Annotated in this window: 51 protein-coding genes (2 of these 51 cut by a window edge); 21 read left to right on the top strand and 30 right to left on the bottom strand. The window is 73.1% G+C overall.

Annotated elements, in window-relative coordinates; all coding sequences use genetic code 11:
• On the top strand, window positions 1–217 hold the final stretch of the coding sequence (locus QEZ54_RS15855; RefSeq protein WP_281305357.1) for an acyl-CoA dehydrogenase family protein. The gene continues 1415 nt to the left of window position 1, outside the view; 217 of the gene's 1632 nt are visible here — the last part of the coding sequence; its start codon lies off the left edge, out of view; it ends in the stop codon at window positions 215–217.
• A 73-nt stretch (window positions 218–290) separates the two neighbouring features.
• Here QEZ54_RS15855 and QEZ54_RS15850 read toward each other — a convergent pair whose 3' ends face one another.
• Window positions 291–743, bottom strand: coding sequence for a hypothetical protein (locus tag QEZ54_RS15850; protein ID WP_281305356.1), 453 nt, complete (start codon window positions 741–743; stop codon window positions 291–293).
• Between the two features lie 20 nt (window positions 744–763).
• Entirely contained in the window at window positions 764–1072 is a 309-nt protein-coding gene (locus QEZ54_RS15845; protein ID WP_281305429.1) for a DUF4190 domain-containing protein, read from the bottom strand.
• An 89-nt stretch (window positions 1073–1161) separates the two neighbouring features.
• On the opposite strand from QEZ54_RS15845, the gene QEZ54_RS15840 reads away from it, so the two are divergent.
• Both QEZ54_RS15840 and QEZ54_RS15835 read left to right on the top strand, forming a co-directional pair.
• On the top strand, window positions 1162–1890 hold the full coding sequence (locus QEZ54_RS15840; protein ID WP_281305355.1) for a peptidase E: 729 nt from the start codon (window positions 1162–1164) through the stop codon (window positions 1888–1890).
• Between the two features lie 183 nt (window positions 1891–2073).
• Window positions 2074–5328, top strand: coding sequence for a carbohydrate binding domain-containing protein (locus QEZ54_RS15835; RefSeq protein ID WP_281305354.1), 3255 nt, complete (start codon window positions 2074–2076; stop codon window positions 5326–5328).
• 159 nt (window positions 5329–5487) lie between these two features.
• Here QEZ54_RS15835 and QEZ54_RS15830 read toward each other — a convergent pair whose 3' ends face one another.
• A complete protein-coding gene (locus QEZ54_RS15830; protein WP_281305353.1) occupies window positions 5488–6111 on the bottom strand; it encodes a VOC family protein in 624 nt (207 codons plus the stop codon).
• Window positions 6112–6391: 280 nt separating this feature from the next.
• Between QEZ54_RS15830 and QEZ54_RS15825 the strand changes: the two genes are divergently transcribed.
• Window positions 6392–7075: a hypothetical protein gene (locus tag QEZ54_RS15825; RefSeq protein WP_281305352.1), complete on the top strand. Its 684-nt coding sequence runs from the start codon at window positions 6392–6394 to the stop codon at window positions 7073–7075.
• Here QEZ54_RS15825 and QEZ54_RS15820 read toward each other — a convergent pair.
• Window positions 7051–7491 (bottom strand): NUDIX domain-containing protein, encoded by a 441-nt coding sequence (locus QEZ54_RS15820; RefSeq protein WP_281305351.1) that lies wholly within the window; start codon window positions 7489–7491, stop codon window positions 7051–7053. The two genes, QEZ54_RS15825 and QEZ54_RS15820, sit on opposite strands and share 25 nt — an antisense overlap.
• Window positions 7492–7638: 147 nt before the next feature.
• Here QEZ54_RS15820 and QEZ54_RS15815 point away from each other — a divergent pair, with 147 nt between their 5' ends.
• Entirely contained in the window at window positions 7639–8145 is a 507-nt protein-coding gene (locus tag QEZ54_RS15815) for a hypothetical protein (protein WP_281305350.1), read from the top strand.
• 249 nt (window positions 8146–8394) lie between these two features.
• Complete coding sequence (locus tag QEZ54_RS15810; RefSeq protein ID WP_281305349.1) at window positions 8395–9591, top strand: hypothetical protein; 1197 nt, start codon at window positions 8395–8397, stop codon at window positions 9589–9591.
• 25 nt (window positions 9592–9616) lie between these two features.
• On the opposite strand, the gene QEZ54_RS15805 is transcribed toward QEZ54_RS15810, so the two are convergent.
• From QEZ54_RS15805 to QEZ54_RS15790, 4 genes are all read right to left on the bottom strand, one after another.
• Entirely contained in the window at window positions 9617–11779 is a 2163-nt protein-coding gene (locus QEZ54_RS15805) for a transglycosylase domain-containing protein (RefSeq protein WP_281305348.1), read from the bottom strand.
• An 84-nt stretch (window positions 11780–11863) separates the two neighbouring features.
• Entirely contained in the window at window positions 11864–13621 is a 1758-nt protein-coding gene (locus QEZ54_RS15800) for a serine/threonine-protein kinase (RefSeq protein WP_281305347.1), read from the bottom strand.
• A gap of 201 nt (window positions 13622–13822) precedes the next feature.
• Window positions 13823–14185, bottom strand: coding sequence for a PH domain-containing protein (locus QEZ54_RS15795; RefSeq protein WP_281305346.1), 363 nt, complete (start codon window positions 14183–14185; stop codon window positions 13823–13825).
• 30 nt (window positions 14186–14215) lie between these two features.
• Window positions 14216–15589, bottom strand: a complete 1374-nt coding sequence (locus tag QEZ54_RS15790; RefSeq protein WP_281305345.1) for a hypothetical protein — start codon at window positions 15587–15589, stop codon at window positions 14216–14218.
• 186 nt (window positions 15590–15775) lie between these two features.
• On the opposite strand from QEZ54_RS15790, the gene QEZ54_RS15785 reads away from it, so the two are divergent.
• Window positions 15776–16873 (top strand): YihY/virulence factor BrkB family protein, encoded by a 1098-nt coding sequence (locus QEZ54_RS15785; protein ID WP_281305344.1) that lies wholly within the window; start codon window positions 15776–15778, stop codon window positions 16871–16873.
• Between the two features lies 1 nt (window position 16874).
• On the opposite strand, the gene QEZ54_RS15780 is transcribed toward QEZ54_RS15785, so the two are convergent.
• Window positions 16875–17363, bottom strand: coding sequence for a glutathione peroxidase (locus tag QEZ54_RS15780; RefSeq protein ID WP_281305343.1), 489 nt, complete (start codon window positions 17361–17363; stop codon window positions 16875–16877).
• A gap of 112 nt (window positions 17364–17475) precedes the next feature.
• Here QEZ54_RS15780 and QEZ54_RS15775 point away from each other — a divergent pair, with 112 nt between their 5' ends.
• Together QEZ54_RS15775 and QEZ54_RS15770 are read left to right on the top strand one after the other, a co-directional pair.
• Complete coding sequence (locus tag QEZ54_RS15775; protein WP_281305342.1) at window positions 17476–17931, top strand: hypothetical protein; 456 nt, start codon at window positions 17476–17478, stop codon at window positions 17929–17931.
• Window positions 17932–17973: 42 nt separating this feature from the next.
• Window positions 17974–19134 carry an acetyl-CoA C-acyltransferase gene (locus QEZ54_RS15770; RefSeq protein WP_281305341.1) on the top strand — a complete coding sequence of 387 codons (1161 nt, stop codon included), beginning with the start codon at window positions 17974–17976 and terminating at the stop codon, window positions 19132–19134.
• On the opposite strand, the gene QEZ54_RS15765 is transcribed toward QEZ54_RS15770, so the two are convergent.
• A complete protein-coding gene (locus tag QEZ54_RS15765) occupies window positions 19131–22016 on the bottom strand; it encodes a BTAD domain-containing putative transcriptional regulator (protein WP_281305340.1) in 2886 nt (961 codons plus the stop codon). The two genes, QEZ54_RS15770 and QEZ54_RS15765, sit on opposite strands and share 4 nt — an antisense overlap.
• 329 nt (window positions 22017–22345) lie before the next feature.
• Here QEZ54_RS15765 and QEZ54_RS15760 point away from each other — a divergent pair, with 329 nt between their 5' ends.
• Entirely contained in the window at window positions 22346–23314 is a 969-nt protein-coding gene (locus tag QEZ54_RS15760) for a GNAT family N-acetyltransferase (RefSeq protein WP_281305339.1), read from the top strand.
• 1 nt (window position 23315) lies between these two features.
• Here the strand turns inward: QEZ54_RS15760 and QEZ54_RS15755 are convergent, their stop codons facing one another.
• The 4 genes from QEZ54_RS15755 to QEZ54_RS15740 form a co-directional block, all read right to left on the bottom strand.
• Window positions 23316–23498 (bottom strand): DUF4236 domain-containing protein, encoded by a 183-nt coding sequence (locus tag QEZ54_RS15755; protein WP_281305428.1) that lies wholly within the window; start codon window positions 23496–23498, stop codon window positions 23316–23318.
• Between the two features lie 49 nt (window positions 23499–23547).
• The gene (locus QEZ54_RS15750; protein WP_281305338.1) at window positions 23548–24471 is read right to left on the bottom strand and encodes an adenosine kinase; all 924 of its coding nucleotides are present in this window, start codon (window positions 24469–24471) and stop codon (window positions 23548–23550) included.
• A gap of 28 nt (window positions 24472–24499) precedes the next feature.
• Window positions 24500–25477 carry a hypothetical protein gene (locus tag QEZ54_RS15745; RefSeq protein WP_281305337.1) on the bottom strand — a complete coding sequence of 326 codons (978 nt, stop codon included), beginning with the start codon at window positions 25475–25477 and terminating at the stop codon, window positions 24500–24502.
• Between the two features lie 64 nt (window positions 25478–25541).
• A complete protein-coding gene (locus QEZ54_RS15740) occupies window positions 25542–26420 on the bottom strand; it encodes a hypothetical protein (RefSeq protein ID WP_281305336.1) in 879 nt (292 codons plus the stop codon).
• Between the two features lie 166 nt (window positions 26421–26586).
• Here QEZ54_RS15740 and QEZ54_RS15735 point away from each other — a divergent pair, with 166 nt between their 5' ends.
• Complete coding sequence (locus QEZ54_RS15735; RefSeq protein WP_281305335.1) at window positions 26587–27378, top strand: hypothetical protein; 792 nt, start codon at window positions 26587–26589, stop codon at window positions 27376–27378.
• Between the two features lie 1090 nt (window positions 27379–28468).
• Here QEZ54_RS15735 and QEZ54_RS15730 read toward each other — a convergent pair.
• A complete protein-coding gene (locus tag QEZ54_RS15730; RefSeq protein WP_281305334.1) occupies window positions 28469–29524 on the bottom strand; it encodes a S66 peptidase family protein in 1056 nt (351 codons plus the stop codon).
• A 40-nt stretch (window positions 29525–29564) separates the two neighbouring features.
• Complete coding sequence (locus QEZ54_RS15725) at window positions 29565–29912, bottom strand: Imm51 family immunity protein (protein ID WP_281305333.1); 348 nt, start codon at window positions 29910–29912, stop codon at window positions 29565–29567.
• A gap of 258 nt (window positions 29913–30170) precedes the next feature.
• On the opposite strand from QEZ54_RS15725, the gene QEZ54_RS15720 reads away from it, so the two are divergent.
• The gene (locus tag QEZ54_RS15720; protein ID WP_281305427.1) at window positions 30171–30593 is read left to right on the top strand and encodes an NUDIX domain-containing protein; all 423 of its coding nucleotides are present in this window, start codon (window positions 30171–30173) and stop codon (window positions 30591–30593) included.
• A gap of 17 nt (window positions 30594–30610) precedes the next feature.
• Here the strand turns inward: QEZ54_RS15720 and QEZ54_RS15715 are convergent, their stop codons facing one another.
• Window positions 30611–34705, bottom strand: a complete 4095-nt coding sequence (locus tag QEZ54_RS15715) for an AAA domain-containing protein (protein WP_281305332.1) — start codon at window positions 34703–34705, stop codon at window positions 30611–30613.
• Between the two features lie 132 nt (window positions 34706–34837).
• Window positions 34838–35479, bottom strand: a complete 642-nt coding sequence (locus tag QEZ54_RS15710) for a TetR/AcrR family transcriptional regulator (protein WP_281305331.1) — start codon at window positions 35477–35479, stop codon at window positions 34838–34840.
• A gap of 48 nt (window positions 35480–35527) precedes the next feature.
• Between QEZ54_RS15710 and QEZ54_RS15705 the strand changes: the two genes are divergently transcribed.
• Together QEZ54_RS15705 and QEZ54_RS15700 are read left to right on the top strand one after the other, a co-directional pair.
• The gene (locus tag QEZ54_RS15705; protein WP_281305330.1) at window positions 35528–36232 is read left to right on the top strand and encodes an ABC transporter ATP-binding protein; all 705 of its coding nucleotides are present in this window, start codon (window positions 35528–35530) and stop codon (window positions 36230–36232) included.
• Window positions 36225–36962: an ABC transporter permease gene (locus QEZ54_RS15700; protein WP_281305329.1), complete on the top strand. Its 738-nt coding sequence runs from the start codon at window positions 36225–36227 to the stop codon at window positions 36960–36962. The genes QEZ54_RS15705 and QEZ54_RS15700 overlap by 8 nt, the downstream gene beginning before the upstream one ends.
• Before the next feature lie 171 nt (window positions 36963–37133).
• Here the strand turns inward: QEZ54_RS15700 and QEZ54_RS15695 are convergent, their stop codons facing one another.
• The 3 genes from QEZ54_RS15695 to QEZ54_RS15685 form a co-directional block, all read right to left on the bottom strand.
• Complete coding sequence (locus tag QEZ54_RS15695; RefSeq protein WP_281305328.1) at window positions 37134–38216, bottom strand: DUF5925 domain-containing protein; 1083 nt, start codon at window positions 38214–38216, stop codon at window positions 37134–37136.
• 75 nt (window positions 38217–38291) lie between these two features.
• Window positions 38292–39755 carry an alkaline phosphatase PhoX gene (locus tag QEZ54_RS15690; RefSeq protein ID WP_281305327.1) on the bottom strand — a complete coding sequence of 488 codons (1464 nt, stop codon included), beginning with the start codon at window positions 39753–39755 and terminating at the stop codon, window positions 38292–38294.
• Between the two features lie 87 nt (window positions 39756–39842).
• The gene (locus tag QEZ54_RS15685) at window positions 39843–40154 is read right to left on the bottom strand and encodes a MazG-like family protein (RefSeq protein ID WP_281305326.1); all 312 of its coding nucleotides are present in this window, start codon (window positions 40152–40154) and stop codon (window positions 39843–39845) included.
• 169 nt (window positions 40155–40323) lie between these two features.
• Between QEZ54_RS15685 and QEZ54_RS15680 the strand changes: the two genes are divergently transcribed.
• Window positions 40324–41469 carry a DNA polymerase III subunit beta gene (locus tag QEZ54_RS15680; protein WP_281305325.1) on the top strand — a complete coding sequence of 382 codons (1146 nt, stop codon included), beginning with the start codon at window positions 40324–40326 and terminating at the stop codon, window positions 41467–41469.
• Window positions 41470–41532: 63 nt separating this feature from the next.
• On the opposite strand, the gene QEZ54_RS15675 is transcribed toward QEZ54_RS15680, so the two are convergent.
• Entirely contained in the window at window positions 41533–42081 is a 549-nt protein-coding gene (locus QEZ54_RS15675; protein WP_281305324.1) for an NUDIX domain-containing protein, read from the bottom strand.
• 170 nt (window positions 42082–42251) lie between these two features.
• Window positions 42252–43061 (bottom strand): hypothetical protein, encoded by an 810-nt coding sequence (locus tag QEZ54_RS15670; protein ID WP_281305323.1) that lies wholly within the window; start codon window positions 43059–43061, stop codon window positions 42252–42254.
• A gap of 99 nt (window positions 43062–43160) precedes the next feature.
• Here QEZ54_RS15670 and lysX point away from each other — a divergent pair, with 99 nt between their 5' ends.
• From lysX to QEZ54_RS15655, 3 genes are all read left to right on the top strand, one after another.
• Entirely contained in the window at window positions 43161–46445 is a 3285-nt protein-coding gene (lysX, locus tag QEZ54_RS15665; protein ID WP_281305322.1) for a bifunctional lysylphosphatidylglycerol synthetase/lysine--tRNA ligase LysX, read from the top strand.
• 208 nt (window positions 46446–46653) lie between these two features.
• Window positions 46654–47478, top strand: coding sequence for a glycosyltransferase family 8 protein (locus QEZ54_RS15660; RefSeq protein WP_281305321.1), 825 nt, complete (start codon window positions 46654–46656; stop codon window positions 47476–47478).
• A gap of 117 nt (window positions 47479–47595) precedes the next feature.
• Entirely contained in the window at window positions 47596–48483 is an 888-nt protein-coding gene (locus QEZ54_RS15655) for a polysaccharide deacetylase family protein (RefSeq protein ID WP_281305320.1), read from the top strand.
• A gap of 7 nt (window positions 48484–48490) precedes the next feature.
• On the opposite strand, the gene QEZ54_RS15650 is transcribed toward QEZ54_RS15655, so the two are convergent.
• Window positions 48491–49483 carry a hypothetical protein gene (locus QEZ54_RS15650; protein ID WP_281305319.1) on the bottom strand — a complete coding sequence of 331 codons (993 nt, stop codon included), beginning with the start codon at window positions 49481–49483 and terminating at the stop codon, window positions 48491–48493.
• Between the two features lie 300 nt (window positions 49484–49783).
• On the opposite strand from QEZ54_RS15650, the gene QEZ54_RS15645 reads away from it, so the two are divergent.
• Window positions 49784–50557 (top strand): DUF2127 domain-containing protein, encoded by a 774-nt coding sequence (locus QEZ54_RS15645; RefSeq protein ID WP_281305318.1) that lies wholly within the window; start codon window positions 49784–49786, stop codon window positions 50555–50557.
• Between the two features lie 37 nt (window positions 50558–50594).
• Here the strand turns inward: QEZ54_RS15645 and QEZ54_RS15640 are convergent, their stop codons facing one another.
• On the bottom strand, window positions 50595–50996 hold the full coding sequence (locus QEZ54_RS15640) for a YidB family protein (protein WP_281305317.1): 402 nt from the start codon (window positions 50994–50996) through the stop codon (window positions 50595–50597).
• Between the two features lie 125 nt (window positions 50997–51121).
• On the opposite strand from QEZ54_RS15640, the gene QEZ54_RS15635 reads away from it, so the two are divergent.
• Window positions 51122–51520 carry a hypothetical protein gene (locus QEZ54_RS15635; RefSeq protein ID WP_281305316.1) on the top strand — a complete coding sequence of 133 codons (399 nt, stop codon included), beginning with the start codon at window positions 51122–51124 and terminating at the stop codon, window positions 51518–51520.
• 122 nt (window positions 51521–51642) lie between these two features.
• Here the strand turns inward: QEZ54_RS15635 and QEZ54_RS15630 are convergent, their stop codons facing one another.
• The 3 genes from QEZ54_RS15630 to QEZ54_RS15620 form a co-directional block, all read right to left on the bottom strand.
• Window positions 51643–52161: a 2'-5' RNA ligase family protein gene (locus QEZ54_RS15630; RefSeq protein WP_281305315.1), complete on the bottom strand. Its 519-nt coding sequence runs from the start codon at window positions 52159–52161 to the stop codon at window positions 51643–51645.
• 71 nt (window positions 52162–52232) lie between these two features.
• Window positions 52233–52976: a Sir2 family NAD-dependent protein deacetylase gene (locus QEZ54_RS15625; protein ID WP_281305314.1), complete on the bottom strand. Its 744-nt coding sequence runs from the start codon at window positions 52974–52976 to the stop codon at window positions 52233–52235.
• 184 nt (window positions 52977–53160) lie between these two features.
• Window positions 53161–53577 (bottom strand): DUF6220 domain-containing protein, encoded by a 417-nt coding sequence (locus QEZ54_RS15620; RefSeq protein ID WP_281305313.1) that lies wholly within the window; start codon window positions 53575–53577, stop codon window positions 53161–53163.
• Between the two features lie 115 nt (window positions 53578–53692).
• Between QEZ54_RS15620 and sigJ the strand changes: the two genes are divergently transcribed.
• Window positions 53693–54583: an RNA polymerase sigma factor SigJ gene (gene sigJ / locus QEZ54_RS15615; protein ID WP_281305312.1), complete on the top strand. Its 891-nt coding sequence runs from the start codon at window positions 53693–53695 to the stop codon at window positions 54581–54583.
• Between the two features lie 105 nt (window positions 54584–54688).
• Here sigJ and QEZ54_RS15610 read toward each other — a convergent pair whose 3' ends face one another.
• Together QEZ54_RS15610 and QEZ54_RS15605 are read right to left on the bottom strand one after the other, a co-directional pair.
• On the bottom strand, window positions 54689–55747 hold the full coding sequence (locus tag QEZ54_RS15610; protein ID WP_281305311.1) for a serine/threonine protein phosphatase: 1059 nt from the start codon (window positions 55745–55747) through the stop codon (window positions 54689–54691).
• A 60-nt stretch (window positions 55748–55807) separates the two neighbouring features.
• Window positions 55808–56405, bottom strand: partial view of a prolyl oligopeptidase family serine peptidase gene (locus QEZ54_RS15605; protein ID WP_281305310.1) — the 3' end only. 1493 nt of this gene lie beyond the right edge of the window; only the last 598 of its 2091 coding nucleotides appear in the window; the start codon falls outside the window, past its right edge — the gene reads right to left on this strand; its stop codon occupies window positions 55808–55810.

Genomic DNA, 56405 nt, shown 5'->3' with positions numbered 1-56405 from the left:
GGCCGACCCCGCCGACGCGCAGCTGCGGGCCCGCCGCCTGGTGGAGCGGATGGCGCTGGTGCTGCAGGGCAGCCTGCTGGTCCGGCACGCCCCGGCGGCGGTCGCCGACGCGTTCTGCGCCTCGCGCCTGGCCGGGGACCGGGGGCTGGCGTTCGGCACGCTGCCCCCGGGTCTGGACCTGGCGGCCGTCCTCGACCGCACCCCGCCGGCCGCCTGAGCCCGCCTGCGCAAGGAAGGGCCCCTTCTTACCGCATTCCGTAGATGAAGGGTCCCTTCCCGACGCGGCGGGTTCAGGCGGCGTTGCCGGTGATGACCAGGACCACGCCGAAGAAGGCCGCAGCGAGGTGCAGGAGGACGAGTGCCAGGTTCACCTGGCTGTCCTGACCCGCCGCGCGGTACTGCAGCACCCGCTTGGGATCGTCGGGGCTGGCGGGGCCGAAGTGCTGGTGGCAGACCTCGGACCGCTTGCTGTGGGCGGTGGCGTCGCGCAGGCACAGGCCCGCCACGGCGACGCCGAACGCGCCGACCAGCAGGAACACCGCCCCGGCACCGACCGTGGGCCCGGTCGCGTCGGCGACGTCGTAGTCCTTGCCCAGGTCCCGGCCCGCCAGGATCAGCGCGGCCGCCACCAGTCCGTACACGACCAGGCTGGCGCCGCTCCAGAGGACGGCCAGGCGCTGCGCTCCCAGCAGCGCGGCCCGCTCCTCCTGCCACAACCGGAAATGCAGTTCGCGTTCGTCCATGGGCGCGTACGGTAGCCGACTCAGAAGCCGTCTGGTGTCCCGCTCGCCGCCGCGCTTCCGAAGATCGCCGTGACGGCGGCGAAGAACACGGCGCTGAAGCCGGAGAACAGGCAGAAGAACAGGCACGCCAGCAGCCACAGCCCGGTCAGCACCCAGCCCACGACGATCGCGACCTGCGCCAGCTCGATGCCGCGCTCGCCGCTGACCGCGATCTGCTTCTTCGCCTCCATGCCGAAGTAGATGCCCAGCGGCGGGAACACCGCCAGCGACAGGACCAGCGCCAGGATGGCGTACGTGTTGTACGGCGGCTGCGGGCGGTGCGGCGGCATGCCGTGGGGGTCGGTCACTGCGGTCTCCCATGGTCGGTGGCCCTGAGGTTAGCGTCGGCATGCCACCGGAGGTGTGGCATCATCGCCCGGTGCGCCGACCCCAGCAGATCTTCGCCGTGTCCGGACTCCTCAACCCGCCGCCGGGCTACCCGCCCCGCTCGCGCAGCCTCCTGATCGACCACGCGGTGTCGCTGACCGGCGTCGACGCGGCCCGGATCTGCTACGTGCCCACCGCGATGGGGGACAACCCGGCGCTGGTCGCCTCGTTCCTGGACGCGTTCGCGGACACGCCGCACACCGTCTCGCACCTGAGCCTGTTCCCGCAGCCGAGCGTGGCCGACGTCCGGGCGCACCTGCTGTCGCAGGACCTCGTCTGGGTCAGCGGCGGCAGTGTGGTGAACCTGCTGGCGGTGTGGCGGGCGCACCGGCTGCCCGAGATCCTGCGCGAGTGCTGGGAGGCCGGGGTGGTGCTGGCCGGCGGCAGCGCGGGCAGCATCTGCTGGCACGTGGGCGGCTCGACGGACTCGTTCTCCGACGACCTCGACCCGGTGACCGACTCGCTGGCGTTCCTGCCGTACAGCAACGGGGTGCACCACGACTTCCCGGAGCAGCCGCGCCGGGCGAAGCTGCACGAGTACATCGAGTCCGGGCTGCTGCCCGACGGGTACGCCACCGACGACGGCACCGGGCTGCACTACGTCGGCACCGAGCTGGTGGAGGCGGTGACCCTGCTGGAGACCGCCGACGCGTACCGGGTGGAGCGGACCGCCGACGGGGTGGTCGAGCGGCCGCTGGGCGCGCGCCTGCTGCGTCCTTAACTTCATCGCCGCGCGCAGCGGCTGCAAGAAATTTCAGTGCACCCTCTACCTCGGAGGGTGCACTTTGGCATGTGCGCACGGCGTGGAAACCCTTTACAGGGCTGACATCTGTTGCTAACTTTCAGAAACTTTCAATTGCCTTGCGCAAGGTCGAGGCGCACGGCCCTCATCAGGGAGCCATACGTGAGAACGCAGAAGCGTGCTCGCGGCCGGTGGGGCGTGCTGTTGCTCGCCGTCATCGGGCTGCTCGCGAGCCTCGTCGTGTCGGTGCCGCCCGCGTCGGCGGCCAACACCGTGACCGTGTTCTACAAGCCGGCGTCGACCTGGACGACGGTGAACATCCACTACGCGCCCACGGGCGGCAGCTGGACCGCCGTGCCCGGCGTCGCCATGGACGCCGCCTGCACCGGCTGGCGCAAGAAGACCATCGACCTGGGTACGGCCACCGGCCTGCAGGTCGTGTTCAACAACGGCAGCGGGACCTGGGACAACAACGGCGGCGCCAACTACGCCCTGGGCACCGGGAACGTCACCGTCGCCGGCGGGGTCAAGGGAACCGGCGACCCGTGCGCCACCACCACCCCCGGCAACACCGTCACCGTGTACTACCAGCCCGCCGCGGGCTGGACCACGGTGAACATCCACTACGCGCCCACCGGTGGCAGCTGGACCACCTCGCCCGGCGTGGCGATGGAGACCGCCTGCACCGGCTGGCGCAAGAAGACCATCGACCTCGGCACCGCCACCGGCCTGGCCGCCACGTTCAACAACGGCAGCGGCACCTGGGACAGCAACGGCGGGTCGAACTACGCGCTCGGCACGGGCAACGTGACCGTCGCGGGCGGGGTCAAGGGCACCGGCGACCCGTGCGCGACCGCGCCGCCCGGCAACAAGGCCACCGTCTTCTACTACACCAAGACCCGGGCCTGGACCACGGTCAACCTGCACTGGGCGCCCACCGGCGGCAGCTGGACCACCGCACCCGGCGTGCTCATGAACGAGACGGCCTGCACCGACTGGGTGAAGAAGACCGTCGACCTCGGCACCGCCACCGGCCTGGCCGCCACGTTCAACAACGGCAGCGGCACCTGGGACAACAACGGCGGCGCCAACTACCCGCTCAGCGCGGGCACCGCGACGGTACGCGACGGCGTGGTCAAGAACGACACCACCGACCCGTGCAGCGCGGTCCCGCCGGACACCTCGGCCCCGACGGTGCCGACGAACGTCACCGCCACCGCGAACATGCTCTCCATCGCGCTGGCCTGGACCGCCTCCACCGATGACCGGGGCGTCACCGGCTACCAGGTGACCCGCACCGGCGGCGCGGCGGGCACGGTCGTGTTCACGTCCACCGGCAACGCGTTCACCGACACCGCGCTCGCGGCGACCACCAGGTACTCGTACACGGTGAAGGCCATGGACGCGGCCGGGAACCTCTCGGCCGCGAGCGCCGCGGCCTCCGCGACCACCGGCACCCCGCCGCCGGTCACCAGCGGCACCATGCTCGGCGGCGACCCGCGCAAGGACAGCATCTACTTCGTGATGACCGCGCGGTTCTACGACGGCGACACGAGCAACGACCGGGGCGGCAGCCAGCACGTCAAGTCGGGCAACGCCGCCAACAACGACCCCATGTTCCGGGGCGACTTCTCCGGCCTGATCCAGAAGCTCGACTACATCAAGGGCCTGGGCTTCTCCGCGATCTGGATCACCCCGGTGGTGCTCAACCGGTCCGACTACGACTACCACGGCTACCACGGGTACGACTTCTTCCGCGTCGACGCCCGCCTGGAGTCGCCGGGCGCGTCGTACCAGAACCTGATCGACACCGCCCACGCCAAGGGCCTGAAGATCTACCAGGACGTGGTCTACAACCACAGCTCCCGCTGGGGCGCCAAGGGCCTGGCCACCCCCAAGGTGTACGGCGTCCGCGACGCCCAGTGGAGCTGGTACTACGACGTGCCGAACCCGAACTTCACCTACGACGGCCTGTCGATCGAGCCGACCTCGGGCAAGAGCTACTACACCGGCGACCTGTGGTCGACACCCGAACCGGCCGGCAACACCTGCCGCAACTGGGGCGTGTTCAGCGGCTTCTACAGCGCCGAGGGCTACAAGGTCTACAACTGCCAGTGGCCGAGCCCGACCTCGGGCATGTTCCCGGCGAACCTGTACCACCAGTGCTGGATCGGCAACTGGGAGGGCGAGGACGCGCGCAGCTGCTGGCTGCACGAGGACCTGGCCGACTTCAACACCGAGAACGCCACGGTGCAGCAGTACCTGATCAGCGCGTACGACCGGTTCATCGACATGGGCGTGGACGGGTTCCGCATCGACACCGCGGTGCACATCCCGCGCGTCACCTGGAACCGCCGCTTCCTGCCCGCGCTGGAGGCGAAGCTGATCAGCAAGTACGGCGCGACCAAGGCCAAGGACTTCTACGTCTTCGGCGAGGTGGCCGCGTTCGTCAACGACAAGTGGAACCGCGGCTCGGTCAACCACTCCGCCCAGTTCTTCACCTGGAAGGAGCGCCGCGAGTACAGCGCCGACGACGTCACCGCGGCGATCGAGCAGTACAACTACGAGAACAACCTCGGCACCGGCGGCCAGCCGACCAGCACCAACGCGTTCCTGCAGGGCAACACGTACCACGCCCCGGACCGCACCCAGTTCAGCGGCATGAACATCATCGACATGCGCATGCACATGAACTTCGGTGACGCGCCCAACGCGTTCAACAACGGGCGCGACTCCGACGACAGCACCAACGACGCCACGTACAACGTCGTCTACGTCGACTCGCACGACTTCGGCCCGAACAAGTCCTCCACCCGGTACGCGGGCGGCACCGACGCGTGGGCCGAGAACATCTCGCTGATGTGGACGTTCCGCGGCGTGCCGACGCTGTACTACGGCTCCGAGATCGAGTTCCAGGCGGGCAAGCAGATCGACTGCGGACCCACCTGCCCGCTGGCCAACACCGGCCGGGCCTACTACGGCGCGAACGTGGAGGGCACGGTCACCGCCTCCGACTTCGGGGTCGTCTCCAGCTCCTCGGGGGCCGTGGCCACCACGCTCAGCAAGCCGCTGGTCAAGCACCTGCAGCGGCTGAACCTGATCCGGCGGGCCATCCCGGCGCTGCAGATGGGGCAGTACTCGACCGCGGGGGTGAGCGGGTCGATGGCGTACAAGCGCCGCTACACCAGCGGCTCGGTCGACAGCTTCGCCCTGGTCACCGTCTCGGGCAGCGCCACGTTCACCGGCGTGCCCAACGGCGTCTACACCGACGCGGTCACCGGCACCTCGATCACCGTCACCAACGGGACGCTCACCGCCGCCGTCTCCGGCAAGGGCAACCTGCGGGTGTACGTGCTCGCGCTGCCGGGAAACCCGGCGCCGGGCAAGATCGGCACCGACACCACCTGGGCCCGCTGACCCCCGCCCGCCCACCCGCCCACCTCCTCCGGAGGTAAGGAAGGGCCCCTTCTTATCGCTTTGCGAGGTAGAAGGGGCCCTTCTTAACGCGTGAGCGCGGTCAGCGCGAGCGGGCTGGCCGGGGAGGGGGGGCGCCGGTGTGGGTGCGACCGGGGCCGGTCAGCGGCCGCGCCAGGTGGCGACGCACGCCTCGTTGCCCTCGGCGTCGGCCAGGACCCACCACATCGGCGCGTGGGCGTCGGTGACCAGGCGGCCTCCGGCCGCCAGCGCGGCGGCGATCCGCGCCTCGGCCTGGTCGTGCGGGACGGCGATGTCGAGGTGCATGCGGTTGCGCTGCGGGCGCGGGGCGTCCATGCCCTGGAACTCCAGGCCGGGGGCGCGTGCCGCGGGGTCGTACAGGTAGTCGTCGCCGAGCCGGCGGTAGCCCAGCACCGCGCGCCAGAACGGCAGCACGTCCGCCGTGACCAGGGCGTCGATCGAGATGCTGAGCAGTTGGACGGCGGCCGGGTCGGCGGGGACGCCCAGCTTCGCAGCGGCGGCCGAGATCTGCCTGGCCAGCTCGACATCCCGGGCCCGCAGGCTCACCGTGACGGCGTCGTGCCGCAGGTCGACCAGGGGCGGGCGGTCCGCGGCGTCCAGCAGGCCGGCGATCTCGCCGACCAGCGCCACGCCCCGCGCGAACGAATCGGTCCGGAAGCAGGCGGAGACCAGGTGGTACAGCACCCGCCAGTCGTCGACGCCCTCGGCCGCGTGGAACTGCCCCGCCGTCAGCTGCTCAGCCATGCCGCCCAACCTAACACCGCGCCCGCCGATCGACTGAGGACCGTCGATCACGGTGCCAAAGTGCCGATCGGTGTTGATCACGGTGCCGGGGTGCGGACACGCCGTCGAACACGTCCATAAGTTCATGATCAACGGTACTGGCGGGTGGTTGGTTCGGTCGGATGGCCGACCGTGGGGGGAGGGCGGTAGTGGGGGTGAGCTGGGGAGGTTTGGGGGGCGGGAGAATGAAGGGGTGTCAACCACTAGCTGACAGTGGCGTCGCCGTCGCACAATGCGGATCATGCGTTGGTTCGGACTGCCGGGACGTCGGGGAGCGCGCTGCCCCGTGCGCCCGCAGGAGCATGCGTGGCTCGAGACGTCGCTCGGGTGGCTGGATCGCGAGTTCGGCCGTGCGCCGCTGCTGGCGGCCCCCGCCCGCCCGGCCGAGTTGATCCCGGTGGATTACGCCGGCGGGCTGCAGGAGGCGCGGACCCTGGTGGATCTGCTCTGCTGGCGGATGGGCGTCGATCCGGTACGGGTGGAGCTGGAGCTGCACTCCCAGCCCGCCCCCGTGGAGCACCACCGGCTGCGCGGCGGCAACTCCGTGATCGGGGTCGGGTTCGCCCACGCCGCGGCCCCGGCCGCGATGGTCGCCACGGTCGCGCACGAGCTCGGCCACGTGCTGCTGGTCGGCGACGGCCGGCTGGACCCGGCCGACCCCGACGTCGAGCCGCTGGCCGACCTGGTGACCGTCTGGTACGGCCTGGGCGTGTTCGGGGCCGGGGCGGCCGTGCGCTGCGCCCGGCGCCGCCCGGGGCTGACGCTGCCGCGCTACTCGTACGCGCTGGCGCACTATGCCTGGCTGCGCGGCGAGACCGACCCGGAGTGGCTGGCCGACCTGCGCCAGCTGCCCCGCGCGCAGGTGCGCCGGGGGCTGCGCCACCTGGCCCAGCGCGGCGGTCAGCCCGCGGCCCACTCGCTGTAGCCGATGCCGTCGCGGTGGTGCGCCAGCGCCGCCGCGGCGTAGGGCACCATCGGCGTGGGCAGCTTGCGCAGGCCGAACCAGTGCAGGTCGGCGCACTTGTGCGGTTCGGCGTTGACCGGGGTGCCGTGCCAGCGGTGAACCGCGAAGAACAGGTGCAGGTAGGGGTCCTCCCCGGCCAGATGCTGGTGCATCGTATGGACCAGGGTCGCGGCCGCCGGGTCCAGGGCCAGGCCGAGCTCCTCCTTGGCCTCGCGGGCCAGCGCGTCCAGCGGCGACTCGCCGGGCTCCACGTGGCCCGCGGGCAGGTGCCACTGCCCGTCGGACCAGCCGGTGCCGCACCGCAGCCCGAGCAGCACGTCATCGCCGCGTCGCAGGATCAGGTGTACCGCGAGGATCGTCTGTGCCCGGTGTGCCACCTGCGCATTCTCGAACGCCTGTACGAGCCCCGTCAAGCACCGCCACACCACCGGCGGATGTTGAAATTCCGCGGTGTCGGCTTAGGATGCGCCGGTCAGGCCGGTGCGGGTGTGCCGGCCAGATCGCCACCCGAGAAGGAGCCACCCATGACCTCTCCCGATCCGTCCAGCGCCCGGGTCGCCGCCGCCCTGCAGCCGCTGCGCGTGCTGTTCGTGCTCGGCCTGCTGGTGTATCCGATGCTTCACCTGATCTTCCGGTTCTTCGACTGGGTCGTGTCCGACAACGGCAGCACCCTGGCCGCGCGCTCGGTCGGGGCGGGCTTCGCCGACCTGCTGGTCATGTCCCTGCCGCTGGTGGCCGTGCTGATCGCGACGCTGACCGGCCCGGTGCTGCCCGGCGCGCGCCTGTTCAGCCTGATCGCCCTCGGCGAGTACGCGTTCGCGCTGTTCTTCGGGGTGTTCGCGTACCTGATCGGGTTCGGCATGCTCGAGTACATCGGGGTGCTCGACTACCTGGTGCTCACCCTGGCCCGACTCGGCCTGGTCGCGCTGGCCGGGTTCACCGTGCTGCGCGTCTTCATCGCCCTCGGCGGCCAGCTGACCGTCCCGGCCGCGCTGCGCAACCCGCAGGCGCCCCCGCCGCCCCAGGTCTGACCTGCCCGCCCGCCCGCGCGGCGGCGTCCCCGCACTGGCGGGGGCGCCGCCGCGCGCCCGTATGTGGGGCTGCACTTTCGGGGAAACTGCGCGAATGCGGCCCAAGATTCCTGCACTTTCCCCGAAACTGCACGCCGCCACCCGGTGTCGCACACCCTGTGTGTCATGGTGTCGGGGGATTGACTGCCTTTGATGGTGGAATGGCCTAGTGTGCGGCGGAAGGTACCCAGCCGAGCACCGGGGAGCGCGATGGACGTCAGGAGCGTGGGCGGGACCAGCCGCCTGCAGCCGGACTTCACCAGGGTCAACGAGCTGGCCGTCCGATCCGAACGGCTGCCGCGCCGAAAGAGTGACGCCGTGTTGCCGTTCCCGGCCGGGATGTGGCTGTGGGTCGGCTCGACCGCGCTGGTGCGGCTGACCTGCTGGCTGGCGGGCGCGGCGGCGGCGGTGGCCGCGGTCTGCGCCGTGCTGGTGCTGCTCGGCGGGCGCGCCGCCGCCTGGTGGTGGCTCGGCGCGCTCGCGGCGGCGCTGCTCGCGCTGCTGGCCGCGCCGGTGCGCGACCTGCTCCGGCGGCGCGACCCGAAGAGCTGGCAGCAGGCAGTGACCGGCGAGTACTGGTCCTGGCGCCGCCCGCCGCGCCGGTTCGAGCCCGCGCCCGTCCCCGCCCCGCTGCCGTCGTGGCTGCGTGATCCGCTGCACCGGCGCCTGCTCGGGCTGGTACGCCGGTCGGGCGCCGCCTCGCACGCGGACAAGCTGCGCTGGGCGGGCCGCTGGGCGCGCAGCCGGCAGCTGCGGCCGCTGGTGCCGCGCCTGACGGCGCTGGCCGCGCTGTCGGTCCTGCTCACCGTCGCCGCGTGGCGGGCCGGGTGGATCGACGTCCGGCCGGGCCGGCTGCTGCCGGAGGGCACCGAGCTCGGCGGGTACGAGCTCGACCCCGCCGTCGTGCCCGCCGTGGACGTGGCGCTGGCCGCCGCCGCCGACTACGCCTGGCAGCTGGTCGACCTGGTGCCGCTGCTGCACCTGACCGAGGTGTTCGGCTGGGCGCGGCCGGGCGCGCTGGCCGCCGCCGGACCGCACAACGTGTTCGCCGAGGTGCTGCGGCTGGGCGTGCTGTGGCTGGTGGCGACCGCGGTGTTGGCGCCGCCCCGGCGCCCGGTCGACGTCGACGCCCGGCCGCCGCTGCTGGCCGGGCAGGTCGAGCGGGCGCTGGTGGACGAGCTGGTGGCGGCCCGGCGGCTGCTCAGCGCGGGCGGTGCCGACCGGCACGACCTGCGCCTGCTCGATGCCGCCTGCCGCCGCCTGCGCGCCGAGGAGGTGTCGGTGCCCGCCCCGCACGAGACCTGGAGCCTGGACGCCCTGTGCCAGGCGCTGGCGGTCGAGCAGTCCTGGATGGCCGACTGGCGCGTGCCCGAGCAGCGCACCGGCGACGACGGAGGCGCCTGGTGACCAGGCGCCTCCGGGCTGGGCGGGATCAGTTCAGGATGTCGTTGGAGGGCGGGTTGAAGTCGCGTACCGGCTTGTCCTTCAACGCTTCCCGCAGCGAGTTGGCGACCGCCTCCAGCGGCTTGTTGTAGTTGCCGTCGGTGGCGGCGTTGCGGGTGTTGTCCGGGTCGGCGATGAAGCTGGCCGCGGCGAGTTCGGGTGTGAACCCGACGAACCAGGCCGCCTGGGTGTTGTCGGTGGTGCCGGTCTTGCCCGCGACCGGGCGCCCGACCAGGCCGTACACGATGGAGCCGGTGGACCAGTCGCCGCAGCTGCCCTTGGCGGCCTTGTAGCCGGTGACGCAGCGGGCGGCGTCGGTGGCGGCCCGGCCCACGTCCTCGCTGAACGCCCGGTGGCACTGCGGGTCGGCGGCCTTGAGCTCCTTGCCGTCCTTGGCCTTGTACGTGACGTCCGCGCCGGCCGGCGTCCGGATCGCCATGACCGGGCTGGGCTTGCAGTACATGCCCTCGGCGGCGACGGTGGCGTACGCGTTGGCCATCTCCAGCGGCGTCGTGTCGGCCACGCCCAGCGTGAACGAGCCCCAGCCGTCGGCGCGGGCCGGTGAGGCCAGCGACCGGTCGACCTCGTTGTGCCAGGTCAGGCCGACCTTCTCGGCCATCCGGACCGCCTTCTCGGCCCCGATCGCCTGCTCCAGCTGCACGAAGTACGTGTTCACCGACTTGCCGAACCCGGTGTACATGTTCTGCTTGCCGGTCATGCTGCCGCTGGCGTTGGACGGGCACCACCGGTTGCCGCAGGCGGCCGGGCCGCCCGGCTCGACGACGTACTGCGACACGTAGCGCTGCGGGGCGTAGAACGACTTGGACATCTTCATACCCGAGTCCAGCGCCGCCAGCATGGTGAACATCTTGAACGTCGACCCGGCCTGGTAGCCGGAGATGTTGCCGCCCCCCAGCAGGGGCGCGACCGTGTTGGGGTAGCTGCCCTTGATGCCCGCGGCCTGCTTGATCGGGTCGGAGTTCGAACCGTTGCCCGACTGGTCCAGCGAGTAGATCCGGTTCACCGACATGGTCAGCACCCGGCCGGTGCCCGGCTGGACCACCACGTTGCCGTACGCCAGCTTGCTGTTCAGCGGCTCGCGCTTGAGCAGGTCCTCCTCGGAGAACGCCTGCAGCTTCGGGTCGAGGCTGGTCGTGATCTGGTAGCCGCCGGTGCGCAGCGCGTCCAGGCGGTCGTTGGGGTTGGTGCCGAACGCCGCCTGCTGCGACCACCAGTTCTTGAAGAAGTCGCAGAAGAAGCCCCAGTCGCGGTGGGACGAGGGCACCGACGAGCAGTCGTGGCCCGGCTCGGTCAGCTTGAGCTTGATCGGCGTGGCGATGGCGGCCGCGGCCTGCGCCGGGGTGATCAGTTTCAGCTCGCCCATCCGCCGGATGACGTAGTTGCGCCGGTCCAGTGCGGCCTGCGGCTGGTTGGCCGGGTCGAACGAGGAGGGCGCCTTCACCAGCCCGGCGAGCGTGGCCGCCTCGACCAGGGTCAGGTCCTTGGGCTCTTTGGAGAAGTAGATCTGGGAGGCGGCGTAGATGCCGTAGGCTCGATGGCCGAAGTAGGCCATGTTGAGGTAGCCCTCCATGATCTGGTTCTTGGTCCAGTGGCCTTCGAGCTTGACCGCGAGCCGGATCTCGGTGAGCTTGCGCTCGGGGGTCTGCTCGGTGGCCTGGATCGCCTCCCCGGGCGTGCGCGCGCTGTCGCGCAGGGACATGCGCACGTACTGCATGGTCAGGGTGGAGGCGCCCTGGGCGACCTCGCCCTCGCGCCGGTTGGTGAGGAAGGCGCGGGCGATGCTCTTCACGTCGACACCCATGTGCGAGTAGAACCGTGCGTCCTCGGCGGCGAGCACCGCCTGGGTGACCTGGGGCGACACGGTGGACAGGGGTACGAACTTGCGATGCTCGTCGTAGAACATCGTGATGAGGGTCTTGCCGTCGTTGGCATAGACGTACGACGTCTGGCCGACCTGGTGGTCGCGCAGCTGCGTGGGGAGCGCCTGGTAGATGTCGGACGCCTTCATCACGCCCAGTCCCGCGGGGACGGCCAGGGGCAGGGAGGCCAGCGCCAGTGCCGCGCCCCCCAGCACGCCGGTGCGCAGCAAGCCGCTGTAACGGCTGAAATGGCTGAGGAACCGCTGCACCATAGACCCGAATATAGGCAGCGTGGACGGTCTACATGAGGAAGATTCACCAACCCGGATGCGGTTGCCGCCCCGCCGTCTGTCCGGTCAGGCCGCGACGAACCACACCTTCGCGTTGTTGAACCGGACCTGCCACGGCGTGACGCCCTGCCCGTCGGCGGGCTGCACCCCGAACAGGATCCGGCCCTCGGCGAACTCGGCCTGGTCGAAGGTGCCGATCTGCTTGCCGCTCGCGAAGAAGCGGATCTTGTCGGCGCTGCCGGAGACCGCCAGCCGGAACTTCTTGTCCAGCGACACCGGCGTCACGTACTTGAGCGTGCGCAGCACGGTCACGTCGGTGCGGCCCGGCACCCCGTAGCGCACCAGGTAGGCGCGGTCCTCGCAGGCGCGCAGGGCGTAGCCGGTGGGGTCGTCGAAGCGGAAGTAAACCAGCGCGCAGGACCCGGCGCTGAGCAGGGTCGCGTCGACCTCCACCCGGAAGTCCGCCAGCGTGTCCTGCGGCCCGCCGCACCGGTACGACCACGGCTTGAGCGTGGTGGCCACGTAACCCGAGTCCTCATACAGGCAGGTCGCGCCGTCCTTGTCGTCGGCGCGCACCGGCCACCAGTCCGGTCCGGTCAGCGGATCGACCAGGTTCGGCCTGGGCGGCGGCGGGCTGGCCGACGGCGACGGACTCGGGCTGGGGCTCGGCGACGGGCTCGGACTGGGCGACGGGCTCGGCGAGGCCGACGGCGACGCCGACGGGGACAGGGTGGGCGACGCGCCGGCCGACGGCGCCGGTCCGGCGAACCCGGCGGGCAGCTTCAGCACCCCGGTCAGCAGGGCCGCGACCAGGCTGCCCAGCACCACGGTGGAGGTGGCCAGGCCGGCCACGGCGGCGGCCCACCGGTGGCCGCGCCGCGGCAGCCGGACGGGGCCGCCGGAGGAGGTGTCGACCACGGCGTAGCGGCTGCCGGCGGCGGCCAGCGCCGCGGTCTGCCGGGGCACCTGCCCGGCCGACAGCGCCCGGGTGGGGCTGGTGGTGAGCAGCCGGTCCAGCAGGTCCCGGGCGGTCGGCCGGTCGGCCGGATCCTTGGCCAGCGACGCCTCGACCAGCTCGCGCAGCGGTCCGGCCAGCCCGTCCAGGTCGGGCCGCTCGGTCAGGATGCGCACCGCGACGGCGGGCATCGAGTCGGCGGCGAAGGTGACCCGGCCCGTCCCCGCGTACGCCACCACGGCGCCCCAGGCGAACACGTCCGCGGCCGGGGTCAGCGACTTGCGGGCCTTGCTGTCCAGCCGCTCCGGCGCCATGTACGCCACCGTGCCGATCAGCTGGTCGGTGCGGGTGTCGCCGGCCTGGCCCTCGACCGCCCGCGCGATGCCGAAGTCGATCACCTTCGGGGTCCCCGGCGCCAGCAGCACATTGCTGGGCTTGAGGTCGCGGTGGATCACCCCGGCGCCGTGGATCGCGGTCAGCGCGGTGGCCACGCCGATCGCCAGGCCGTGCAGGTTGGCCGAGGTCAGCGCACCGCGCTGCTGCACCACCGTGGACAGGCTCGGCCCGTCGACATACTCGACCACCAGGTACGGCGTGTCGTGGTCGGGGTCGGCGTCGAGCACCTCGGCGGTGCAGAACGGCGGCACCTGCTTGGCCCGCTCCACCTCGCTGCGGAACCGCTGCCGGAACTCCGGCTCCCCGGCCAGCTCGGCCCGGATCACCTTGACGGCGACGATGAGCCCCGCCGCCGACCGGGCCAGGTAGACGTTGCCCATGCCGCCCTCGCCCAGACGGCCCAGCAGCGTGTATCCGCCGAGCTCGCGAGGGTCCGCCGCGCGCAGCGGCCGGCTCGGCTCAGGGCTCACCATGGTGCGCGGGCTCCCGTTCTGTCGTCCCCGGTCAGACGCCGGGAACCGCGGGGTCGGCCGCGCAGGTCCGGTCGCGACCCGGCCCCCGGCAAGGTCTGGCGACATCCTGCCATCCCGCGGGGCGGTCCCGGAAGTCCACTAGAAGACGCCGCCGGGGGGCCGGAGGTTGCGTCCGGACGGTCGGGTGTCGGATCCCGACAGTCAGCGGGTGATGCGGTGCAGGATCAGGTTGTGCACGTGGTGGGTCTTCTCGTCGCCCCGGAACTCCATCTGGTAGACGTGCGCGCCGACGTGGATCGCGATCGCGCCGGTGGAGAAGAACTGCCCGGCCCAGGACCGGTTGCTCACCACGCTGACACTGGTGATCTTCGAGTACGGGATGCTGGTCAGGGCGACCTTCTTACCCACGAACGAGGTGTCCTGGATGATCACCCGCAGGTCGGTCAGGCCGAGGAAGCCGGTGCCGGTGCCGATGGCGTCGTACACGGCGATCACCTGCTCGCCGGGCAGCAGCCCGCTCTGGATCTGCTGCAGCTGCTCCTTGCGGTCGTACGTGACACTCATGGCCCGACCCTAGATCGGGCCCGCAACCCGTCAGCCGCGGCTCAGTGTCCACACTCCACTCGCGTCGATCACCACGACCACGGTCCCGCGCGGCAGCACCGTCTCGCCGGTGAAGTCGCCCTCCTGGCTGAGCAGGCTCGCGCTGTCGGCGCCGTACGCCTGCACGGCGAACGGTCCGGGGCCGCGGTGGTCGAAGACGACCTTGGTGGCGTCGTCGGTGACCCGGGGCACCAGCAGTACGGCCGAGCCCACCCCGTTGGCGGCGCCGTTCCACACCGGCGAGGCGGCCAGCTGCCGCACCGTCATCCTCCACGGACCGTCGGCCTTGATGCTGACGGCGGCGGGCTTGTCGTCGAGGTCCAGCGGGCGTACCCCGTCGTAGCTCTGCGCCGTGTCGACCAGCGTGCGCAGCTGCGCCCCGTCCTTGTTGACGGTCTGCACCACGAACGGCCCCGTGCCCCGGTAGCTCAGCAGCGCCGTGTGGTAGGTCCCGTTGAGGTCCAGCGGCACCACCTGCGGACCGGCACCCTCGAACACCTGGTCCTGCGCCAGCGCGCCGGGCGGGTCCTGCCCGGTCTGCGGGCCGGGCGCCGGTGCGGCCTGCGCGGACTGCCGGGGGCTCGGCGTGGCGGCGACCTCGGTCGCGTCGGGCTCGGCCGACTCCACCACCGGATCGGCCGTGCCGCCCGGGTCGGCATCCCGCGTCAGCAGGAACCCGCCGACGCCCAGGCCCAGGCAGAGCAGCAGCGCCGCGCCGGCCGCCACGCCCGCCACCCACCACCGGCGCCTGCGCCTCGGCTTGGCGTGGGTCGGGGTGTGCGCGTGCGTGAAGGCGCGCGAGAGCGCGTGACCGGGGCCGGTGGCCTCATGCCGCCCGTGACCCGGCGCGTGCGTGTGCGGGTGCGCGGCGGGCATCACCTCGCCCTGCAGCGCGACCGGCCGCTCGGCCTCCCGTGCGACCGGTTCGAGCTCGGCCGGTGCGGTCGGGGCGCCCGGATCGGCGGCCGCGGCGGCCATGGCGCCGACGGGCTCCGGCTCGCCGGCCCCGGGTGTCGCCGCGTCCGGCGCGGCGGCGCCGACCGGCGGTTCGGCCGCCGGAGCCGGATCGGGCGTGCCGGGTTCGGCGGCGGCGCCGCGCGGCTGCGCGACGGCTACCGGTACGGCGACCCGGCCGGTCTCCTCGGGGCCGTCGGACCACAGCAGGTCCAGCGGTGTGTCCTCATCGTCGTCATCCGGCAGGACCAGGGTCATCAGCTGGGTGGGCTCGTCGGCGCCGTCAGTGACCCAGAACTGCCAGTCCTCCGGGGGCGCGGGCCAGGACGGATCGGGCTTCCAGCCGGGCGGGGGCGTCCAGTCCTCCGGCGGTGCCGGCCAGCCCGGTGGCGATTGGTACTTCCACCCCATCACGTAACCCCCGTCGTGCGCGTGTCGCGGTCGGTGCACTGCCTGGCGGGGGTGTCCCGATCATACGGCGCCGGGCGGGTGCGGCGTGGGTGATCCACAGGCGACACCGGAGGTGTACGGCGACCTTGTGGGGGTATTGCGCGCGTGGTGTCATACACCTCGATGGCCGGACAGGGTGGAGGCGGCGTGGCACGGAACAGGGAACCGGGGCGGGCATACCGGGAGCGCCTGGTCAGGCTGCTGGCCAAGGGGCCGGACCGCCCGTCGCAGCTCGGCGTGCGCTCGTGGCTGCGCATCACGTTCCGCACCGTGGCCGAGTTCATCGACGACGATCTGGCCGACCGGGCCGCCGCGCTCACCTACTACAGCGTGCTGTCGGTCATCCCGGGGCTGCTGGTGCTTGTCGCGGGCGTGGGCCTGTTCGGCAGCAAGACCACCCAGGCCGTCGCGGAGAACATCAGCGAGCTGACCCCCGGCCCCGCCCAGCGGGCCGTGCTGGACGTGCTCAACGAGCTGCGCTACGACCAGCGCGCCGCCGGGGTGGCCTTCGCGATCGGTATCGGCCTGGCGTTCTGGTCGGCGACCAGCTACATCGGGGCGTTCATGCGGGCGGCCAACGTCATCTACGACGTGCCCGAGGGGCGGCCGGTGTGGAAGACGGTGCCGGTGCAGCTGTTCGTGACCGCGGTGACCGGCCTGACCCTGGCGGCGAGCGCGCTGGCGGTGGTGTTCACCGGCCGGGTGGCCACCCACGCCGGGCGGGCGCTGGGAGTCGAGGACGCGACGGTCCGGATCTTCGACATCGTCAAGTGGCCGATCCTGATCATCGTGGTGAACCTGCTGCTCGCGCTGCTGTACTGGGCCGGGCCGAACGCGCGGCAGGCCGGGTTCCGCTGGATCACGCCGGGGACGATGGTGGCCATGGTCACCTGGCTCGCGGCGTCGGGCGGGTTCGCGTACTACATCACCACGTTCGACTCGTACAACCGCACGTACGGCGCGCTCGGCGGCGTGATCATCTTCCTGGTGTGGCTGTGGCTGACCAACGTGGCGGTGCTGCTGGGCGCGGAGTTCGACGCCGAGCTGAGCCGGGCCAGGGCGATCGCGGCCGGGCTGCCCCGCCACGCCGAGCCGTACCTGCCGCTGCGCGACGTGCCCCGGCAGCCGGAGCCGAACGAGCCGCCGGTGCTGCCCGAGGGCGGCCCGGATGTGATCGAGGGCGACCTGGTCGACGAGCGGGCGCCGGTGGAGCCGGACGAGCCGGCCCCACCGGCGCGCGACTGACTCAGGCCGCCAGGGCCTTCTCCACCGCGTCGACCAGCTCGGCCGACTCGGGCGTGGTGCGCGGGCGCAGCCGCGCCACGACCTGACCGTCGCGGCCCACCACGAACTTCTCGAAGTTCCACTGGATGTCCCCGGCGTCGCCCCCGGCGTCGGGAACCGCGGTGAGCAGGTCGTAGAGCGGGTGCCGCCCGTCCCCGTTGACCTCGACCTTCTCGGTCAGCGGGAAGGTCACGCCGTAGTTCACGTCGCAGAACTCGGCGATCTCGTCGGCGGTGCCGGGCTCCTGGCCGCCGAACTGGTTGCACGGCACGCCCAGCACGACCAGGCCGCGGTCGGCGTAGTCGGCGGCAAGCTGCTGCAGGCCGGTGTACTGCGGCGTGAGCCCGCACTTCGACGCCACGTTGACGATGAGGACGGCCCGTCCCCGGTACTGCGCGAGGTCGGCGTCGGCGCCCTGCAGGGTCCGGATCTGTACGTCGTAGATGCTCATAGCGGCCAACAGTAGCCGCCGGAGATGTCGTGACCCGCCGCGCCGAGCGGCTGCGCCGGCCTCCACCGTTGGGCCGGTGGCGCGGGTGCGGGAATCTGCCACGATGTCGTTCATGACGAACATCGAGCCCGGTACCTCCCCGTCGCCCGTCGCCCGTGCCGCCCGCACCTCGCTGGCCGCCCTGCTGGCGACGGCGGTGTGGATGGTGATCGCGTTCGGGCTGGTGCGCAACCAGGGCTGCGAGGGCGGCATGGAGTGCCTCGGCGACGCCCTGCTGACCATCTTCGGCTGCCTGCTGGCGGCCGCGGTGTCGATGTGGCCGCTGCTGGTGCTGTTCCGGGTGCGGCCCGCGTGGCCGATCGCGCTGGTCGGCCCGGTGCTGTTCGTCTGCCTCACCGTGGTCGTGGTCCGCTCCGAGCTCGCCGCGCGTACGCCGTGGACCTGGGTCCTCGCGATCGAGCTGGCGTACGTCGGCGCCGCGATCCTGGTGGACCGGCGGGTCAACCGGGTCGTGCGCGTCGCGATCCTGGTGCTCGCCCTGGCCGCCTTCGTGTCGCGGGTGTTCTGACCGCCGTCCCGGCGCCGGTTACCGCGCAGTAGGCTTTCGGGCATGCGTGATGCGGTGATCATCGGTGCTCTTCGCACGCCCGTCGGCCGGCGCAACGGCGGCCTGTCCGGTGTACACCCGGTCGACCTGGCCGGGCAGCTGCTGGAGGACCTGGGCGACCGGACCGGGTTCGACCCCGCCGACGTCGAGGACGTGATCCTGGGCTGCGTGTCGCAGAGCGGCGAGCAGTCCTGGAACATCGGCCGCAACGCGGTGCTGGCGGCGGGCTGGCCGCAGACCGTGCCCGGCACCACCCTGGACCGCCAGTGCGGCTCCAGCCAGCAGGCGGTGCACTTCGCGGCCGCGACGGTGCTGTCCGGCCAGGCCGACTTCATCGTCGCGGCGGGCGTGGAGTCGATGAGCCGGGTGCCGATGGGCTCCTCGGTCGGCGAGCTGGGGGTGCCGTACGGTCCGGCCGTGCGCACCCGCTTCGCCGGGGTCGAGGGCTTCGCCGGGGACGCGCCGGTGCCGTTCAACCAGGGCGTGGGCGCCGAGATGATCGCCCGCAAGTGGGGCTTCTCGCGCACTCAGCTCGACGAGTACGCGCTGGCCAGCCACGCCAAGGCGGCCGCCGCCAGCGACGGCGGACTGTTCGCGGCCGAGATCGCCCCGGTCGGCGACGTCCACGCCGACGAGGGCATCCGCCGGGAGACGTCGCTGGAGAAGCTGGGCCAGCTCGCCACCCCGTTCCACCCCGAGGGCGTGGTGACGGCGGGCACGGCGTCGCAGATCTCCGACGGCGCCGCGGCGGTGGCGGTGACCACGTCGGCGTGGGCCGCCGCCAACGGGTTCACGCCGCTGGCCCGCATCCACACCGCCGTGGTGGCGGCCGACGACCCGGTGATCATGCTCACCGCGCCGATCCCGGCCACCGCCAAGGCGCTGCGGCGGGCCGGGCTCACCATCGCCGACATCGGTGCGTACGAGGTGAACGAGGCGTTCGCCCCGGTGCCGCTGGCGTGGCTGGCCGAGACCGGCGCCGACCCGGACCGGCTCAACCCGCGCGGCGGCGCCATCGCGCTGGGCCACCCGCTGGGCGCCAGCGGCGCCCGGCTGATGACCACGCTGCTGCACCACATGCGCGACAACGGCATCCGCTACGGCCTGCAGACCATGTGCGAGGGCGGTGGCATGGCCAACGCCACCATCCTCGAACTGCTCTAGTCGCGGCAGTCGACCCGGCCCTCAAGCCCGGCCAGCAGCTCCCGTACCCGCTCGGCGTGGGCGTGCCCGATGCCCTCCAGCACCGACAGCGCCTCCCGCCACACCTCCGCGGCGGACTCGGCGTCGTCGGCGGCCAGGTACGCCTCGCCGAGCCGGGTCGCGACCGTGCCCCGGATGTACGGGTCGGCCAGGTCCCGCCACATCAGCAGCGCCTGCCGGTAGCACTCGACGGCCCGGGTCACGTCGCCCTTGGACAGGTGGATGAAGCCCAGACTGTCCCAGGTCATGCCCTCGTTGTAGTGGTCGCCGAGCTCGCGCAGCAGCACCACCGCCGCCTCGCAGGCGCGCAGCGCCTCGTCGTACCGCCCCAGCATGGCCAGGAACCAGCCGGTCGAGTTCAGCGTCTTGGCCTGCCCTGACGGATGCCCCATGGCCTCGAACACCTCCAGCGCGCGCACCCCGTGGTGCAGCGCCTCCTCCCACCGCTCCTGCTGGTCGAAGACGAGCGACAGGTTCAGGTGCGCGTGCGCCACGCCGGGGTCGTCGCCGCAGCGGCCGAACAGCTCGATCGCGGCGGCGAACTGCTCCTTGGCCTCCTCCTGCCCGTCGGACCAGCTCAGCGTGCAGGCGTACGAGTGGTGCAGGTACGCCTGCGCCCGCAGGTCCCCGGTCCGCCGGGCGGCCGCCAGCCCGATGCGCTCCACCTCGCGGTGCTCGAACAGCCGCCCCCGCCGGTCGGCCGGGATGTAGCAGCACCAGACCAGCTGCCACGCCTGCGTGTCGAAGCCGCCCGCCGCGGCCAGCCGGACGATGCCGTCCAGCGTCGCCTCCTCCTCCCGGTGCCAGGCGATGGCCTCCGAGTAGTCGGCGAACGCGGCCGGTTCGGCCCCCGGCACCGGCTCCGGCGGGGCGATCGAGTACCGGTGCGGGTAGATCGCGGTCGAGGCGCGGTAGGCGCTGACCAGGTAGTGGTCGATCATGCGGATGGTCGCGGCGAGCCGCTCCTCCTGCGGCTCCGCGGCCCGCACCAGCTCCGACGCGTACGCGCGCAGCAGGTCGTGGCAGCCGTAGCGCCCCGGCACCGGCTCGGTGATCAGGTTGGCCAGGGTCAGCTCGGTCAGCAGTGGACCCGCCTGCGCCACGGTCGTCCCGGCCAGCGCGGCCGCCGCGGCGGTGGCCAGGTCGGGGCCGGGGTGCAGGCCGAGCAGCCGCAGCAGGCGCGCTGCCGCCGGGCTCAGCTCCCGGTACGACCACGACAGCACCGCCCGCACGTCGGTCACCGGGTCCTCGCCCGCGAACGCGTCCAGCGCCCGCGCGGCGGCGGGCAGCTGCCGGGCCACCTCGGCCAGCGCCAGCCGGGGCCGAGTCGCGCACCGGGCCGCCACCACCGCCAGCGCCAGCGGCAGCCGCGCACAGCGGCGTACCAGCTCGTCGGCGGCGTCCGGTTCGGCCTCGACCCGGGCCGCGCCGATACGCCGGGCCAGCAGCTGCCGCGCCTCGGCGGGGCCGGGCAGGTCCAGCGACAGCAGGTGCGCCCCGTGCGAGGCGATCAGCGCGGGCAGCGGGTTGCGGCTGGTCAGCAGGGTGAGGCAGCCCGGCGAGCCGGGCAGCAGCGGGCGGACCTGCTCGGCGTCGCGCGCGTTGTCGAGCAGCACCAGCATCCGCCGCCCCGCCAGGCAGCTGCGGAACAGCGCGGCCCGCTCCGGGGTGCCCGGCGGGATCCGCTCGGGCGGCACGCCGAGCCCGTCGAGGAACGCGCGCAGCGCCTCGGCCGGGGTGACCGTCTTGCCGGTGGGGTCGAAACCGCGCAGGTTCAGGTACAGCTGGCCGTCGGGGAACCGGTCGGCGACCCGGTGGGCCCAGTGCACCGCCAGCGAGGTCTTGCCGACCCCGGCGGTGCCCGCGATGGTCGAGATGACCGTGCCGCTCGCGCCGTCGGCGGGCACCAGCGCGTCCAGGCGCCGCAGGTCGGCCGCGCGTCCGGTGAAGACCGGCAGGTCGGCGGGCAGCTGCGCCGGCACCGGCCCGACCGGCTCGGCGGCGACCTGGGCCGGGGCTGGGGCCGCAGCCGCCGGGGCGGGCGCGGGAGCCTCGGCGGCCTCGATCGGCTCGTCGAGTTCGGCCAGGCGGCAGGCGCCGATGTCGGCCAGCCGGGGGTCGTCGCGCAGCAGCGCGGCGTGCAGCGTCCGCAGCGTCGCGCCCGGATCGGTGCCGAGCTGCTCGGCCAGCAGCTCGGCGGTGTCGTGATAGACCCGCAGCGCCTCGGCCGGCCGCCCGCCCCGGTGCAGCGCCAGCATCAGCAGCGCCCGCAGGCCCTCCCGGTACGGATGGGCCTGGGTCAGCGCGGCCAGCTCCGCCGCGACCACCGTGTGGCGGCCCAGGTCCAGCGCCAGCCAGAGGCTGTCCTCCCGCACCTGCAGGTACTCCTCGGTGAGCTGCCGGACGTCGTCGGCCAGCACGTCGTCGAGGCGCACGTCGGCATAGGGCTCGCCGCGCCACAGCGCCAGCGCCTGCCGCAGCAGCTCGTCCGCCGCCAGCACCCGGCCCTCGTCGCGAGCGGCCCGAGCCTGCGCGGCCAGGGCGCTGAAGCGCAGCCGGTCCAGCTCCTCGGGGGTCGCGACGATGCGGTACCCGGCCGGGCCGTGCTCGATCCGGTCGGCGAGAGTGCGGCGCAGCCGGTGCACGTACACCTGGAGGGTCTTGCGGTGGCTCAGCGGCGGCTCGCCGTCCCAGATCAGGTCGGCCAGCCGCTGCGCGCTCACCGGCTGCCCCACCCGGCTGAGCAGGACGGCCAGCAGCCGCCGCTGGAGCAGGCCCGGCACGGCCACGGGGTGGCCGTCGACGTGGACGGTCAGCGGCCCGAGGACGCCGAATGCGATCAATGCGCCTCCAAGGTCAGGGAGAGTCTGCTGGGCGGTTGCGTACCCGCGCAACCAGAATGCAACCGGTATCGGCCACCATGAGCGCGCGGGCAAAGCGCAGCTGTTTGTCGGTCTGGACACGGGGGTGGACCGCCGCAGCCGGCTGCCGTTCGCACGCGGTGGTGCGCCGGCTGCGGGTCAGGACGCCGGCAGCTTGGCGCGCACCCTTCGATTCCGATCACCCCCCAGTCGCTGCCCGGCACCGTAGCGGACCGGCGCATCCCATGGTCAACTGTGGATCCGGCCAAGTCGGTTGTCCGGAGTGGCGTCACTGCGCTACAAAGCCGTCTATGGACCTGACGCCGTTCGACGTCGCCCACGCCGACCGGGACGCCCTGGCCGGCTGGCACCGGGTGCACGAGGCGGCGGCCGCGGTCGACGACCCCGGCCATCCGCACGTGCCCGAGGCCGCGCTCGCGGCCCGCCTGGCGGCGCCGCCGCCGCGTACGCGCACGCGGCACTGGCTGGCCAGGGTCGGTGACGAGCCGGTCGGCACGGCGACGCTGTCGCTGTCGGACCGGGAGAACCTGGACTGGGGCTTCGCCGAGGTGGTGGTGCACCCGGCGCACCGGCGGCGCGGGCACGGCGCGGCGCTGCTGGCGGCGGTGCGCGCGGGGCTGGCCGAGGAGGGGCGCAGAACGCTGGTGTACGACGTAGGCGCGCAGTCGGCCGGGTCGGCGTTCGCGGCCGCTACCGGGGCCCGGCACGCGCAGACGCTGTGGGAGTCCGAACTGGACGTGGTCCGCGCCGCCGACGAGCTGCCCGAGGACCGGGAACCGGCGGGCTACCGGGCGGTGCGCTGGTCCGGGGCGGCCCCCGATGACCTGGTGGCGTCATACACGGCCGCGGCCGACGCGATGGGCGACTCGCCCGACGGCGGGCTGGGCTACCAGGTGGCGCCGGGCAGTGTCGAGCACACCCGGGAGGTGGAGCAGTGGTGGGCCCGGCGCGGCTGCCAGCTGCGCACCGTCGCCGCGCTGCACGAGGCCACCGGGGCGGTGGCGGGGCTGACGGTGGTGGCGATCCCGCTGCCGCACCCGGAGCTGGCGTACCAGGAGGACACGGCGGTGGTGCCCGCGCACCGGGGGCACGGCTTGGGCCTGTGGCTCAAGGCGCGGATGGTGCGCTGGCTGGTGGCCGACGGGATGGTGGTGCGGCGCATCCGCACCACCACCGATCCGTCCAACACCCACATGCTCGACATCAACGCCCGACTGGGCTTCCACCGCACCCGCGTACGCGAGCAGTGGGTGGGCTGACTCAGTCCCTGGGCGCCTTGTCCTGCTTCCAGGACAGCGGGCCGGGCAGGTCGACGCGGTGGGCCCTGGTCTTCGAGTTCCACGACCAGCGACCGATCTTGAACGTCCACGACGACAGGCCGTTGCGCGTGAAGTTCAGGCGCAGCGGGCCGATTCTCATGACCTTGCGGAACACCAGACTCATGCCTGTCATGTAACCGCTCCCGCGCCACCGCAAACCAAGGCCGTCCACATCAGCCGGTGACGCCGTCCCCGGCCCGTTTCCGCAGCGTATCGAGGTCGAGCGGGGCCATCTCGGTGGCCGCGACGGTGCAGGCGTGGGCACCGCAGAGGGTGGCGTAGCGCACACAGTCGGCGGTGGGGGCGCCCGACAGCCAGCCGTACAGGAAACCGCTGACGAAGGCGTCGCCGGCGCCGTTGGAGTCGACCACCGGCGCGGGCGGGGCGACCGCGGTGAACCGGACCGGGTCGGGCGCGCCGCGTTCGAGCAGGTGGCCGCCCTCGGCCCCGGCGGTGGCCACCACCACCCGGGCCCGGCCGTCCGCGATGATCCGGCGCAGCACCGGCTCCGGGTCGGCCAGCGCCGCCGCGGACAGGAACACCACGTCGGCGGCGAGCGCGAACGCCTCGTGGTACGGGTTCTCGCCGTCCCAGTTGTGCAGGTCGGTGGAGACGGTCACCCTGGTGCGGCTCAGGTGCGCCAGGGCGTTGGCGCCGGGGTGGGTGATGCTGACGTGCACGTGCCGGGCCGCGGCGGTCAGCCGGTCCAGCAGGTCGGCGGGGAAGTCGGCGGTGCCGTCGCCGCGGCCGACGTCGTACAGCGACAGCCGCCGCCCGTCCGGCCCGACCAGGTTCACCGCGCGCTTGGTGCCGCCGGGCGAGGGCAGCGCGGTGAACGGCACGCCGTGCTGCTCGTGCAGCCGCCGCACCAGCTCGCCCTCGTGGTCGTCGCCGATCGCGTCCAGGTGGTGGGTGCGCAGGCCGAGGGCGTGCAGGCCCAGCGCCACGGCGTCGCCGGTGTGCCCGGCGCGGGTGGTGATCGTCGGGACCATGTAGCTGTCGGCGTACGGCAGGGGCAGCGCCGGGGTGTAGACCAGGGTGTCCACCCCGGCGCCGCCGAGTACCAGTACATCCAGTTCAGGGGAGGTGCGGTTCACCGGCGCAGGTTAGCCGCCCGGCCGCCGGTCAGGGCAGCGGCACCCGGTAGATCCCGTCCTGCGACACCGACGAAACCCACAGCTGCCCGCCCACCACCGCGGCGTCTACGTTGGCGCTGTCACGCAGCGGCTTCGCCCCGCCGAGCACGGTGCGCCACAGCTCCTCGGGCGCGGCCGGGTCGGTCGACAGCTCCACCACGGTCGGCCCCTGCGCGGCCACCACGAACAGCCGCGCACCGGCGCCGAGCACCGCGTCGGGTTCGCCCGCGACGGCGACCCGGCCCAGCACCCGCAGGCTCGCCGCGTCCACGGCCACCACCTCGTCGCCCCCGGTGCAGGTCACCCACACCACCTGGTCGCGTACCAGCAGGCCCTGCGCGCCGTCGCACAGCTTCGCCGACGTCCGAGTCCGCCCCGACGCCTCGACGCGGGTCAGCGTCCCGGCGCGGTACGACGACACCCACACCCCGCCCGCGCCCACCGCGACCAGCCGGGGCCCGCCCGCGACCGGGATGTCGGCCAGCTTGCGCCCGGTCCGGTCCAGGCGGGTCAGCATCCCCGCGTCCTGGCGCACCAGCCACACCGAGCCGAGCCCGACCGCGACCCCCTCCGGGCCGTCCGGGGCGGGCACGTCCACCTTCACCGTGCCCGTGGCGGTGTCGACGCCGAGCAGGTGGCCGTACCGGAACACCGACACCCACAGCAGGTCCCCGTCGGCGGCCAGGCGCAGCGGCGTACGCCCGACCGCGACGGAGCGCACCACCGCGCCGGTGGCCGGGTCGAGCCGTACCACGGCGTCGCGGTCGGCGCTGGCGGTCCAGACGCCGCCGTCGGCGGTGACCGCCAGCCCGATCGGCGAGTCCACCGGCACCTCCGGTCCGGCCGGGGCGCTCGGCGAGGCCGACGGAGCCGGCGGCGGGGTGTGCGCGGGCTCGGCGCAGGCGGCGACGGCCAGCACGGTCACGGCCGTCGCGGCGACGGCGACGGCGAGCGTACGACGGATCATCGGAACAGCGTGCGGGCCCAGGGACAAGACCAGGGCGCGCCCGCGCTCCGGTTCGGTAACGGCGTCAGCGGCCGACGCCCGCGCGCCGGTTCGGCAACGTCAGCGACCCGTGACCGACGGCGGGGCGGCCGCCTCCGGCACCCCCGCCGCCACGACGGCCCCCGGCCTGGCCGGTGCGCTCGCGGTAGCGGCGGCGCAGCCACTTCACCACGCCGAGCAGCGACACCCCGAACGCGCTGAGCAGACCGCCGATGCCCAGCAGCACCTGCCACGCGGTCGCCCCGGTCGACTCCCACCAGTAGGTCGAGGTCCCGGCCACCGGGAACCGCATGGTGAACACCTGGTCGGGCAGCAGATTCTCGCCGGACTCACCGGCCAGCGTGGAGACCACGAAGGTCAGCGTGTAGTCACCCGGTTCGTCGGCCCGCACGTCCCAGAGCCAGTTCGCCACGTCGTCGACGGCGACCACCGGCTGCACCGGATTGGAGATCGCCTCCAGCTCGCCGGGCAGCTGCGACGACATCCGGACCCGGATCCGGGCCCCCGTCATCACCTGCGGCAGGGCCGAGGCGCTCGGCTGCGGCGACGCGCCCGCCCCGGTCGACGGCGCGGTCGAGCCGATCGGCCCGCACAGCGTGGACGCCGGCCCGCAGATCGTCGCCTTCACCTGGTATGTCGTGCCGACCTCGGGGTCGGCCGGCCCGTCCAGGTCGATGTGGCCGGGAGCCAGCCTCGCCCGGTCCGCCGCTACCTGGTTCTGGTAGGCGACCTGCACCCGCTGGGCCTCCTGGGCGCCACCGGGCATGGCGCTGTTGGGCTCCCGCTCCGCGGAGCACCCGGCCAGCACGCCGAGCCCGGTTGCCGCCGCCAGCGCCAGCGCGCCGAGTTCCCGGACGGTCCCGCGCCGCCGCGGCAGTGCCGTGGTGCCTGGCCTCGCCCCCATACCGCTGTCCTTTCCGGACGTTCCGTGCCAAGTCGGCGGCGTTCAGCGTACGACGGCGGGATCGGCGCCAGCGTCCCCCACCCGGACCGGTTCGCCTGGCTGGACTACGCTGCCGAACCGTCACCCGGGGAACCCCTCGCCGGGAGACGGTACGGGGAGGAACCTCATGAAGCCGTCACGCCTGTCACTACTGGTAGTGGGGGCGGCCGCCCTCGCGGTCGCCGTGGCCGGGTGCAAGGGCCAGTCGCCGGACCAGGGCCCGCGCCCGCTCGCGTCGGTCTCCGCCGCGGCCTCACCCGCCGCCGACGAACTGCCGCCCGGCGAGGTGCTGGCCGCGGCCCAGGCGAAGAGCAAGGCGGAGAACCAGAAGTTCGTCTTCAACATGAGCGGCGACAGGTCGTCGATGACGGGCAAGGGCGCCTCCGACGTGGCGAACCACCGCGCGAGCGCGTCCATGGAGATCAACGCTGCCGGGCAGAAGCTGACCACCGAGACGATCCAGATCGGCGACGAGCTGTGGCTGCGCTACGTGGGCCTGTCGACGCTGCCCAAGCAGTGGATGCACGTCAAGATCAGCCAGCTCAAGGCCACCAGCCTGATCCGCAAGTCGCTGGAGGACCCGTCGTCGATGAGTGAGCTGCTGAGGTCCGCGTTCGCCGTGAAGAAGTCCGGCGAGCGCGGTTTCGAGGGCACCGTCGACATGACGAAGTCGCCGACCGCGACGCCGCAGATGGTCGCGGCACTGGGCGACGAGGCCAAGGCGGTCCCGTTCCGGGTCACCCTCGACGACCAGGGCCGGATCTCCGTGATGACGATCGACCTGAGCCGGATCGGCAAGACGGCGGGCGTCACCACGATGAAGGCCGAGTTCTTCGGGTACGGCGAGCCGGTGCAGGTCCAGGCCCCCGCCCCCGCCGACGTGGTCGAGATGCCCGCAAACCTCATCGCCGCCCTGTGACCCGCCACCGCCGCCAGCGACCCGCCGCATAGCGATCCGCGTGCAGCTACCGCCGCGCAGCGACCACCGGGCAGCTACCGCCGCGCAGCTACCGCGGGGCAGGGATGCCGGGCAGCATCCGCCCGGCATCCCTGCGCGTAGCAGGCATGCGCGGCAGCATCTGCCCGGCAGCCGGGCGCGTGGCAGCAGGGCGCGTGGCAGCAGGGCGCGTGGCAGCAGGGCGCGGGGCGGTGATCCGGTCGGCCGTGATCTAGACGACGGTGACTCGCGCGGTGGTGTTCTGACCAGAGGCGGCGATCTTGGAACCTCCGTGGAGGTTGATCGTCGCCTCCGGTCAGAACCCTGCCTTGCAGCCGACGCTGCGACCTAGAACCCTGATCTTGGCTATCGGCGCCATCGGAGATCGCCGTTTGGGGTAGCGCAAGCAGGCTTCCCGGCGGTGTGCCTGCAGGTGAATGACCAGAGACGGCGATCTTCGGGGTCTCACCCGCACCCTGGCGACGGGTGATCGTCGTTTTGAGCAGCAAAGCTGGTTTTCCGTGCCACGACGCGGCTTTCCGGGCCGCACCAAGGGCTTTCCGCGCCGCGACGTGCTTTCGCGACGCGACGCGACGCGACGCGACGCGACCTGCGTCCGTGCCGCGACGTGCTTCGTGCTGCGACGTGCGTCCGTGCCGCGACGTGCGTCCGTGCCGCGACGTGCGTCCGTGCCGCGACGTGCGTCCGTGCCGCGACGTGCGTCCGTGCCGCCACACGGGTTTTCCGGCCGGGAAGCGAAGTTTCGTGCCGCGAAGAGGGCGCTTTCCGGCGCGAGAGGGAGAGCTGCGGTCGACTGGCCCATATCCGTCCATGATCGCCGTCTCCGGTCGGAACCTGGCCCTACAGCAGAGGTTCTGACCGCAGACGGCGATCATCGGGGCGGATGGCGGCCGAACGGGGCGCGAGGGGCGGCGGGAGCAACGGGCGCGGCAGGCGCGGCGGGGGCGGCGAGGGCGGCGAGGGCGGCGAGGGTGACTGGGGCGGCGAGGGTGACGGGGATGACGGGGTGACGGGGTGACGGGGTGACGGGGTGACGGGGCGAGGGTGGGGATCAGTAGTGGACGCTGACGCGGCGGGCGACGGCGTCGACGCGTACCGGCTTGCCGATCGGGACGATCAGCTGCGGGTCGGTGTGGCCGATGTCCAGGTCGAACACGAGCACCGCACCGGGGTTGTACGCCGCCACCGCCCGCAGCACCGCCGCCCGCTGCGCGTCGCGGTACGCCGCCTTGGCCGCCGCGTCGTTGCGCCGGTCGAAGTTCCACGCCTTGGCCCGCCCGACCAGGATCGCGGCGAACTGCCCGAGCAGCCCGCGCTCGCCCATGTTGCGCAGCATCCGGAACACCTCCTCGGCGGGCGGCATCTCCTCGGACGTCTCGATCAGCAGCACGTGCCCGGCGAACGCCTCGGTCGGCCCGACCCGGTCGGCCTGCAGCAGCCACGAGATGATCTCCAGGTTGCCGCCCCAGCACGGGCCCTCGACCACGGTGCCCGGGCCGTGCCAGTGCCAGCCGTCAGCCGGCTCCAGCGGCGCGGTACGGCCCAGCGCGGCTGGATCGGCCCAGTTCAGCACTTCGTCGCCGGACTCGGCGGCGGGGGACAGCTCGTACCAGCCGTCGGTGAACAGGGCGGCGCGCAGGCTGTCCATGGTGGCCGGATGCGTCGCGCCGCCGCGCGCGAGGTGCACCATCACCGAGCCGCCGTGGCAGGACGCGACCCCGGCGTGGAACAGCGCGTTGAGCAGGTTGGTGTTGTCGGAGTAGCCGAAGAACGGCTTGGGGTCGGCCCGCAGCACCGCCGGGTCCAGGTGCGGTACGACCGTGATCTGGTCGTCGCCGCCGATGGTGGCGAACACCGCCCGGATGGACGGGTCGGCGAAGGCGGCCTCGATGTCGCGTGCCCGGTCCTCGGCGCGCGCGTGCGCGGCGCGGGTGGTGGGGAACTCCACCGGCACCAGGCCCAGCTCGTCGCGCAGCCGGGCCAGGCCCTGCTCGTACACGTGCGGGAACTGGGCGGGGGAGCCGTGCGACGGGGAGAGGACCGCGACCCGGTCACCGGGGCGCAGCTTCGGGGTGCCGACCAGCGGGGTGTGCGGAGGATTGGCCATGGCCGGACGCTAGCCGAGGCCGCGTCCGGCGCGCACCCGATTAGTCGAGCAGGCCCTGCTCCTCGGCGCGGGCGATCGCGTCGGCGAGCACGTCGGCGTCGCCGATCGCCTCTCTGATCACCGCGGCCACCTCCAGCAGCGCGTCCTCGCTGCGGGCGGTCACCGAGAACAGCGCGGTCTCGGAGTCGAACTCGATCTGGTCGAGGATCTCCGGTACGCGTTCGGCGAGCATCACCTGCACCACGCCCTCCCAGGCGTAGCCGTTGCCCTCCCACCCCTGCTCGTCGAAGATGTCCACATGGTCATCGAAGTCATCGAAGATCAGGCTGTACTCGCCGGACTCACTCTCCATCAGGCGGCACGGCGCGAAGTCGTGGTTGCTCGACATGACCGCGAGCATAGGCGCTTCGATGCACCGGAGATGTTTCGCCTAAAGGCCGACTTTGCCTCACCCGTTCGGCCAAAACCAACGCTCAGTCGCCCTTTGGCGGCTGCCGCGGCGGTGAGTGACGTCCCCCACCCCAAGATCAGGGCGGGAGACGGCCGGTATCGGGCCTGAGCTGGGCGGGGGTCCGGACGAGAGGATTGGGTGGTACGGCCATCTGTGCGGCCGCGCCGGAACATGGCAGGCTTTTGTGTCGTGACTATGGTCAGGCAGTGGCAGCGGGTCTCGGCGTACGGTCTCGCGCGCGAGGGCGACACCGTGCTGCTCGTGCAGATCGGCCGCAGCTCGCACGGCGACCTGGGCAAATGGATGCCGCCCGGCGGCACCATCGAGCACGGTGAGCACCCCGCCGAGACCGTGGTGCGCGAGTTCGCCGAGACCACGGGCCTGCAGGTGCGCGTCGACGGGCTGCTCGACGTCGGCTCCGACCACCGCGAGCTCGCCGGCGGCCTGGACTTCCACGGCGTGTTCATGCTGTACGCGGTGACCGTCCTCGGCGGCGACCTGCGCCCGCAGCCCGACGGCATCATGGTCGAGCCGAGCTGGCACCCCGCCGCCGAACTCGACTCCATCGCCATGCTCGACGCCGTGCGCGACGTGCTGCGCTCGGCCGTCAAGAAGTAGCCGTCAAGAAGTAGCCGTCACGAAGCAGGCCGCGCCTGTCGCACCGCCGCCCGGATCGCCTCGGTCACCTTCGCGGTGCGCCGGGGCACGTTCAGCTCCTCGGCCGCCTCGGCCACCACCTCGTCCTCGGTGCGGTTGAGGCGGTCGCTCTCGATCCAGCGCACCAGCTCGATCAGCGTCGCCGTCGGCAGGTCGCCGACCGCCACGCCGTCGGGCACCTCCGGCCGGGGCAGGCTGCGCGGGGTGCTCGAGGCCAGCCGGATCGTCACCGCGTCGGCCAGCTGCTGCGGGCCGGGCAGGTCCGATCCGGCCACCGCCAGGTCGTACGCGGCCCGCGCCTTGGCGATCTCCAGATCGCGCTGCCGGGCCCAGTCCGTCGACCAGATCCGGTGGAACCGCCAGCCCAGCCGCTGCAGGTGCTGCTGGCGCAGCCGGTCGCGGTCGCGCACCGTCGGCGACGCGTGGTACGTGGACCCGTCGGCCTCGATCGCCAGCACCGGGCGGCGCGGGTCGGCCGGGTGCGTGGCCGCGAAGTCGATCCGCTGCCCGCCCACGCCGTGCCGCGCCACCAGCGGGATGCCCGCCTCGGTCAGCCGGGCGAACACGTCGGCCTCGAACGGGTTCAGCGCCGTGGTGTCGGCGGCGGCCGCGCCCCGGGGACCGCCCGCGGCGGCGTACTCCAGGAAGTCGCGCAGCATGACCGCGCCCGGGGCGCGCAGCTTGGCCGGGTCCAGGTCCAGGTGGCTGAACGAGCTGACCACGGTCATCCGCCGCCGCGCCCGGGTGATCGCCACGTTGAGGCGCCGGTGCCCGCCCTTGGTGTTCAGCGGCCCGAACCGGTAGAGCACCCGCCCGTCCGGGCTCTTGGGGTAGCCGACGGTCAGGATCACCGCGTCGCGCTCGTCGCCCTGCACCCGCTCGATGTTCTTCACGAAGAACGGCTCGTGCCCGTTCTCGCCGAAGAACGGCTCCAGCTCGGGCCGCCGTACCAGCGCCCGGCGCAGCGCCGCGTCGACGCGCTCGGCGTGGGTGATGCCCATGGTGATCACGCCCAGCGACTCGCCCGGCCGCTGCTGCGCGTGCGCCAGGATCAGCTCGACCACCTTGCGCACCTCGGCGTTGCTGCTCTCCAGGTTGGCCGGGACGGCGGCCGCGGCGGCCGCGGCCACCGCCGCCGGGGAGTCCGCGTCGGTCGGCTGCCCGGCCGCCGCGGCCGCGGCCAGCGGGTCGGCGACCAGCACGTGGCTGATCCCGTCGCCGATGTCGGCACCAGGGAAGGTGGTCAGCGCGTTGCCGTTGGGGCTGTAGATGTGCGCGTTGGAGAACGCGATCAGCCGCTCGTCGCGGCTGCGGTAGTGCCACGCCAGGTGGCGCACCTGCGGCAGCGGCAGCGTGTGCGCGAACGCCTGCAGCAGCGACTCCACGTCGTCGGACAGCGCCGTGCCGTCCTCGGTCTCGGACGGTTCGCCGTCGGCCCGGTTGAAGAAGTCCGTCGGCGGCAGCTGGTGCTCGTCGCCGGCCACCACCACCTGGCGCCCGCGCATGATCGCGGTGACGCCGTCGACCGGCTCGACCTGGCTCGCCTCGTCGAAGATGACCACGTCGAACAGCACCCGGGCGGGCAGCACCTGGCTGACCAGCAGCGGGCTCATCGCCCAGCACGGCTTCAGCGCGGTCAGCGCGTCGGGGGCCTGCTCGAACAGCCGCCGGATGGGCAGGTGCCGGGTCTTCTTGGCGGCCTCGCGGCGTACCAGCTGCTGCTGGTCGGGGTGGGCGTCCAGCACCCGCATCATGTTCAGCGCGGACAGGTGCCGCACCCGCTGCGCGGCCGAGGTGATGTGCGCGGCGTCGGCCACGTGGAACCGGCTCACCGCCGCGTGCAGGGCGGTGCCGTGGAACGCAGACAGCTCCGGGTCGGCCAGCCGCACCTCGTCCAGGATCGAGCTGTGCCAGGCGTGGTCGAACGCCGCCCCGGCCAGCGCGGCGTCACCGCCGCGCCCGGCCAGGTCGTCCAGCAGCCGGTGCGCCTGCCAGCGCACCACCTGCTCGGCCAGCTCGTTGCGGCGGGCGGTGCGCAGCAGGTCGGTCTGGTCCAGCGCCAGCCGGTCCAGCTCCTCCTGCAGCGCGGCCAGGTCGTCGGCTTCGCCCTCGGCTCGTCCGGACGGTCCGCCTGAACCGCGGACCGCCGTCGACTCCCCGACGGCGCCGACCGGCACGTACGCCCGCAGCCGCGCCAGCTCCGCGTCCAGCCGCGCGAACTCGCCCGCGGTGGCGGCCAGGGCCGGATCGGTGCGCGGCGGCTGCCCGTCGAGGCTGACCACCCGCCACCGGGCTAGCTGGTCGGCGGCGGCCGCCAGGGCGGGGTGCAGCTGCGCCGGACCGGGCCGACCACCGCCGCGCCACAGCTCCCGCACCTGCTTCACGATCCTGCGCCGGGCCCAGAACCCCAGACCTTCGCGCTGCTCGCCCTCGGCGGTGGCGCGCAGCCACAGCGGCAGGTCCGCCTGGAACACCGCCGCGTCGAAGCGGGTCAGCGTCGCGTCCACGTCGGACAGCAGCCCGCACATCTTGCGGGCCGAGGCCAGCGTCGCGGGCACGGCCAGTCCGAGTCGGCCCGCGAGCGCGGCCAGCTGCGGGCGCAGCCGCTCCAGCGCCGGGGCGACCGCTCCGGCCAGCGTGAACGCCTCCTGTGCGGCGGCGCGGTCGCGGAACGTGGCCCGCACCCAGGGCCCGGGGCCGGGTTCGGCGTCGAAGGCGCCCAGCTGCGCCAGCTCGACCACGGTGGCGCGCAGCCGAGGCGCGGCGTCGGCGTCCAGTGCGGTGAGCAGCTCGCCCTTCCAGCGCTGCCGGGTGACCGCGGCCGGGTCGGTGCCGACCAGGCGGGCCTGCAGGTCGTACGCGGACAGGCCCCACGGCTGGTGCACGGCGTGCAGCGCGCTGTGGTGGCGCGACAGCGCCGTGCGCGACTCGGTCAGGTCCCGGTCGGTCTGCTCGGTGGTCGGCCGGGACTCGTGGCGGGCCCGCTGCAGCCGCGAGTCCAGCGCGCGGGCCAGCTCGCGCCGGCTGGACTGGTCGCCGTGCAGGTTCTGCACCAGGTCGGACAGGCCCACGTGGGCCAGCCGGTCGAGCACCGCGTCGATGGCGGCCCGCTTCTCGGCCACGAACAGCGCGGTGCGCCCGCGCGCCGCCAACGCCATGATCATGTTTGCGATGGTCTGGCTCTTACCCGTCCCCGGCGGCCCTTTCACCACCAGGTGGTGCCCGGCCACCGCCGCGTTCACCGCGTAGCTCTGCGACGAGTCGGCGTCGAGCACCAGGAACTCGTCGGACGGGGCGACGTGGTCGGGCTGGTCGACCGCGATCGGCTCGGTCGAGTACAGCGAACCCAGCGCCTCCGGATCACCCGCCAGCGCGGCGATCACGTCGCTGTCGGCCAGCAGCCGGGTGTGTTCGGTGATGTCGGTGACCATGGGCAGCTTCTCGTACAGGAACGTGCCCGCCAGCAGGTGCGGCGTGATCGCGAACCCGGGCACGTCCTGCGCCGCCTTGCCCAGCCGCTCGAACAGCGGCGCCGGGTCGTACACCCCCTCGGGCAGCGCGTCCAGCAGCTCCTCCGGGTCGACGGTGAGCCCGTGCTCCTTGGCCAGCTTGAACAGCAGCACCGGGTTGACCGTCGGCTCCGGGTCGGCGGTCAGCGCGAACTCGGTCTCGGCCGCCGAGGTGGTCCGGATGACCAGCCGGTGCAGCAGCACCGGTGCCCGCGGCGTACGCCCCTGCTCGTGCCAGGTCGCCAGCCCGCTGGCCAGGTAGCCCGCGTCGACGCCGCGCTCCTCGGCCAGCATCCGCATCCGGGTGCGGATCGTCTTGGCCCGGCGCATCGCGTCGGCGTGCGCGGGCTCCTCGGGGAACAGCTGGCGCAGCGTGACCTGGCGCCCCGCCAGCAGCATGGTCAGCGCGGCCGGGCTGGCCCCGTCCAGCTGCAGCGTGCCCGCCTTCAGGTCGCGGTAGTACGCGAGCTGGTTGCGGCCGGAGTCGTCGATGAGCGAGTCGGCCCAGCGCCGTGCCGCCGCGGCGACGTGCGGCCTGGCCATCGGGGAGACGGGAACGGTCACCGCCCCACCATCGCATCCCACCGCACCCCCCACCAACCGCACCCACCGCCCAGCAGAAGGAAGGGACCCTTCTTATCGCTTTACGCGGAAGAAGGGCCCCTTCCCAACCGCCGGAGGCGCTCGCGGCGCGGGCTAGCCGACCGCGGGCACGTAACGGCGGATCACGTGGAGCAGGTCGTCGAGGTTCGCCTCGAACTCGGCGTCCCAGTCGGCGGGCCGGGCCAGCACCTCGGCCAGCTCGCGGTGCGCGGGGGCGTCCTCGCCGAGCGAGCGGCCCCGGTCCCACCGGTCGGGGCTCGGGCTGAACCGTCCGCTGACCTCGCCCTCGGCGAAGCCGAGCACGGCGGTGGACAGCAGCCGCTCCAGCCGGGGCACGCGCTGGGGCGGGACGCCGGCCTCCAGCAGGGCGGCGTAGAGGCCGTCGACGAGCCGTACCGCGTCGGGGGTGACCGAGGCGCGGTCCAGCAGCAGGCGGAACGTCTCCGGGTGGCGCCGGGCCAGCCCGCGCACGGCGCGGGCCGTGGCCCGCAGCCGGTCCTCCCAGCCGCCGCCGCTGCGCGCGGCGGGCAGCAGCTGGGCCAGCAGCAGGTCGACCAGGCCGTCGAGCAGCGCGTCCTTGCTGCCCACATGGGGGTACAGCGCCATCGGCGTCACGCCGACGCGGGCGGCCATGGCGCGCATCGACAGCGCGGCCAGCCCCTTCTCCTCGGCCAGCGCCAGCGCGGCGGCGAGGATCTCGCGGCGGCGCCCGTTCTCGACACCCTGTTCCGGCATGATCTACAGTGTAGATATATACGGTGTAGATCACAAAGGAGGAAGGGCATGCTCATCGCGTACGACCTGCGCAAGCGCTACGGCGCCAGCGCCGCCCTCGACGGCTTCGACCTCACCGTCGCGGCTGGCGAGATCTGCGGTCTGATCGGCCACAACGGCGCCGGCAAGAGCACCTTCGTCGAGATCGTCACCGGCCTGACCCGCCCGGACTCCGGCACCGTCACCATCGGCGGACTTCCACCCGCGCGCGGCCGCCATCTCGTCGGCGTCGCACCCCAGGAGATCGCGCTGTACGTCTCCGTCACCGTCGAACGCAACCTGCGCCTGTTCGGCGGACTGGCCGGCCTGCGCGGCCCGCGCCTGCGCACCGCCGTCGCCGACACCGCAGCCGCGCTCGGCCTGACCGACGTGCTCGGCCGCCCCGTCGGAGTGCTGTCGGGCGGCCAGCGCCGCCGCGCCCAGGCCGCCGCGGCGATGCTGCACCGGCCGCCGCTGCTGCTGCTCGACGAGCCCAGCACCGGCGCCGACCCGCTCACCCGAGCCGCCCTGCTCACCCTGGTACGCGAGCACGCCGCCAACGGCGCCGCCGTCGTCTACACCACCCACTACCTGCCCGAACTCGCCGAGCTGCGGGCCACCCTGGCCGTCGCCGCACGCGGTCGGGTCATCGCCCGGGGCGGCCAGGACGAGCTGCTCACCGGCCACGACACCCTCGACGGCCTGTACCGGTCCCTGGCGGTGGACCATGAGTAGCGCGGTGCTGGTCCGGCACAACCTCGCCCTGCTCGCCGCCGAGCCCGGCGCGGTGATCAGCCGCATCGTGATGCCGCTGGCCGTCATCACCGTGCTGCGCCCGCTGTACACCGCCGCGATCGGCGCGCAGGGGACCGCGTACGCCGTGACCGGGGCGCTGGTGCTGTTCTCGCTGCTCGGGCTGTCGATCGTGGGCGGGTCCCTGCTCACCGAGCGCGCCTGGCACACCCTGGACCGGGTGCGCACCACCCCGGCCCGGCCGATCGAGATCCTGGTCGGCAAGGCGGTGCCGCTCGGCGGGGTGCTGCTGGCGCAGCAGGCGGTCGTGCTGTCGTACGGCGTGGTGGTCCTCGGGATGCGCGTCGCGCGACCCGACCTGCTCGCCCTGGCCGCACTGGCCTGGGCCGCCGCGCTGCTGGCACTCGGCGCGCTCGCGGCGATGCTGGTGCGCAGCCACAGCGAACTCGGCGCCGTCAACGACCTCGGCGCGCTGGTGCTGACCACGCTGGGCGGTGCGATGGTCCCGCTGTCCCTGCTGCCCGCCTGGGCCCGCGCGATCGCGCCCGCCTCACCCGGCTACTGGGCCATGCGCGCCATGCACGCGGCCGTCACCGGCGACACCAGCACCACGCTGACCAGCGCCGCCGTCCTCATCGGCGTCGCCGCGACCGCCGCCGCCCTCGCCGCCTGGCGCATGTCCCGCGGCTGGGGCCGCTCCCGCCTCCTCTGACCACCGCCCGACCCTCAAGACCACCCGAGCCCCGCGATGCGACCGAGCGCTCGAGGTGGTGCGTGCAGTTTCGGGGAAAGCGCAGGAATGGGCGCCAAGATTCCAGCACTTTCCCCGAAACTGCACGGTGATCTCGGCGCGCGGGTGGGGCGTGGTGCGGGCTGGGTCGGGTCAGAGGTAGCAGCCGGTGGCGGGTTCGGGGGTGTGCGGGACCAGGTCGCGGTCGCCGCGCTGGAGGGCGAAGAGTTCGGCCAGGGTGGCGCCGGAGGGGTTCAGGCCCACCGAGGTGCCGAGCCAGGCGCTGGCCTGGGCGAAGGGCAGCGGGCCGACCTCGATCTGGGCCAGGCAGCGGCCGGGGCGGACCACGGCCGGATGCAGGCGCGCCAGGGGTTCGTTGGTGGTCAGCCCGACCAGTACGTCGCGGCCCTGCGCGAGCAGCCCGTCGGTCAGGTTCAGCAGGCGCGACAGGGCCTGGCCGCTGGAGGCCTTGGCGGCCGAGGAGATCAGCTCGTCGCAGTCCTCGACCAGCAGCAGCCGCCAGCGCCGCTCCTCGTGCTCGTCGTCGCCGATCGCCACCTCCATCAGGTAGCTGGAGTCGTGGAACAGGTTCTCCGGGTCGAGTACGCAGTCGACCTGGCACCAGGACGACCACGCCTGCGCCAGCGCGCGCAGCGCCGTGGTCTTGCCCGTGCCGGGCACCCCGTGCAGCAGCAGCAGGCGGCCGGAGATCGAGTCCGGGGTGAGCGTCATGAGGCGCTCCAGCGACGCGGCGACCTCACCGGCGTAGTTGTCCCGGATCGCCGCCCAGGACGGCGTGGTGATCGGCCGGGTGCTGCGCTGCGCGCCGCGCTTGGCCGAGTGGTGCCAGAAGCCCATCGAGACGCTGTCGGTGCGCTCGGCGTGCTCGTCGCGGGCGCCGCGGGTCGCATCCTCGAGTATGCGCAGCGCCAGCTCCTCGCTGGTCGCGGTGACGGTCACCTCGGCGACGCCGCCGCGCCAGCGCGCCGCCCGCAGCGTCCAGCCGTCCCCGGCGGCCAGGTGGCTGCGCAGCCCGTCGTCGGTGGCCACGCGCAGGACATGGCCGTCGGCGGGCAGCAGCGGGGCGTCCTTGCGCACCTTCGGCAGGCGGGCGGTGTGCGCGTACGGCTGGTCGCCCGTGCTGAACGGGGCCAGGATCATCGCGTCGACGATGTCGCGCGGGGTGTCGGCGTCGTCGAGGGTGAGGTTCGTCGGCAGCTGCGACAAGATGCCCATACCAGCGATGATCTCGCAAGTGGACCCGTCGCCATAGCAGTTTTCGACGGCCCGCGCAGCCGCGCGCTCAAGAATTCACACGCCTAAGCGCGGCCAGGGTCCCCAGATCGCGAACGTCATCCCGCGTTCGGCCTGCACGTTGACGAACATGGTGTGCCCGTCGGGGCTGAACACCGCGCCCGCGAACTCGTCGCGGTGCCGTGGATCACCCACGCTGCTCACGATGCGGTTGAGCGCGATGTCGAGCAGCCGCCCGTCGCGCGTCAGCCCGCGTACGTAGTTGTTGTGCGCGCCGTCCTCGCACAGGATCAGCGTGCCCGCCGAGCTGGCGGTGATGTTGTCGGGGAAGTCCAGCCCGTCGTGGTGCGGGGCCTGGAACACCAGCCGAAGCACCTGCTCGCGCGGCTGGTACGCCCAGATCTGCCCGCGCCCGTTGCCGAAGCCGTCGGCCGCCGGGCCCGCGCTCTCCTCCGGCGCGCCGCCGCCCTGCGTGGAGGTGAAGTACACGGTGCCGTCGTGGTGGACCGAGCCCTCCAGGCGGGAGAACCAGGCGGCGCCGCGCTCGCGCGCCTGGTCGCCGACGTGGCACAGGGCCTCGTCGTTGCCCGTGGGCGCGGGCTCGCCCGGGGTGTACGGGAACGTCGGCGCCGGGTCGTCGATGTCGACCCACTCCACCGGGTAGACCGCGCCGGGCCGCTGCGCGGCCGCCAGGTTCGCCTCTCGCCGCCCCGCCACGCGCAGCGCCTGCAGCCGCCCGCCGTCGGCCAGCCCCGGCCGCCCCGTGCCCGCCTCGGCGTAGACCCGCTCCGGCGGCAGGTAGCGGTAGAAGCAGCTGGCGTACTTGAAGTTGTCCTCGGTCAGGTAGAGCACGCCCTCGCGCGGGTCGTACGCCACCGACTCGTGCGAGAAGCGGCCCGCCGCCGTGATCGGCTCGGCGGCCGACCGGCCCTGCCGGGGCACCTCGAAGATGAACCCGTGCCGCTGCGTGAGCGCGATGTTGGGCGCCCCGCTGTAGTCGGGCGCCACGTCCGGGCCGTTGACCGTCTCCTCGCAGCTGATCCAGGCACCCCACGGCATCCGGCCGCCGCAGCAGTTGCTCGCCGTGCCGCTGAGGCTCGCGTACGACCGGAGCACCTCGCCGTAGCGGGTGACCTGGACCGTGCTGGTGCCGCCCGCGCCCATCGGGTCGTAGGCCGCCGCGGCCGGCCCGAACGCCGGGCCGGGCTCCTTGATCTCATGGTTGCGGATGAGCACCGTGCTGCCGTCGGGGCCGGGGAAGGCCGCCATCCCGTCCGGGCGCCCCGGCAGCAGGGTGCCGTCGTCGAGCTCGACCGGCTGCTCGGTGTCGTGGAACGAGCGGTATGCGAACCCGTCCGGCAGCCACAGCCGCACCCGCCCGTCACGCTGGTCGGCGGTCGCCGCCAGCCGGGTCCGGCGCGGACTGGTCCGCTCGGACAGGAAGCCCGCGAACGGCCCGGCCGCGCCCACCGCGCCCACCGCCGCCCCGCGCAGCAGCGTACGCCGGTTGATGTCCACCATCACCGCCCCCGGGTCGGGTACAGGACTACGAGAGGTGGAACGAGCGAGCTCCGCCCTGATCACGGCGGTGTGACGGGAACCGCCGGCTCAGCGCGGCAGCCGGTCCAGCACCTTCGCCGCGCACGCCGACAGCACCTGCGCCGAGTCGAAGCCCAGGCTCTCGATCGCGACCAGCGCCGAGATCGCCACGTCGGCGAGCTCGTCGGCCACCTCGCGGGGCGTGTGCGTGACACCCTTGCGCGGGTTCTGGCCGGTCACCCCGATCCAGGCGCGGGCCGCCTCGCCCGCCTCCTCGGTCACCTTCAGGATGCGCATCGTCTGCTGCTGCGGCCCGTTGCCGTGGTGCTGGTTCAGCCAGCGCACCGCCGCGGCCACCGCCGCCCTGCTCGTCTCGTCCACGCCGCCACCCTAAGCGGTGCCGTCGCAGCGCCGACGCTGTCGTACCCCGGCGCCGCCGTACCCCTCGGCGCCGTCGTGCCCCTGGGCGCTGTCGTGCCCCTGGGCGCTGTCGTGCCCCGGGCGCTGTCGTGCCCCGGGCGCTGTCGTACCCCGGGCCTACCGTGCGGGCATGAGCCTGGACCTGAGTCTGCCCACCGCGCTGCTGGCCGACGCGGCCGCCCGGCTGCTGCGCCTGCTGCCGGTGCGGGCGATCCGCCCGGGGCTGGCCGGGGTGCTGCTGCGCGGCGCCGGGAACCGGCTGGAGCTGCACGCCACCGACGGCGAGGCCGCCGCGAGCGTGACCCTGCCCGCGCTGGTCCACACCGACGGCGAGGCGGTGCTGTCGCGCCGCGCGCTGGCCGACACCCTGGCCCACCTGGACGCGCCGCAGCTGCGGGTCGTGGTCAAGGGCAGCCGGGTCGCCCTGCGTACGCCGGGAGCACGGTTCGCCCTGCCCCGGCTCGAACCGGCCCCCGCCGCGGCGGCCGACGTCCCGCCCGCACTGGGCACGGTGCCCGGCGCCGCCTTCGCCGCGGCTGCCGCCGCCGTGGCCGCGGCCGCCTCCCGCGAGGAGGCGCTGCCCCTGTTCACCGGCGTGCGGCTGCGCTCCGCCGACGGGCGGCTGTCCCTGCTGGCCACCGACCGCTTCCGCCTCGCCGCCGCCGAACTGCCCTGGCAGCCCGCCCCGGCCGCCACCCGCCCGGTCCCTGCCGAGGCGGTCCCCGGCGGGCTGGACGTGCTGGTGCCCGCGACGCTGCTGGCCGAGGTGACCCGGCTCTGCGCCACGGCCGACACGGTCACGCTGCACGGCGGTGACGGCCGCTGCGCGCTGTCCTGGCCCGGCTGGACCGTGACCGCGCCGTCCCTGGCCGCCGGATTCCCCGACGCTCAGCTGCGGCGGCTGCTCGAAGCCGAACCGGCCGCCGAGGCCGTCGTCGACGCCGACGAGCTCACCCAGGCCGTCCGCCGCGCCGCCCTGTACGCCGGCCCCACCGGCGCGGTCAGCCTCGACCTGGCCGACGGGCAGCTGCGCGTGCAGGGCCGCGACGCGCAGGCCGGTGAGTCCGAGGAGACGCTCAAGGCCGACACGTCCGGCGACTGGCTGACCCGGCACTACCAGTCCCGCTTCCTGCTCGACGCGCTGCGCCCGTTCGCGGGCGGCCCGGTGCGCCTGAGCCTTCAGCCCGCCCTGCGCCCGACCGTCTTCACCGCCCCCACCCCCGCCCCCGATCTCCGCTACCTGGTCGTCCCCCTCCGCCGCGACCCCGCCTCGTAAGGAAGGGCCCCTTCTTATCGCTTTCCGAGGTAGCAGGGCCCCTGCTTCACTCGGGCAGCGGGTTCAGACGGTGGGTGCGGTGCCGGCGGCGCGCAGTTCGACGGCCAGGTCGACCAGCTCCGGATACCACGGGCCGTCGGACAGGAGCCGCTCGCGGGCCTCGGCGACCTCCACCGCGCGGACCTCGACGACCTGTTCGCCGTCGGCCGGATTGAGCGGCGCCGCCTCGACGCTGACGTCGGCGAAGCACCACAGCCAGGCCACGCGCGGGTGCGGATGGTACGGCCGGTACGGCTGCGGCAGGTCGGACAGGCACAGGTGCGCGCCGATCACGTGCAGCGGCCCGCGCAGTACCGCCCCGGCCTCCTCCAGCAGCTCGCGGGCGGCGCAGTCGACCAGCGGCTCGTCGGCCTCGCGGGTGCCGCCGGGCAGGAACCACACCGGGCGGGCGTCGCGGCACAGCACGATCCGGTCGCCGTCGAAGCCGACCACGTGCACCTTGGTGACCAGCTCATCCGGGGGACTGCCGGTGGAGAACTGCCCGTCCACGCTCGCCCAGTCCCAGCGCTGGGGTGCGAACAGCAGGGGGAATCGTTCGATCACCCCCGGCATCCTATCGGCGCCCCGCATTCCCTGCCCCGAGTGCCGATCTCCCGCCCGACCGTCGTGCAGTTTCGGGGAAACTGCAGGAATCGCGGCCAAGATTCGTGCACTTTCCCCGAAACTGCACCCTCGACCTCGCGGGGCGAGGGCGGGGCGGGCGGGGGCGCGGGCGGGGCGGGTCAGCGGGGGGCGTGGTCTTGTTCGGGGTCGGGTTCGGGGGTGGCGTCCGGGCGGCCGGCGACGAGTTCCTGGAGCCGGATCTTGGCGCGGATGGCGGGCCCCCGCAGTTGGCGCTCGCGCCATTGCGCCCGGGCCAGTTTCGACTCCGCCTTCGGCGTCTCGGCGAGGTAGCGCCAGCGGGCCCAGGGCGAGTGCGGCCGGGCCAGCCGGATCGCGCCGACGTACAGCAGCACGGGCACGAACAGGCCCAGCAGGCCGGTCCAGATCTTCCCCTTCAGCAGTGTGATCGCGCACAGGCCGAGGTGCAGCATGGCCCCGACGCCCGCGATGGCCCAGCCGACCGCACCCGGCCCCAGGGCGCGCGCCTGGATGAGGTCGTCGATGCCGACGGGCCGCAGCCCGAGCACGAGCAGGCCGGTGAGCGCGATGGCGACGAAGACGGCGTCGATGGAGGTTCGCCCGGCCTCGGACCAGTACACGTCGTCCAGGTGCAGGATCAGCGCGAACTCGTCGAGCACCAGGGCCGATCCGATGCCGAACAGCCCGGCGGCCAGCGACCGCCAGCCGACGAGGTCGTCCGGGATGGCCAGCCCGATCACGCCGCCGATCAGCATGAAGATCACGCCGAAGACGACGTGGTGGATGTGCATGCCGCCGGGGGTGACGTTGCCGGGCCACCACTTCACCTGGGCCCGGATCATGCGCACCGAGAACCGGATGAAGGCGAAACCGACGATGAAGCCGGAGAAGAAGCAGAACAGGGGCAACCGTCCCGTTTCCACGACCGTGCGGCGGAACCAGTCCGACACGGGCTACCCCCACTCGCGAGCTTTACTCGTATTCGCCATGTTAGGTCCATACCGGTGCCATATGTTCGAAGTTGACGCTGCTCAGGATCGAGGTGCCGGGTGGACGGACACGTGCACGGCGGTTGGCGCTCGAAGGTGCCGCACGTCTTCGCGCTGGTGCTGGGCGTGGTTGCGGCGATCAGCGCACTGGCCGCGTTCGGCGGGGCGGTGGGCAGCAGCACCCAGCCGATCCGCCGGCTGCTCGACGACGTGCTGATCCCGGTACCGGCCAACCTGGCGTACGCGGCGTTCATGGCGGTGCTCGCCGGTGCCACGGCCCGGCGCAAGCGGGTCGCCTGGTGGACCCTGATCGTGTACTTCGTGCTCGACGCCGTGGCCAGCGTGCTGGCGCTGGGCCTGATCGCCTTCCTGCCCGACGCGAAGCTGGTCGACGACGCGGGCAAGCCGCTGTTCAGCGGCTGGGGGCGGGTCGCCACCGCGATCAGCGTCGGCATCGCCGTGGCGGCGCTGATCGTGCTGCTCCTGGCCAGGCGCGAGTTCTACGCCCGGGTGCGCAAGGGCGCGTTCTGGCGCGCGCTGCTGGTCTTCGCCGGTGTCGCGGCGGTCGGGATCGGGCTGGGCTACAGCCTGGTCGCGGCCTTCCCGGGCACGCTGCAGGGGTTCCAGGAGCAGCTCACGTACGCGGCGGAGAAGGTGCTCGGCGGCGCGTTCGCCTTCGACGTGACCCGCGACGGCGAGGCCTCCGGCGCGGTCAACCTGATCCTGGGCCTGTTCGGCGCGATCGCGGTCTTCGCGGGCCTGTTCACGCTGCTGCGCTCGCAGGAGGTCGCCTCCGTGCTGGGGCCGGAGGAGGAGACCCAGGTCCGCGGCCTGCTGGACCGGTACGGCGAGCGCGACTCGCTGGGCTACTTCGCCACCCGGCGGGACAAGGCGGCGATCTTCGCGCCCAGCGGCAAGGCGGCCGTCACCTACCGCGCCGTCAACGGCGTGAGCCTGGCCAGCGGCGATCCGATCGGCGACCCGGAGGCGTGGGACAAGGCCATCGGGGCGTGGCTGTCGCAGGCGCGCGGCTACGGCTGGTCGGCGGCGGCGATGGGCGCCAGCGAGGAGGGCGCCACCGCGTACCACCGGGCCGGGCTGAAGGTGATGGAGCTGGGCGACGAGGCGATCCTGTACGCCGACCAGTTCGCGCTCGACGGCCGGGAGATGCGCGGCGTACGCCAGGCCGTCAACCGGGTCGAGCGCTCCGGCTACACCGCGCAGGTGCGCCGCCACGCCGACATCCCGCTCGACGAGATGCGCGAGCTGGCGAACCTCGCCACGAGCTGGCGCGACACCGACAGCGAGCGCGGCTTCTCGATGGCGCTGGGCCGTCTGGGCGACCCGAACGACAGCCGCTGCGTGCTGGTGGAGGCCCTGGACGGCGACGGCAGGGTGGTGTCGCTGCTGTCGTTCAGCCCCTGGGGCCGGCGCGGGCTGTCGCTGGACCTGATGCGCCGGGACAAGCACGCCGAGAACGGGGCGATGGAGTTCATGGTCGCCTCGCTGATGGGCGCCTGCAACCGGCTCGGCGTGGACCGGGTGTCGCTGAACTTCGCCGCGTTCCGGTCGGTGTTCGAGGAGGGCGCCCGCATCGGCGCCGGGCCGGTGCTGCGGGCCTGGCGGCGGCTGCTGCTGTTCTTCTCGCGCTGGTGGCAGCTGGAGTCGCTGTACCGCTCCAACGCCAAGTACAACCCGACCTGGGTGCCCCGCTTCCTGTGCTTCGGCGAGCGGCGGGAGCTGGCCAAGGTCGGCCTGGCCTCGATGATCGCCGAGGGCTTCGTGACCGTGCCGGGCACGCCGGTCGCGGCGCTGGACGCCACCGGGGTGGCGCCGCTGGCCGGGCTGCCGGTCGCCGCGCAGGAGGCGGCGTCCGGGCACGAGGCGGGCGACGAGGTCAGCGAGCAGATGGGGGTACGGCTGGCGAAGCTCGAACGGCTGCGCGCCGAGGGCGTCGACCCGTACCCGGTCGGCTTCAAACCCACCGCGAGCTGCGCCGAGGTCGCGGCCCGGCACCCCGGCCTGCCCCCGGACACGCACACCGGCGACCTCGTCAGCGTGGCCGGACGCCTGATGCTGCTGCGCGACCACGGCAGGGTCGCCTTCGCGACCGTCCGCGACTGGAGCGGCGACCTGCAGCTCATGCTGGACAAGGGCATCGAGGACTGGACCGCGGCGGTCGACATCGGCGACCAGATCGGCGCGACCGGCGAGGTGCTCACCACCCGGCGCGGCGAGCTGTCCGTGCACGTGGACTCGTGGCTGATCACCGGCAAGTGCCTGCGCCCGCTGCCGGACAAGCACAGCGGCCTGACCGACCCCGAGGCCAGGGTGCGCCAGCGCTACCTGGACCTGATCACCAACAGCGGCGCCCGCGACCTGCTGCGCGCCCGTAGCGCGGCCGTGCACAGCCTGCGCGAGTCGTTCACGGCACGGGGCTTCATCGAGGTGGAGACGCCGATCCTGCAGCGGATCCACGGCGGCGCCAACGCCCGCCCGTTCACCACCCACATCAACGCCTACGACCTGCGGCTGTACCTGCGTATCGCGCCGGAGCTGTACCTCAAGCGCCTCGCGGTCGGCGGCGTGGAGAAGGTGTTCGAGCTGGGGCGCACGTTCCGCAACGAGGGCGTGGACTACAAGCACAACCCCGAGTTCTCGATGCTGGAGGCCTACCAGGCGTACGCCGACTACGACTCGATGCTGGCGCTGACCCGGGAGGTGGTGCAGTCGGCCGCGACCGCCGCCAACGGCGAGTGCGTGATCATGCACGACGGCCAGGCGCACGACGTCTCCGGCGACTGGGCGGTGCGCACGGTCGACGAGGCGATCTCGGCGGCGCTGGGCGAGGAGGTCACCGCCGACACCGACGTGGTGATCCTGCGCAAGATGTGCGACGCGGCGAAGATCCCGTACGACCCCAAGTGGGGCCGGGGCGCCGTGGTGCTGGAGATGTACGAGCACCTGGTCGAGGGCAAGACGGTGCTGCCCACGTTCTACAAGGACTTCCCGACCGACGTGTCGCCGCTGACCCGCCAGCACCGCCGCGATCCGCGCCTGGCCGAGCGCTGGGACCTGGTCGCCTTCGGCACCGAGCTGGGCACGGCGTACTCGGAGCTGACCGATCCGGTGGAGCAGCGGCGGCGGCTGACCGAGCAGTCGCTGCTGGCCGCGGGCGGCGACCCGGAGGCGATGGAGCTGGACGAGGACTTCCTGCAGGCGCTGGAGTTCGCCATGCCGCCGACCGGCGGCCTCGGCATCGGCGTGGACCGCCTGGTCATGCTCCTCACCGGCCGCTCGATCCGCGAAACCCTTCCCTTCCCCCTCGTCCGCGCCTCCCACTGACCCCCCGTTCGTGGTCAGGATCGCTGGCCGAGTTGCCGGGCAATCGGGCGAAAGAGCGCCCCGAATACCCCGATTCCGGGCAACTTGACCAGCGGTCTTGGTGGGCCGCGACACCCGATCAACCGAAGCGGCAGAAGTTGCTGCAAGTTCAGTAATCTTTTGAAATGAAACAACATTCACGTGCGGCTTTCTTGCTATACCGGCGGGCATGGATATCGCCTTCGCCGTGGACGAGACGTACGCCGAGCACGCGCAGGTCGCGATGGAGTCCGTGCTGGAGTGCCACCCCGGCCGTGACGGCATCGTGTTCTGGCTGCTCACCACCGACGAGGTGGCCAAGACCCGCCGCGGCCACCTGGACCGCCAGCTCGACGGCCGCGCCGAGCTGCGCCTGCTCACCTGCGGCGACGAGTTCCGCAGCCTGCCCCTGGCCGAACCGGACTGGCTCGACTACCTGACCCCCGGCATGTACCTGCGCCTGCTCCTGCCCGACCTGGTCGGCGACGGGGCGCGGCGGCTGCTCTACCTCGACGCCGACACCGCGGTCTGCGGCGACCTCGCCCCGCTGTGGACGGTGCCGCTGGGTGGGGAGACGGTGCTCGCGGCGGTGCGCGACGCGTACAACGCCACCATGGACGCCCAGGGCGGCATCCCGGGTGCGGGGGCCGACGTGGACGGTCCGGCGCCGTACTTCAACTCCGGCATGCTGCTGATCGACCTGGCCGCCTGGCGCGCCCAGGACGTGACCCGGCGCTGCCTGGACTACCTGACCGCCAACGCGCCCCGGCTGCGCTTCCCGGACCAGGACGCGCTCAACCTGGTGACCGCCGGACGCTGGCTGCGGCTGCCGCACCGGTGGAACCACATGCGCAGCTACGACATCGAACCCGGACCGGACGCGCCGTGGCCCGACACCGACGTGCGGATCATGCACTTCGCGGGCCGGCGCAAGCCCTGGGTTGAGGGGTTCCGCCCCGGGCACCGGCTGGCCCGGTACCGGCGGCTGGCGGCGGCTGTGGCCGCGTACGCCTGACAGCTCTCCGTCCGATCAGGCCTGCCCCATTTAGACTGTTTGCTATGGTATGCAGATAGACGCCGGTGGAGGGCTGCCATGAGCGGCGGAGCGAGACCCGGGAAGGCAGGCCGAGGAGTGCCGGCCGCGCTGGCTCTGGTCGCCGCGGTGCTCGGCGCCGGATTCCTGCTCGGACGGGTCAGCGGCGGGCTCGGGGCGACCCGGGCCTGGCTCACCGGGGCGAGTCCGGGGGTACACGGTGAGAACGTCGCCGAGGTCGGTGGGCGCCCGGCCGCGCTGGCGCCGCTGCCGCCCCGGGCCGAGCCGGTCACCGGGCCGGGTCGCCCGCCGCTGGCCCCGCAGCGCTTCGGCCCGGCCGGCAGCCGCTACACCACCGGCACCCCGGAGGTGGCGCTGACCTTCGACGACGGGCCGGATCCCACCTGGACCCCGATCGTGGTGGCGCTGCTGCACGAGTACCGGGTCAAGGCGACGTTCTGCCTGATCGGCGCCAACGTGGTGAAGTATCCGCAGCTGGTGCGCGACATCGCGGCCGAGGGCCATACGCTGTGCAACCACAGCTGGTCCCACGACCTGAAGCTGGGGCGGCGCGAACCCCGCGACATCCTGGCCGACCTGCGGCGCACCAACCGTGCCATCCAGGCCGCCGTACCGGGTGCGCGGGTCTCGTACTTCCGGCAGCCCGGCGGGGAGTGGACCGAAGCGGCGGTCGCGGCCGCCCGCAGGCTGGGCATGACCGCGCTGCACTGGCAGGTCGACCCGAAGGACTGGGGGCTGCCGCTCAAACGGCCGGCCGAGATCGCGGCCCTGGTCGACTCGGCCACCCGCGACGGCTCGATCGTGCTGCTGCACGACGGCGGCGGGGACCGGGGCGGCACGGCGATGGCGCTGCGCACCATCCTGCCGCGCCTGCTGGCCAGATTCCACCTGGCGGCGCTGCCCCCGGGTGTGGACCCGCCCCGCCGGTACGGCCTGGACCGGCCCGAGCACCCGGGGCAGCGCTAGGAGTGGACTACCGGTTCAGCGCGTCGACGACCTGCTGCGCCCGCCACTCGTGCTTGGCGTACGCGTACGGGAAGCCGGAGATCTGCACCGCCTGGACCGCGTCGGTCAGCGCCATGTTCTGCCAGCCGTACACGTTGACCAGCGCCTTGTAGAACTGGGTCGCGGCGTACTTCGGCTGCATCAGGTCGCGCACCGCGCCCCAGCCGGAGCTGGGCCGCTGCTGGAACAGGCCGACCGAGTCGTGGTCGGAGCCCTGGCCCTCGTCGGTGTACCGGTACGACTCCGGCAGCACCGTGCTGGCCAGGTTGTACAGGTTGCTCTCCTGCATCGAGCAGGCCACGGCCAGCACCATCGCCCGCTCGGGCAGCTTCATCGCCTGGGCGGCCTGCACGATCGCCTGCGCGTTGCGCATCTGGGTCAGGTCGAGCCCGGCCACCGGCGCCAGCACCACCTGCACCGGCTTGGGCTTCGCGACGGCCTTCGGCTTCGGCTTGGCGACGGCCTTCGGCTTCGCCACGCTCTTGGGCTTGGTGACCGCCTTCGGCTCGGCCACGGCCTTCGGCTTGGCGACCGCCTTCGGCTTCGTCACCTCCTTCGGCTTGGCCACCTCCTTCGGCTTGGCGGCCAGGGCGACCGCGCCCTTGGGGGCCAGCGTCGCGATCTCGGCGGCCATGCGCTCGATCCGGTCGAACGAGCGGGACGCCGCCTTCTCGGCGCCGTCGCGGCTGTCGCGGCTCTCTCGGCCGGTCGCGGCGCGCAGGGCCACGGCGGCCGCCGCGGCATGGTCGGGCTCCGTGGTGTCGGCACCACCGGCGACGACGCCGCCCAGCGCGGCCGCGCCCAGCACGCCGGCCAGGCCGGTGACGGCCAGCGCGCGCCGGGGGTCGACCGCCTTCAGGCGGACCAGCAGAGCCTTGACGGATTCGGTACGGGGGTTCTGGCGGGCGACCACGGGGGAGTGGTCGGTCCCGCACTGCTCGTGTGCTTCATTGCCACGCATTCGGCGATCGTAGAAAAGAGTCTTGCCAGTGCCCAGCTGGGAATAGTGACGGAGTTCACTATCACGCGCGGCGAAGCCCCTGGTAAGGGCCGTCTTCGGTTCGTCCGGCCGAGGCTCGACTAGTACGTTCGGCCGAGGTCGGCGCCCTCGGCCCGCGGCGCCGCTACGCGCTGATTGGTCAGGATGAGCTGCGGTTTCCGCCCGGCCGCGACGATCATCGCCAGTCGTCCCGCCCCGACCCCTGGTGCCCGATAGCGTGGGAACGGCGCTGGCGGCTCGGCGGAACGGAGGACGGCGACGGTGGACTGGAACCTGCTGGCCTGCAGCCGACACCACCTCACGTACGCGCCGGACGAGCCGGAGCTGCGCGCACACCTGCACGTTTCCACCCCGGCCGGCCCCGCCTGGCGCTGCCTGCGCTGCGGCGACTTCGTGCTCGGCCGACCGCGCGCGAGCGGGCCCGCCGACGACGCGCCCGTCCCGATGCGCGGGCAGCTGCTGCGCGACGCGGTGATCCTGCGGCTGCTGGCCGTCGAGCGGTTCCTGCGCGGCCTGCTGCTGGTGCTCGCGGGCTGGGCCGTGCTCCGCTTCCGCAGCCACCAGGGCCAGGTGCGAACCCAGTTCGACACCACCCTCCCGCTGCTGCAGCCGCTCGCCGACCGGCTGCACTGGAACCTGCGCGATTCCCCGCTGCTGCACCTCGTCGAGCGCGCCCTGGCCACCGAGCCCCGGACCCTGACGCTGGTCGCCGCCGCGCTGTTCGGCTACGGCGCGCTGCAGCTGGTCGAGGGCGTCGGCCTGTGGCTGCTCGAACGCTGGGGCGAGTACCTGGCCGCCGTGGCGACCTCCCTGTTCATCCCGCTCGAGGTGTACGAGCTGAGTGAGCGGGTCACCTGGGTGCGCGTCACGGCCCTGCTGATCAACATCGGTGCGGTGGTCTTCCTCGTCTACCGCAAGCGCCTGTTCGGCGTACGCGGGGGCCGCGCCGCCGCCGAGGCCGAGCACCACCACGAGAGCCTGCTCCAGCTCGCCCGCGCCGCCGGCGGTGCCGCCGCACGCGAAGAGCCCGCCTGACCAAGCAGGCGGGCTCCGGCCATGCTGCCGCGGCGCGCTAGTGGGCGCCGCCCATGAACTTGCCGATCATCTGCTGCATCTGCTGCGGGTCCGGCATCTGGCCGTTCGGCGTGGCCTGGTCGATCAGGCCGGGCAGCACCTTGGCCAGGTCGTCGGCCGCCTGGCGCGGCGTCGTGCCCGCGTCGGCGGCGGCCTGCTCGAGCATGCCGCCGCCGAGCGCCTGCTGCAGCTGCGCGCCGGTGACGGGCTCGTTCTGACCGGTACCGACCCACGACTGGGCCTGCTGGCCCAGCCCGGCCTTGTCCAACTGGTCCATCAGGCCGGCCATGTTCGGCGCGCCGCCCTTGCCGCCGCTCAGCTGACCCAGCAGACCCTGGACCAACTTCTGCACGGTCGGGTCGCTCATCAGCTTCATGATCTGGTTGAGGTCGACTGCCATTTCCCCGTTACCCCCGTTTCGGTGAGCTGGCGCTCTTCCCCGACCTTAGGTGGTCGGCCCCGCATACGCGGTGAAAGCGGTGAAACGGCCATACCGCATGGGGTTGCTGATCCACAATGTGCCGCATGACGGATTACACCGACCAAGAGCGCCAGACCCTGCGTACCGCCGCCTTCGGCGCCATGTACCTGGTCTCCAGCGCCGACCCGGGCTTCTTCGCCAGTTTCAAGGAGAGCATCGCCGGAGCCAAGGCCCTGGCCAACACCTCGACCGAGCTGCGTGACGTGCTCAAGACCGGCGGCCTGCCGGAGCTGCCCAAGGGCTCGTCCGGCGAGATGGAGTCCGGGGTGCTCAGCGCGCTGCAGCAGTCCGCCTCGATCCTGCAGTCCAAGAACCCGCAGGAGCTGGCCGAGTTCCGCAACGTGATCAGCGCCGCCTGCGACCAGGTCGCCAACGCCTCCGGCGGGGTCAAGGAGACCGAGACCGCCGCCATCGCCAAGGTCAAGGCCGCGATCGGCGCCTGATCGCTCAATGGCGCATGATCGCTCATGTTGCCGGGCAATCGGGCGTATCCTGGGGCACTCTTCCCACGACTGCCCGGCAACTTGACCGATCTTGAGGGCGGCGCGGCGCGGGACGGGGCGGGTCAGGCGGGGAGCGGGTGGTAGAGGTCGCGGGCGTGGTCGGCCACGGCGGCGCCGGTGAACGTCGCCTCGATCGGCAGCACGTCCAGGCACAGCCGGATCGCGTCGGTCATCCGGACGAGCGGGACCCGCATCGACAGGGTGCAGTGCGGCACCCAGGCGCCGGGCTGGTAGAACGAGCCGGTCTCGATCCCGGCGGCGGTCAGCCGGGCGTGCACGGCCGCGTGGTGTGCCAGCAACTCCGCCGTCGGCACCGGGCCCAGCCACAGCACCCGGCCGAGGAACTGCCCGATGTGGTCGAAGGTCAGCCGCAGCGGCGGCGCGGCGGGCAGGTCGCCCAGCGCGTCCTGCACCGCCGGGCCGTCCAGCACCTCCGCGCTGGTGATCGACAGGTGCGGCCGGTGCTTGCGGTGGGTCAGATCGCGCAGGCTCGGGATGCCCTCGTCCTCCAGCGCGCTCCACAGCTTGCGCAGGCGGAACGTGGTGGCCTGGTCGAAGTACAGCTCCAGCGCGGCAGTCATGATCGGGACCATATCCGGTACCGCCAAACGAATTAGCCGCCCACCGGCGCGTTCCCGGCGGGCGGCCGTCGTCAGTCCGGGTGCGCCGCCAGCAGCTCGCGCACCATGCGGGGCACCGCCGTGCCGATCGGCTCCCGCACCACCTCGTCGGCGACCCCGTCGTACGGCGTCGGCTGCGCGTTCACGATCGTCGTGAGCGCGCCCTCGGCCAGCGCCACCGCGCACATCGACGAGGCCGGCTGCACCGTCAGCGAGGTGCCGATCGCCCAGAAAACCTGGCACGCCTTGGCGATCGCGGCCGCGTCGGACAGCTTCTGGCCGTCCAGGTTCTCGCCGAACATGACCGTGCCCGCCTTGAGGATGCCGCCGCAGCTCAGGCAGCTCGGGTCGGGGTCGCCCGCCTCGACCCGGTCCAGCGCGTCGCGCATCGTGCCCTGCTCACCGCAGCCCATGCAGCGCACCGTGAACATGGTGCCGTGCAGCTCGATCACCTTGCGCGCGGAGAAACCCGCCTTCTGGTGCAGGCCGTCGATGTTCTGCGTGATGATCCGCACCGGGAACCCGGCCCGCTCCAGCTCCACCAGGGCCAGGTGGGCCGGGTTGGGCTGAGCCTGCCAGGCGGCGTTGTCGCGCCGGGCCAGCCACGACTTGCGGCGGACGGCCGGGTCGGCCAGGTAGTGCTCGTACGTGAACAGCTTCTCGGCGTCCGGGTCGCGCGTCCAGACCCCCTGCGGCCCCCGGAAGTCCGGAATACCGGAGTCGGTGGAGATCCCCGCCCCGGTGAGGATTGCGATCATCGGCTTACGCTCGGTCATCGCACCATGATTTCAGCCTGGGCAACTGCTTTCCGGGCCCGACCTGCCTCCGGGCACTGGCCCCGACCATCCTGCAGTTTCGGGGAAAGTGCAGGAATCGCGGCCAAGATTCGTGCACTTTCCCCGAAACTGCACCCCCGCGACGGGGCGCGGGGCGCGGGCGCGGGGCGTGGGGCAAGGGTGGTCAGCGGTCTGCGGCGGCGTTCGGGTGCGGGCGGCCGGTCAGGATCGGCCGGGCCTGCCGGAAGACTGTCCAGACGACTGCCAGCAGGGCCGTGCCGCAGACCGCGTGCAGGCCGAAGACGAGTTGCCCCGCCGTGCCGCTGCCGATGGCCCAGGCGACCTTGGCGACCACTACCTCGACCGTGGTCAGCACCGTGACCAGCAGCGTCGACAGGATGAGGCGGCGGGGTAGGCGGGCCGGCGCCGCGACCCCGGCCATGAGCAGCGGCAGTAGGAAGATCACGTATCCGAGCGCGTGGTGGGGTCGGTAGGCTGCGCGGTCGGGGTCGGTGCTGAACGCGCCGCTGGCCGCGAAGTAGAACTGCGCCACGACGACCAGCAGGAGCAGGGTCGCCAGCACGGCGAAGGTCTTGCGCACGGGAGGACTCCTTGGGCTCGACGGTTTATCACTCGGTGGTCCGACGACGCTCGTCCACCGGTTGTGAGGCGGGGTGCGCCACCTCACACTCCGTCGGCCGCAGCGCGGTGGCGCGGTGACGGCGCTGTCCGATGCGGACCTGCCCGGCGTCATGGGCGAGCGACGCCGGCTGATCAACATCGCGTACCGGCTGCTCGGGTCGCTGACCGACGCCGAGGACGCGGTGCAGGAGGCCTACGCGCGCTGGTACGCCATGTCGCCGGAGCAACGCGGGGCCATCAGGGCGCCCGGAGCCTGGCTGACGACGGTGGCCGGTCGGATCTGCCTCGACCTGCTCGGCTCGGCCCGCGCCCGGCGTGAGCGCTACGTGGGCGAATGGGTCCCCGAGCCGCTGCCCGCACCCGCCGAGTGGGCCGCCGCCGATCCGGCCGACCGCGTCACCCTCGACGAATCGGTCACCATGGCGTTCCTGGTCATGCTCGAATCGCTGACCCCCGCCGAGCGGGTCGCCTACGTGCTGCACGAGGTCTTCGGCTACTCGTTCGCCGAGGTGGCCGAGATCGTGGCCCGCACCCCGGCGGCCTGCCGCCAGCTCGCCACCTCGGCCCGCCGCCGCGTACGCGCCCTGCCCGCCGCCACGACTCCGGTCGCCGCCCAGGCGGGCATCGTCAGGCAGTTCAGGGTGGCCTGGGAGGCGGGGGACATCGCTGCTCTCATCGGGCTGCTCGACCCTCGGGCCACGGCGGTCGCGGACGGCGGCGGCGTGGTCAGCGCGGTGCCGGGCCCGGTCGTGGGCGCCGAGCAGATCGCGCGCTACGCCGTGGCCATCGCCGCGATGGCGCCCATGGTGATCATGGAGCGCTCGGTCAACGGCGTGCCGGGCCTGGTGGCGCAGCGGGACGGGGTCACCGTGCTGGTGATGGCGTTCGAGGTCGCCGACGACCGGATCAGGCGGATCTGGGGCGTACGCAACCCCGACAAGCTGCGGGGCTGGGGAGCAGACTAGGCGGCCTCGTGATCGATCGCGGATTCAGGTCGTTTCCTGGACTCCGACCCGGCCCGCTGGCCGCGAACGGCGATCTTCGGGCGCCGCGTGCCGGTGGTAATGGTGCTAGCGGCTTAAGGACAGGTCGAGCTGGGCGGTGGGGAACGGGGTCGCGTGCGCGCGGGGCTCGGTGTGCAGCGGCCAGTAGAAGTCGTTCATGACCGCGGCGGCCGGTGCGTGCCGCCGGACCAGCGCCTGCGCCCAGCCGGGCAGCTCGGGGCAGGGGAGTCCGGCGGCGCTGCGGCGTACCAGGTCGAAGCGCTCGGGCCAGGTCTCCAGCGGGCTCACCGCCTTGACCACGCTGTTGACCAGCTGCATCACCGCGTAGCCCAGGTCGTGGTCGCGGTGGGCGGCCAGGAACTCCCGCTCGGCGGCCGGCAGCTCGAACCGGGGTGAGGTGGCCAGCCCGAGGTCGCCGAAGTAGAGGTGCCGCCCGTCGGTGAGCACGTTGCGGAAGTGGTGGTCGAAGTGGATCAGCTCGCCGCCGAGCAGCGGCACCCGGAGCAGCAGCTCCCGCTCGACCATCGCGTACGCCGCCTCGGCGGCACCGGCGGCCACCCGCTCGTCCAGCCAGTCGGCCAGGTTCCACGGCAGGTGCTCCAGCAGCAGCACCACGCTCGCGGTCGAACCGGCCACCGCCGCGAGCCGCTGCCGGACCGCGTCCGAGCCGCCCCAGTACGCCACCGTCCGCTCGGGGTCGGCGTGCTCCTCGGGGGTGGTCTGCGGCGGCCGCCCGTCCAGCACCCGCCAGTGGTGCAGCAGCGGGACCGTGCCGCCCCGCCCGCCCAGCATGTGGCCGTTGGCCAGCTCGTGCGCGGCGACCTCCCGCCACACCCCGAACCCCGGCCCGGCTACGCCGTACTGGCAGGACAGCGGCAGGTCGAAGAGGTTGGCGGTGCTGCGCGTATGCCGCCGTTCCAGGTCGGTCAGCGGGATCCGCTTGGCGAAGACGGCTGTCCCGTCGAGGTCGAGCACCGTGTGCACGCCGCCGATGCCCTTGCCGAGCAGTGGGGTCTCCGCCAGCAGCCGGGTCAGCCGGGCGTCGCTGAGCAGCGCCGCCAAGGTGGAGGCGGCCGCGTGCCGGGCCAGCCGGGCCGGCAGCGACCGGTCGAGGGTGTCGAGCACGCCGCTCAGCCTAGGGGTCCGGCCGGTCGCGGGTCGCCCCGTGACCGGCCGGAACCGGCGTCAACCGTGCGCGCGGGTGTGCGCGGCGAGGAAGGACAGCTGGTCGGCGTACAGGTCGATGGTTCGGGAGATCGACGCGCTGCCGTGTCCGACGTCGCCCTCGCGCCGCAGCAGCACCGGCGCGCCGGTGCTCGCGTGCTGGAGCGCGGCGGCGAACTTGCGCGCGTGCAGCGGATCGACCCGGGTGTCGCTGTCGAACACCGTGAACAGCACCGCCGGATAGGCGGTGCCCTCGCGCACGTTGTGGTACGGCGAGTACGCCAGCAGCCAGTCCAGCTGCTCGGGCACGGTGGCGCTGCCGTACTCCCCGGCCCAGGTGGATCCCAGCCCGAACAGCTCGTAGCGGACCATGTCCAGCAGCGGCGCCGAGCAGACGACCGCCGCGTACCGGTCGGGCCGCTGGGTCAGCGCCGCCCCGACCAGCAGGCCGCCGTTGGAGCCGCCGAAGATCGCCAGCTGCTCCGGGGTGGTGATCCCGTTGTCGACCAGCCAGTCGGCGGCGGCGTGGAAGTCGTCGAAGACGTTCTGCTTGTGCGCGAGCATGCCCGCCCGGTGCCACGCCTCGCCCTCCTCGCCGCCGCCGCGCAGGTTGGCCACC

The organism is Catellatospora sp. KI3 (assembly GCF_029948125.1).
Taxonomy (GTDB): domain Bacteria; phylum Actinomycetota; class Actinomycetes; order Mycobacteriales; family Micromonosporaceae; genus Catellatospora.
This window is presented reverse-complemented; position numbering and strand designations above follow the sequence as displayed.

Bases quoted from the DNA above. Each gene is read 5' to 3' on its own strand.
- QEZ54_RS15850 (WP_281305356.1), bottom strand. From the start codon at position 743: ATGGACGAACGCGAACTGCATTTCCGGTTGTGGCAGGAGGAGCGGGCC.
- QEZ54_RS15845 (WP_281305429.1), bottom strand. From the start codon at position 1,072: ATGCCGCCGCACCGCCCGCAGCCGCCGTACAACACGTACGCCATCCTG.
- QEZ54_RS15830 (WP_281305353.1), bottom strand. From the start codon at position 6,111: ATGGCTGAGCAGCTGACGGCGGGGCAGTTCCACGCGGCCGAGGGCGTC.
- QEZ54_RS15825 (WP_281305352.1), top strand. From the start codon at position 6,392: ATGCGTTGGTTCGGACTGCCGGGACGTCGGGGAGCGCGCTGCCCCGTG.
- QEZ54_RS15815 (WP_281305350.1), top strand. From the start codon at position 7,639: ATGACCTCTCCCGATCCGTCCAGCGCCCGGGTCGCCGCCGCCCTGCAG.
- QEZ54_RS15810 (WP_281305349.1), top strand. From the start codon at position 8,395: ATGGACGTCAGGAGCGTGGGCGGGACCAGCCGCCTGCAGCCGGACTTC.
- QEZ54_RS15805 (WP_281305348.1), bottom strand. From the start codon at position 11,779: ATGGTGCAGCGGTTCCTCAGCCATTTCAGCCGTTACAGCGGCTTGCTG.
- QEZ54_RS15800 (WP_281305347.1), bottom strand. From the start codon at position 13,621: ATGGTGAGCCCTGAGCCGAGCCGGCCGCTGCGCGCGGCGGACCCTCGC.
- QEZ54_RS15795 (WP_281305346.1), bottom strand. From the start codon at position 14,185: ATGAGTGTCACGTACGACCGCAAGGAGCAGCTGCAGCAGATCCAGAGC.
- QEZ54_RS15790 (WP_281305345.1), bottom strand. From the start codon at position 15,589: ATGGGGTGGAAGTACCAATCGCCACCGGGCTGGCCGGCACCGCCGGAG.
- QEZ54_RS15780 (WP_281305343.1), bottom strand. From the start codon at position 17,363: ATGAGCATCTACGACGTACAGATCCGGACCCTGCAGGGCGCCGACGCC.
- QEZ54_RS15775 (WP_281305342.1), top strand. From the start codon at position 17,476: ATGACGAACATCGAGCCCGGTACCTCCCCGTCGCCCGTCGCCCGTGCC.
- QEZ54_RS15770 (WP_281305341.1), top strand. From the start codon at position 17,974: ATGCGTGATGCGGTGATCATCGGTGCTCTTCGCACGCCCGTCGGCCGG.
- QEZ54_RS15760 (WP_281305339.1), top strand. From the start codon at position 22,346: ATGGACCTGACGCCGTTCGACGTCGCCCACGCCGACCGGGACGCCCTG.
- QEZ54_RS15755 (WP_281305428.1), bottom strand. From the start codon at position 23,498: ATGAGTCTGGTGTTCCGCAAGGTCATGAGAATCGGCCCGCTGCGCCTG.
- QEZ54_RS15745 (WP_281305337.1), bottom strand. From the start codon at position 25,477: ATGATCCGTCGTACGCTCGCCGTCGCCGTCGCCGCGACGGCCGTGACC.
- QEZ54_RS15740 (WP_281305336.1), bottom strand. From the start codon at position 26,420: ATGGGGGCGAGGCCAGGCACCACGGCACTGCCGCGGCGGCGCGGGACC.
- QEZ54_RS15735 (WP_281305335.1), top strand. From the start codon at position 26,587: ATGAAGCCGTCACGCCTGTCACTACTGGTAGTGGGGGCGGCCGCCCTC.
- QEZ54_RS15730 (WP_281305334.1), bottom strand. From the start codon at position 29,524: ATGGCCAATCCTCCGCACACCCCGCTGGTCGGCACCCCGAAGCTGCGC.
- QEZ54_RS15725 (WP_281305333.1), bottom strand. From the start codon at position 29,912: ATGTCGAGCAACCACGACTTCGCGCCGTGCCGCCTGATGGAGAGTGAG.
- QEZ54_RS15720 (WP_281305427.1), top strand. From the start codon at position 30,171: ATGGTCAGGCAGTGGCAGCGGGTCTCGGCGTACGGTCTCGCGCGCGAG.
- QEZ54_RS15710 (WP_281305331.1), bottom strand. From the start codon at position 35,479: ATGCCGGAACAGGGTGTCGAGAACGGGCGCCGCCGCGAGATCCTCGCC.
- QEZ54_RS15705 (WP_281305330.1), top strand. From the start codon at position 35,528: ATGCTCATCGCGTACGACCTGCGCAAGCGCTACGGCGCCAGCGCCGCC.
- QEZ54_RS15700 (WP_281305329.1), top strand. From the start codon at position 36,225: ATGAGTAGCGCGGTGCTGGTCCGGCACAACCTCGCCCTGCTCGCCGCC.
- QEZ54_RS15695 (WP_281305328.1), bottom strand. From the start codon at position 38,216: ATGGGCATCTTGTCGCAGCTGCCGACGAACCTCACCCTCGACGACGCC.
- QEZ54_RS15690 (WP_281305327.1), bottom strand. From the start codon at position 39,755: ATGGTGGACATCAACCGGCGTACGCTGCTGCGCGGGGCGGCGGTGGGC.
- QEZ54_RS15680 (WP_281305325.1), top strand. From the start codon at position 40,324: ATGAGCCTGGACCTGAGTCTGCCCACCGCGCTGCTGGCCGACGCGGCC.
- QEZ54_RS15675 (WP_281305324.1), bottom strand. From the start codon at position 42,081: ATGCCGGGGGTGATCGAACGATTCCCCCTGCTGTTCGCACCCCAGCGC.
- QEZ54_RS15660 (WP_281305321.1), top strand. From the start codon at position 46,654: ATGGATATCGCCTTCGCCGTGGACGAGACGTACGCCGAGCACGCGCAG.
- QEZ54_RS15650 (WP_281305319.1), bottom strand. From the start codon at position 49,483: ATGCGTGGCAATGAAGCACACGAGCAGTGCGGGACCGACCACTCCCCC.
- QEZ54_RS15640 (WP_281305317.1), bottom strand. From the start codon at position 50,996: ATGGCAGTCGACCTCAACCAGATCATGAAGCTGATGAGCGACCCGACC.
- QEZ54_RS15635 (WP_281305316.1), top strand. From the start codon at position 51,122: ATGACGGATTACACCGACCAAGAGCGCCAGACCCTGCGTACCGCCGCC.
- QEZ54_RS15630 (WP_281305315.1), bottom strand. From the start codon at position 52,161: ATGACTGCCGCGCTGGAGCTGTACTTCGACCAGGCCACCACGTTCCGC.
- QEZ54_RS15625 (WP_281305314.1), bottom strand. From the start codon at position 52,976: ATGACCGAGCGTAAGCCGATGATCGCAATCCTCACCGGGGCGGGGATC.